Annotated in this window: 55 protein-coding genes (2 of these 55 running past the window's edge); 30 read left to right on the plus strand and 25 right to left on the minus strand. The window is 59.7% G+C overall.

All coding sequences use genetic code 11. From position 1 onward, the window contains the following. Positions 1 to 352, minus strand: partial view of a choline ABC transporter substrate-binding protein gene (gene choX, locus EC919_RS11760; protein WP_133774058.1) — the 5' end (the start) only. The gene continues 575 nt to the left of window position 1, outside the view; the window shows 352 of its 927 coding nt (coding positions 1–352); the start codon lies at positions 350 to 352; its stop codon lies beyond the left edge, outside the window. A gap of 39 nt (positions 353 to 391) precedes the next feature. Next, positions 392 to 1,897, minus strand: a complete 1,506-nt coding sequence (betC, locus tag EC919_RS11765; RefSeq protein WP_133774059.1) for a choline-sulfatase — start codon at positions 1,895 to 1,897, stop codon at positions 392 to 394. Positions 1,898 to 2,011: 114 nt separating this feature from the next. On the opposite strand from betC, the gene EC919_RS11770 reads away from it, so the two are divergent. Together EC919_RS11770 and EC919_RS11775 are read left to right on the plus strand one after the other, a co-directional pair. Then, positions 2,012 to 2,962, plus strand: a complete 951-nt coding sequence (locus tag EC919_RS11770) for a choline sulfate utilization transcriptional regulator (protein WP_133774061.1) — start codon at positions 2,012 to 2,014, stop codon at positions 2,960 to 2,962. A 443-nt stretch (positions 2,963 to 3,405) separates the two neighbouring features. Beyond that, positions 3,406 to 4,329, plus strand: coding sequence for a hypothetical protein (locus EC919_RS11775; RefSeq protein ID WP_133774063.1), 924 nt, complete (start codon positions 3,406 to 3,408; stop codon positions 4,327 to 4,329). Between the two features lie 157 nt (positions 4,330 to 4,486). Here EC919_RS11775 and EC919_RS11780 read toward each other — a convergent pair whose 3' ends face one another. The 3 genes from EC919_RS11780 to trpB all read right to left on the minus strand — a co-directional run bounded on the left by EC919_RS11780 (position 4,487) and on the right by trpB (position 7,183). Then, the gene (locus EC919_RS11780; RefSeq protein ID WP_133774065.1) at positions 4,487 to 5,014 is read right to left on the minus strand and encodes an anti-virulence regulator CigR family protein; all 528 of its coding nucleotides are present in this window, start codon (positions 5,012 to 5,014) and stop codon (positions 4,487 to 4,489) included. Between the two features lie 76 nt (positions 5,015 to 5,090). Continuing rightward, positions 5,091 to 5,951: a tryptophan synthase subunit alpha gene (gene trpA / locus EC919_RS11785; RefSeq protein WP_133774067.1), complete on the minus strand. Its 861-nt coding sequence runs from the start codon at positions 5,949 to 5,951 to the stop codon at positions 5,091 to 5,093. Continuing rightward, positions 5,951 to 7,183: a tryptophan synthase subunit beta gene (gene trpB / locus EC919_RS11790; protein WP_133774069.1), complete on the minus strand. Its 1,233-nt coding sequence runs from the start codon at positions 7,181 to 7,183 to the stop codon at positions 5,951 to 5,953. Before trpB ends, trpA begins: the two co-directional genes overlap by 1 nt. Before the next feature lie 120 nt (positions 7,184 to 7,303). Here trpB and EC919_RS11795 point away from each other — a divergent pair, with 120 nt between their 5' ends. Beyond that, positions 7,304 to 8,203, plus strand: a complete 900-nt coding sequence (locus EC919_RS11795) for a LysR family transcriptional regulator (RefSeq protein WP_133774071.1) — start codon at positions 7,304 to 7,306, stop codon at positions 8,201 to 8,203. Here the strand turns inward: EC919_RS11795 and EC919_RS11800 are convergent, their stop codons facing one another. Continuing rightward, positions 8,204 to 8,527: a DUF883 family protein gene (locus EC919_RS11800; RefSeq protein WP_037017008.1), complete on the minus strand. Its 324-nt coding sequence runs from the start codon at positions 8,525 to 8,527 to the stop codon at positions 8,204 to 8,206. It abuts the gene before it with no gap. A gap of 182 nt (positions 8,528 to 8,709) precedes the next feature. Here EC919_RS11800 and EC919_RS11805 point away from each other — a divergent pair, with 182 nt between their 5' ends. Further along, the gene (locus EC919_RS11805; RefSeq protein WP_074886200.1) at positions 8,710 to 8,925 is read left to right on the plus strand and encodes a dodecin; all 216 of its coding nucleotides are present in this window, start codon (positions 8,710 to 8,712) and stop codon (positions 8,923 to 8,925) included. Positions 8,926 to 9,086: 161 nt separating this feature from the next. Next, positions 9,087 to 9,311 (plus strand): DUF1161 domain-containing protein, encoded by a 225-nt coding sequence (locus EC919_RS11810; protein ID WP_133774073.1) that lies wholly within the window; start codon positions 9,087 to 9,089, stop codon positions 9,309 to 9,311. Positions 9,312 to 9,397: 86 nt separating this feature from the next. On the opposite strand, the gene EC919_RS11815 is transcribed toward EC919_RS11810, so the two are convergent. Then, the gene (locus EC919_RS11815) at positions 9,398 to 10,399 is read right to left on the minus strand and encodes an LLM class flavin-dependent oxidoreductase (RefSeq protein ID WP_133774075.1); all 1,002 of its coding nucleotides are present in this window, start codon (positions 10,397 to 10,399) and stop codon (positions 9,398 to 9,400) included. Positions 10,400 to 10,684: 285 nt separating this feature from the next. On the opposite strand from EC919_RS11815, the gene EC919_RS11820 reads away from it, so the two are divergent. Together EC919_RS11820 and EC919_RS11825 are read left to right on the plus strand one after the other, a co-directional pair. Next, positions 10,685 to 11,116, plus strand: coding sequence for an OsmC family protein (locus tag EC919_RS11820; RefSeq protein ID WP_037017022.1), 432 nt, complete (start codon positions 10,685 to 10,687; stop codon positions 11,114 to 11,116). A 131-nt stretch (positions 11,117 to 11,247) separates the two neighbouring features. After that, entirely contained in the window at positions 11,248 to 11,481 is a 234-nt protein-coding gene (locus EC919_RS11825; protein ID WP_133774077.1) for a DUF1161 domain-containing protein, read from the plus strand. A 75-nt stretch (positions 11,482 to 11,556) separates the two neighbouring features. Here EC919_RS11825 and EC919_RS11830 read toward each other — a convergent pair whose 3' ends face one another. Next, positions 11,557 to 11,973, minus strand: a complete 417-nt coding sequence (locus EC919_RS11830) for a hypothetical protein (RefSeq protein WP_133774078.1) — start codon at positions 11,971 to 11,973, stop codon at positions 11,557 to 11,559. A 107-nt stretch (positions 11,974 to 12,080) separates the two neighbouring features. Here EC919_RS11830 and EC919_RS11835 point away from each other — a divergent pair, with 107 nt between their 5' ends. Beyond that, the gene (locus EC919_RS11835) at positions 12,081 to 13,148 is read left to right on the plus strand and encodes an aminopeptidase (RefSeq protein WP_133774080.1); all 1,068 of its coding nucleotides are present in this window, start codon (positions 12,081 to 12,083) and stop codon (positions 13,146 to 13,148) included. Positions 13,149 to 13,258: 110 nt separating this feature from the next. Here the strand turns inward: EC919_RS11835 and EC919_RS11840 are convergent, their stop codons facing one another. Beyond that, positions 13,259 to 13,909: an HAD family hydrolase gene (locus EC919_RS11840; RefSeq protein WP_133774082.1), complete on the minus strand. Its 651-nt coding sequence runs from the start codon at positions 13,907 to 13,909 to the stop codon at positions 13,259 to 13,261. An 8-nt stretch (positions 13,910 to 13,917) separates the two neighbouring features. Next, positions 13,918 to 14,466: a gamma carbonic anhydrase family protein gene (locus EC919_RS11845; RefSeq protein ID WP_133774084.1), complete on the minus strand. Its 549-nt coding sequence runs from the start codon at positions 14,464 to 14,466 to the stop codon at positions 13,918 to 13,920. Between the two features lie 90 nt (positions 14,467 to 14,556). Here EC919_RS11845 and prlC point away from each other — a divergent pair, with 90 nt between their 5' ends. Continuing rightward, entirely contained in the window at positions 14,557 to 16,608 is a 2,052-nt protein-coding gene (gene prlC / locus EC919_RS11850) for an oligopeptidase A (RefSeq protein WP_133774086.1), read from the plus strand. Beyond that, entirely contained in the window at positions 16,605 to 16,892 is a 288-nt protein-coding gene (locus tag EC919_RS11855) for a YheV family putative zinc ribbon protein (RefSeq protein ID WP_133774088.1), read from the plus strand. Before prlC ends, EC919_RS11855 begins: the two co-directional genes overlap by 4 nt. Positions 16,893 to 16,956: 64 nt before the next feature. On the opposite strand, the gene EC919_RS11860 is transcribed toward EC919_RS11855, so the two are convergent. Both EC919_RS11860 and EC919_RS11865 read right to left on the minus strand, forming a co-directional pair. Next, a complete protein-coding gene (locus EC919_RS11860; protein ID WP_133774090.1) occupies positions 16,957 to 18,597 on the minus strand; it encodes a hypothetical protein in 1,641 nt (546 codons plus the stop codon). Positions 18,598 to 18,791: 194 nt separating this feature from the next. Then, entirely contained in the window at positions 18,792 to 19,445 is a 654-nt protein-coding gene (locus tag EC919_RS11865) for a dual specificity protein phosphatase family protein (protein WP_133774092.1), read from the minus strand. Positions 19,446 to 19,638: 193 nt separating this feature from the next. Here EC919_RS11865 and EC919_RS11870 point away from each other — a divergent pair, with 193 nt between their 5' ends. The 3 genes from EC919_RS11870 (at position 19,639) to EC919_RS11880 (ending at position 23,450) form a co-directional block, all read left to right on the plus strand. Next, positions 19,639 to 20,697, plus strand: a complete 1,059-nt coding sequence (locus tag EC919_RS11870) for a PA0069 family radical SAM protein (RefSeq protein ID WP_133774094.1) — start codon at positions 19,639 to 19,641, stop codon at positions 20,695 to 20,697. A gap of 426 nt (positions 20,698 to 21,123) precedes the next feature. Next, positions 21,124 to 21,789 (plus strand): carbonic anhydrase, encoded by a 666-nt coding sequence (locus tag EC919_RS11875; RefSeq protein ID WP_416148409.1) that lies wholly within the window; start codon positions 21,124 to 21,126, stop codon positions 21,787 to 21,789. Between the two features lie 131 nt (positions 21,790 to 21,920). Further along, the gene (locus tag EC919_RS11880) at positions 21,921 to 23,450 is read left to right on the plus strand and encodes a SulP family inorganic anion transporter (protein WP_133774099.1); all 1,530 of its coding nucleotides are present in this window, start codon (positions 21,921 to 21,923) and stop codon (positions 23,448 to 23,450) included. 25 nt (positions 23,451 to 23,475) lie between these two features. On the opposite strand, the gene EC919_RS11885 is transcribed toward EC919_RS11880, so the two are convergent. Next, positions 23,476 to 24,126: a hypothetical protein gene (locus tag EC919_RS11885; RefSeq protein WP_133774101.1), complete on the minus strand. Its 651-nt coding sequence runs from the start codon at positions 24,124 to 24,126 to the stop codon at positions 23,476 to 23,478. Positions 24,127 to 24,276: 150 nt separating this feature from the next. Here EC919_RS11885 and EC919_RS11890 point away from each other — a divergent pair, with 150 nt between their 5' ends. Beyond that, complete coding sequence (locus EC919_RS11890; RefSeq protein ID WP_133774103.1) at positions 24,277 to 24,909, plus strand: SCO family protein; 633 nt, start codon at positions 24,277 to 24,279, stop codon at positions 24,907 to 24,909. Between the two features lie 312 nt (positions 24,910 to 25,221). Here the strand turns inward: EC919_RS11890 and EC919_RS11895 are convergent, their stop codons facing one another. From EC919_RS11895 to EC919_RS11905, 3 genes are all read right to left on the minus strand, one after another. Continuing rightward, positions 25,222 to 25,995 (minus strand): MetQ/NlpA family ABC transporter substrate-binding protein, encoded by a 774-nt coding sequence (locus tag EC919_RS11895; protein WP_133774105.1) that lies wholly within the window; start codon positions 25,993 to 25,995, stop codon positions 25,222 to 25,224. 65 nt (positions 25,996 to 26,060) lie between these two features. Beyond that, positions 26,061 to 26,735 carry a methionine ABC transporter permease gene (locus tag EC919_RS11900; RefSeq protein ID WP_133774107.1) on the minus strand — a complete coding sequence of 225 codons (675 nt, stop codon included), beginning with the start codon at positions 26,733 to 26,735 and terminating at the stop codon, positions 26,061 to 26,063. After that, positions 26,735 to 27,742 (minus strand): methionine ABC transporter ATP-binding protein, encoded by a 1,008-nt coding sequence (locus tag EC919_RS11905; protein ID WP_133774109.1) that lies wholly within the window; start codon positions 27,740 to 27,742, stop codon positions 26,735 to 26,737. Before EC919_RS11905 ends, EC919_RS11900 begins: the two co-directional genes overlap by 1 nt. A gap of 382 nt (positions 27,743 to 28,124) precedes the next feature. Between EC919_RS11905 and katE the strand changes: the two genes are divergently transcribed. Further along, complete coding sequence (katE, locus tag EC919_RS11910; protein ID WP_133774111.1) at positions 28,125 to 30,284, plus strand: catalase HPII; 2,160 nt, start codon at positions 28,125 to 28,127, stop codon at positions 30,282 to 30,284. A gap of 72 nt (positions 30,285 to 30,356) precedes the next feature. Here the strand turns inward: katE and EC919_RS11915 are convergent, their stop codons facing one another. The 4 genes from EC919_RS11915 to EC919_RS11930 form a co-directional block, all read right to left on the minus strand. Beyond that, a complete protein-coding gene (locus EC919_RS11915) occupies positions 30,357 to 31,070 on the minus strand; it encodes a PA5502 family lipoprotein (RefSeq protein ID WP_133774113.1) in 714 nt (237 codons plus the stop codon). Positions 31,071 to 31,227: 157 nt separating this feature from the next. Continuing rightward, positions 31,228 to 32,010 (minus strand): zinc ABC transporter permease subunit ZnuB, encoded by a 783-nt coding sequence (znuB, locus tag EC919_RS11920; protein WP_133774115.1) that lies wholly within the window; start codon positions 32,008 to 32,010, stop codon positions 31,228 to 31,230. Then, on the minus strand, positions 32,003 to 32,809 hold the full coding sequence (gene znuC / locus EC919_RS11925) for a zinc ABC transporter ATP-binding protein ZnuC (RefSeq protein ID WP_133774117.1): 807 nt from the start codon (positions 32,807 to 32,809) through the stop codon (positions 32,003 to 32,005). The genes znuB and znuC overlap by 8 nt, the downstream gene beginning before the upstream one ends. Beyond that, the gene (locus EC919_RS11930) at positions 32,809 to 33,291 is read right to left on the minus strand and encodes a Fur family transcriptional regulator (RefSeq protein WP_133774119.1); all 483 of its coding nucleotides are present in this window, start codon (positions 33,289 to 33,291) and stop codon (positions 32,809 to 32,811) included. The genes znuC and EC919_RS11930 overlap by 1 nt, the downstream gene beginning before the upstream one ends. Before the next feature lie 57 nt (positions 33,292 to 33,348). Here EC919_RS11930 and znuA point away from each other — a divergent pair, with 57 nt between their 5' ends. Both znuA and EC919_RS27155 read left to right on the plus strand, forming a co-directional pair. Next, positions 33,349 to 34,278 carry a zinc ABC transporter substrate-binding protein ZnuA gene (gene znuA / locus EC919_RS11935; RefSeq protein ID WP_133774121.1) on the plus strand — a complete coding sequence of 310 codons (930 nt, stop codon included), beginning with the start codon at positions 33,349 to 33,351 and terminating at the stop codon, positions 34,276 to 34,278. 29 nt (positions 34,279 to 34,307) lie between these two features. Next, the gene (locus tag EC919_RS27155) at positions 34,308 to 34,448 is read left to right on the plus strand and encodes a hypothetical protein (protein WP_166650531.1); all 141 of its coding nucleotides are present in this window, start codon (positions 34,308 to 34,310) and stop codon (positions 34,446 to 34,448) included. Here EC919_RS27155 and EC919_RS11940 read toward each other — a convergent pair whose 3' ends face one another. Together EC919_RS11940 and EC919_RS11945 are read right to left on the minus strand one after the other, a co-directional pair. After that, positions 34,449 to 35,399, minus strand: a complete 951-nt coding sequence (locus EC919_RS11940) for a homoserine kinase (protein WP_133774123.1) — start codon at positions 35,397 to 35,399, stop codon at positions 34,449 to 34,451. It lies immediately after the preceding gene. Between the two features lie 34 nt (positions 35,400 to 35,433). Continuing rightward, positions 35,434 to 35,724 (minus strand): DUF2782 domain-containing protein, encoded by a 291-nt coding sequence (locus tag EC919_RS11945; protein ID WP_133774125.1) that lies wholly within the window; start codon positions 35,722 to 35,724, stop codon positions 35,434 to 35,436. A gap of 74 nt (positions 35,725 to 35,798) precedes the next feature. Between EC919_RS11945 and polA the strand changes: the two genes are divergently transcribed. Beyond that, entirely contained in the window at positions 35,799 to 38,564 is a 2,766-nt protein-coding gene (polA, locus tag EC919_RS11950; protein WP_133774127.1) for a DNA polymerase I, read from the plus strand. 239 nt (positions 38,565 to 38,803) lie between these two features. Here the strand turns inward: polA and yihA are convergent, their stop codons facing one another. Beyond that, positions 38,804 to 39,439 (minus strand): ribosome biogenesis GTP-binding protein YihA/YsxC, encoded by a 636-nt coding sequence (yihA, locus tag EC919_RS11955; protein ID WP_065987940.1) that lies wholly within the window; start codon positions 39,437 to 39,439, stop codon positions 38,804 to 38,806. A gap of 234 nt (positions 39,440 to 39,673) precedes the next feature. Between yihA and EC919_RS11960 the strand changes: the two genes are divergently transcribed. The 6 genes from EC919_RS11960 (at position 39,674) to EC919_RS11985 (ending at position 46,688) form a co-directional block, all read left to right on the plus strand. Then, positions 39,674 to 40,291 (plus strand): c-type cytochrome, encoded by a 618-nt coding sequence (locus EC919_RS11960; protein WP_133774129.1) that lies wholly within the window; start codon positions 39,674 to 39,676, stop codon positions 40,289 to 40,291. A 191-nt stretch (positions 40,292 to 40,482) separates the two neighbouring features. Next, positions 40,483 to 41,124 (plus strand): thiol:disulfide interchange protein DsbA/DsbL, encoded by a 642-nt coding sequence (locus tag EC919_RS11965; RefSeq protein WP_133774131.1) that lies wholly within the window; start codon positions 40,483 to 40,485, stop codon positions 41,122 to 41,124. Positions 41,125 to 41,133: 9 nt separating this feature from the next. After that, entirely contained in the window at positions 41,134 to 42,015 is an 882-nt protein-coding gene (locus EC919_RS11970; protein ID WP_065987938.1) for an endonuclease/exonuclease/phosphatase family protein, read from the plus strand. After that, positions 42,012 to 44,102, plus strand: coding sequence for a GGDEF domain-containing protein (locus EC919_RS11975; RefSeq protein ID WP_133774133.1), 2,091 nt, complete (start codon positions 42,012 to 42,014; stop codon positions 44,100 to 44,102). Before EC919_RS11970 ends, EC919_RS11975 begins: the two co-directional genes overlap by 4 nt. 98 nt (positions 44,103 to 44,200) lie before the next feature. Further along, positions 44,201 to 44,977, plus strand: coding sequence for an N-acetylmuramoyl-L-alanine amidase (locus EC919_RS11980; RefSeq protein ID WP_133774135.1), 777 nt, complete (start codon positions 44,201 to 44,203; stop codon positions 44,975 to 44,977). Positions 44,978 to 45,068: 91 nt separating this feature from the next. After that, a complete protein-coding gene (locus EC919_RS11985) occupies positions 45,069 to 46,688 on the plus strand; it encodes an EAL domain-containing protein (RefSeq protein ID WP_133774138.1) in 1,620 nt (539 codons plus the stop codon). Positions 46,689 to 46,703: 15 nt separating this feature from the next. On the opposite strand, the gene EC919_RS11990 is transcribed toward EC919_RS11985, so the two are convergent. Next, positions 46,704 to 48,491, minus strand: coding sequence for a KinB sensor domain-containing domain (locus tag EC919_RS11990; RefSeq protein ID WP_133774140.1), 1,788 nt, complete (start codon positions 48,489 to 48,491; stop codon positions 46,704 to 46,706). 10 nt (positions 48,492 to 48,501) lie between these two features. After that, positions 48,502 to 49,848, minus strand: a complete 1,347-nt coding sequence (gene algB / locus EC919_RS11995) for a sigma-54-dependent response regulator transcription factor AlgB (protein WP_133774142.1) — start codon at positions 49,846 to 49,848, stop codon at positions 48,502 to 48,504. 257 nt (positions 49,849 to 50,105) lie between these two features. Here algB and EC919_RS12000 point away from each other — a divergent pair, with 257 nt between their 5' ends. From EC919_RS12000 to EC919_RS12025, 6 genes are all read left to right on the plus strand, one after another. Beyond that, complete coding sequence (locus EC919_RS12000) at positions 50,106 to 50,960, plus strand: BON domain-containing protein (protein ID WP_133774144.1); 855 nt, start codon at positions 50,106 to 50,108, stop codon at positions 50,958 to 50,960. A gap of 272 nt (positions 50,961 to 51,232) precedes the next feature. Then, positions 51,233 to 51,517, plus strand: coding sequence for a hypothetical protein (locus tag EC919_RS12005; RefSeq protein ID WP_133774146.1), 285 nt, complete (start codon positions 51,233 to 51,235; stop codon positions 51,515 to 51,517). An 87-nt stretch (positions 51,518 to 51,604) separates the two neighbouring features. Then, positions 51,605 to 51,769 (plus strand): DUF1328 domain-containing protein, encoded by a 165-nt coding sequence (locus tag EC919_RS12010; protein ID WP_002555679.1) that lies wholly within the window; start codon positions 51,605 to 51,607, stop codon positions 51,767 to 51,769. A gap of 2 nt (positions 51,770 to 51,771) precedes the next feature. Continuing rightward, the gene (locus EC919_RS12015; protein ID WP_133774148.1) at positions 51,772 to 52,239 is read left to right on the plus strand and encodes an inhibitor of vertebrate lysozyme family protein; all 468 of its coding nucleotides are present in this window, start codon (positions 51,772 to 51,774) and stop codon (positions 52,237 to 52,239) included. Positions 52,240 to 52,938: 699 nt separating this feature from the next. Continuing rightward, on the plus strand, positions 52,939 to 54,270 hold the full coding sequence (gltP, locus tag EC919_RS12020; RefSeq protein ID WP_133774150.1) for a glutamate/aspartate:proton symporter GltP: 1,332 nt from the start codon (positions 52,939 to 52,941) through the stop codon (positions 54,268 to 54,270). A gap of 97 nt (positions 54,271 to 54,367) precedes the next feature. Then, positions 54,368 to 55,578 carry the 5' portion of a nucleoside recognition domain-containing protein gene (locus EC919_RS12025; RefSeq protein ID WP_133774152.1) on the plus strand. It continues 28 nt past the right edge of the window, so only the first 1,211 of its 1,239 coding nucleotides appear in the window; it begins with the start codon at positions 54,368 to 54,370; its stop codon lies beyond the right edge, outside the window.

Consider the following 55,578-nt stretch of genomic DNA (forward strand, 5'->3'; position numbering starts at 1 on the left):
GAACCGCGAGGGTGAACTCGGTGCCTTCCAGGTTCTTCGCGTATTGCGTCACGTCACCCGTGGCGATGAACTTGTCGTAGAAGCCCTGCTGGGCCGGCATCCAGTTACCGAGAAAGACGTCCAGTTGCCCGTCCTTCAGACCGCCGTAGGCGATCGGCACCGCCAGGGTGTCGATCTTGGCTTTGTAGCCCATACCGTCGAGCAAAAAGCCTGCGGTGGCGTTGGTCGCAGCGATATCGCTCCAGCCTGGATCGGCCATCCGTACGGTGCTGCAGCTAGCGTCAGCGGCATAGGCCACGACGCTGCTCAAGCTCAAGACCCCAACCGCCAGCGTGGTGAACAGCTTATTCATGGTGTGCCCCTTTTTTGGTTTTCTAAGTGTTGGCAGGGTTCAAGGTTGCGGATAACGGGCCTTGCGCTCCAGATCGTCCAGATCAATGTGGTTGCGCATGTACTGCTGACTGGCGTCGACCAGCGGCTGGTGATCCCAACTCTTCAGCTTGCCGATGGCCAGCGACTCGGCGACGAACCGCCGGCGTCGCTGACTGGCGAGCACCTGGTGGTGTATCGCCGGAATGTCCCACTTGGCCTTTGCTTCGGCCAGGAACGCAGCGAACAGGTCGCGATGAGCCTCGGATCGACTCAACTCTTCCTGCTCCTTCGGATCGTTGTGCACGTCATACAGCAGACATGGGTCCCGTTCCGAATAAATGAATTTGTACGCGCCGCGACGAATCATCATCAGCGGACTGTTGGTGCCCTCGGCCATGTACTCGCCAAACACCTCGTCGTGGCCGCCCTCGCCTTGCAGGTGCGGCAATAGTGAGCGGCCATCGAGCGGTAAGCCGGCGTCCAGTTGACCGTCAGCCAGCGCCACAAAGGTCGGCAACAAGTCAGCGGTCGACACTGCGGCCTGCACACGACCGGCCTTGAACTGTCCCGGAGCGTACACCAGCAATGGCACCCGCGCCGACATCTCGAACCAGTGCATTTTGTACCAGAGCCCGCGCTCACCCAGCATGTCGCCATGGTCGCCGGAAAACACAATGATCGTGTCGTCAGCCAGTCCGGTTTCTTCAAGGGTCTTCAGCAGTTTGCCGACGTTGTCATCAATGTAGCTGCAGGCGCCGAAATAGGCGCGGCGTGCATCGCGAATCTTTTGCTCGGGCAGCGGCTTGTCCCACAGGTCATAGACCTTCAGCAGGCGCTGGGAATGCGGATCCTGTTCGGACTGGGCCAACGGCGCGTGGGGCATCGGGATTTCTTCGTCGCTGTACAAATTCCAGTAAGACTTGGGAATGGTGTATGGATCGTGGGGATGGGTCATCGACACCGTCAGGCAAAACGGCTGATCGCCGTCTTCGCGTACATGATCGAACAGATACTGCTGAGCCTTGAACACCACTTCTTCGTCGAAATCGAGCTGATTGGTGCGCACGCAAGGTCCGGCTTGTAAGACCGATGACATGTTGTGGTACCAGGTCGGGCGCACGTCCGGTTCGTCCCAGTTCACCGCCCAACCATAGTCGGCCGGATAGATGTCGCTGGTCAGGCGCTCTTCGTAGCCGTGCAACTGATCAGGACCACAGAAGTGCATCTTGCCGGACAGTGCTGTGCGATAGCCGAGACGACGCAGGTAGTGGGCGTAGGTCGGCACATCAGCCGGGAAGTCGGCGGCGTTGTCGTAGGCGCCGATCTTGCTCGGCAACTGCCCGCTCACCAGCGTGAAACGCGACGGTGCGCACAGCGGACTGTTGCAGTAGGCGGCGTCGAACACCACACCTTCAGCAGCGAGGCGACTCAAGTGGGGCATTTTGATCGGAGAAGTGGCGTACATCGGCAACATGGGCGCGGCCATCTGATCGGCCATGATGAAAAGAATGTTCTTGCGCTTCATGTATTCGCGGCATCCCATAGTCATTATTTATGCGAAAGTGCTCCGACCGAGGATGGTGCCCATGCCGTCTGCGGTAAAGCCCATGAGAGGCAATGCCTAGGATAAGTGCAGTTTATGTTTGAAGCCCTTGGTGCCATGTCGCTGGATTTGCTTCGCGGCTTTGAGGCCGCCGCACGGTTGCGCAGTTTTACCGCTGCGGCCATCGAGCTCGGCACCACTCAACCGGCCATCAGCCAGCAAATCAAGCGACTGGAGGAGCAACTGGCGATGCGGCTGTTTGATCGCATCTATCGCGGTATCGAGCTGACGGACGCCGGGCTGATCTTGTTCAATCACGTACAGACCGGGCTCCAGTCGATGGACACCGGGCTCACCGCAATCACCGAGCAGCATCAGCACGAGGTGCTGCAAGTGGCGACGGACTTCGCCTTCGCTGCCTATTGGCTGATGCCGCGCCTGCACCGTTTCCACAAGGACAACCCCGACGTCGACGTCAGCCTGGTTACCAGCGAGCGCAGTCACAGCATGCTGCGTGCAGATATCGACGTGGCCGTGTTGTTTGGCGACGGCCGTTTCAAGCAGGGAGAAAGCCACTGGTTGTTCAGCGAGGAAGTATTCCCGGTCTGCAGTCCACAGTTGCTGAAGGGGCGCGACCTGCCCTTGCCCACCGATGCGCTGAAAGACTTCGCGCTCCTGCACCTTCGTGGCGAAGGGGGCAACAACTGGTTTGACTGGGGTGGCGTGTTCCGCGCCCTGAATATCCCTCAGGCACCCGCTCCGGGGCAGCTGCGATTCGATAATTACACGCTGATGATTCAGGCGGCGATCGGCGGCCAGGGCGTGGCCATCGGCTGGCGACATCTGGTAGATGATTTGCTGGAGCAGGGGTTGCTATGCCGCCCTATCGAAGCCAGCGCCGTCTCCGGATATGGCTATTACATCGTTTTGCCGCAACGCAAACGGCGCGTGCAGATCGTGCAGAGGTTCGTAGATTGGTTACGAAGTGAGCAGGCGTTGAGCGGGGATTTGTTGAAGGGCAAGGCGCTGCCGTCGATTGCGGTTTAAAGGCGTTAACAGAAACATACCGACACCGCTCTGGTCGCGGATCATTGCGGCGCCGTTCGCCTCCCAACATTAATTTTTATTCCAGAAGATTCCTACAGACTTGTCGGACTCGGTGAGGTTTACAACTGCAGTCACTTAAGATTATTTCCTACATGCAACTGGGGTATGGCAATCGGGATCACTGCATCCACTTTTGTCAAAGCTAATTGTCATGTAGGAATTCACCATGCGAATCCGGCTTACGAAGATGCTGTTAAATGCAAGGGTGAACTTGATAGCGACTTGGCGATGGTTTGGCGAGCGTTTGAACAGAAGGCTTATTATTTTCTGTCTTAACGCATGCAGGGCAGTTTTGATTGCTTATCTCCTGCTTTTCTTTTTCAGATACTACAGCTTTGGCTGGTTAATATGACTGTCACACATTCAAAGGGTTGGACTTAATAATGCCTGCGCAACTAAATAAAAATGATATTGATATGCTGAATATATTGCTTAAACACGAATCCCCTGAACTTATGTATGAGGCACTTCAATCCTATGGCTATAAATATGCAGCACTTGCTGGAGGTATTATTGACCCCCATTCGCCATCGGGCTCGGCGGCGGTTAACTTTCTACGGCTAACTGCGCAGCGCGACGGCGCCCGATTTACGGAAAATTCGATTCGCTTTGTCTATGACAGAATGGCTCAAGCTTACTTGGATGTGCTCAACGCACAGTACAAAAGTCAAGGCGTGGTCAATAGAGATATAAATCATCGGGAGGCATGGGAGATCCACAACAAGGTTTTAGCATATCTCGGCTATTCCGCCGACGCTTGGACGCTGAATTCAGTTTTCAACGTCATGGCAAATGATGAGATAAGGGAGCGGTATTGGATGGAAACTTTGGAATCCGCAGGTGATCCGGTCGCAGAAGCTCTGATTATCATGAGGACAGAGACTTTTATGGCAACTGTTTCAACCATTGGCAACGCGGATATGAAAGCTGTTGCTGATAACTGGCGCTCGCGAGTTGATACCCCATCAACAATCGCGGCTGTTGCGAGAGGGACCACTGGTATGATCGCCGATCGAATTGGTGATCTTTTCAAGGATATTACCAACGCCGTTTTAGGACCCGTGCCAGCGGGTACGATTATACCGACATGGACACCCGCACCCGCAGCAACTCCACTACCCGTGCCAAATGCCGCTACTACGCCACCGCCCCCAATACCTGCGCCTCCGCGAGTACCAGTCCAACCGGTACGTAAGCCTCGCAGGCGGCCACGCCTTCCCCCGCCGACGACCCATAGGGGCCATCCCGGGAGTGGATATGAACAAACCGGTGGAGGGGGGCGTGGGCCAGTTTTCTGGCTAGAGTGATATGACTAACTACTGATCCTTATTTGAGCGCGCTTGATCACGAAAGGCGGTGAGTCATCGCGATTTGCACTGCTGACACAACGCATTCGCGGGCAAGCGCGCTCCTACAGATTTGCGTCCATCTCACGTGCATGGACGGACGCGATTCAGAGGGGCCTTAATTCAGCACGCCATCCAGGATTTCATAGACGATCCCGCTGCCGATTGCGATCAGCACGACGTCCGGGCCCAGGCGGCGCCATTCGTAGCCATCGTATTGAGGCAGGTATTGCAGCGAGCGTTGGTCCAGTCGACGCCCATAACCGCGTGGCAGCGGGTGGCCTTTGATGATGTGGACGCCAGGGGGCAGCGGCTGACCGCGACCGATGATTTCCCGGTGTTCGCTGATGGTCCGGCGCACGTCGCCGAAGTCGGCAGGAGGACGCCCGCCACGTTGATTATTGCCACGGTTATCGGCACGCGGTTCGTTGCGATGGTCGTTGCCGTTGCCGTTGCCGTTGCCGTTGCTATTGCCGTTGCCATTGCCGCGATCGCCCTGCGGACCGCCTGGCTGGCCGTGGTCCTGATGTTGGCCCGGGCCGTTGTCATCGCCGCCGCGTTGATCGGGTGGGGCAGCCTGAACCAGCGCGCTGGCGCTGAGCATCAACACGCCCAACCCGGCGATCAAACGATTCGAGACTTTCATGTAGCGCGCTCCTGAGCAAAATACGGGCAGCAAAAAGGGGTTCAGGACGTGGTCCTGAACCCCTTCGCTGTACGGCTTAGTGTGCTGCCAGAGACCGAGATTCCTCTGTATCAGAAACTTTACCTTCGGCGACGCGGGCCTTACGCACGCCTTCCGACAACTGCGCACACAACCCCAGCACGCCGCTGACCGCTTGCTCAGGCGAAGACGCGCTTGCGATCTGGTCAATCAATGCCGAGCCGACGACGACACCATCGGCCACGCGCGCAATGGCTGCCGCTTGTTCAGCTGTACGAATCCCGAAGCCGACACTGATCGGCAGATTGGTATGGCGGCGCAGGCGTTGCACGGCATCTTTGACGTGATCAATCGTTGCGGAGCCGGCACCCGTCACGCCTGCTACCGACACGTAGTAAACGAAACCGGAACTGCCATTGAGCACCGTAGGCAAGCGAACGTCGTCGGTGGTCGGGGTCGTCAGACGGATGAAGTCCAGACCGGCGTCCTGAGCAGGGTCGCACAGTTCGGCGTTGTGCTCTGGCGGCAGGTCCACCACGATCAGGCCGTCCACACCCGATGAATGCGCTTCGGAGATGAAGCGCTCGATGCCGTAATTGTGGATCGGGTTGTAATAACCCATCAGCACCAGCGGTGTAGTGCTGTCTCCTTCACGGAATTCGCGAACCATCTGCAGGGTTTTTGCCAGGTTTTGCTTGGCATTAAGAGCGCGAATGTTGGCCAGCTGAATCGCCGGGCCGTCGGCCATCGGGTCAGTGAACGGCATACCCAGTTCGATGACATCGGCACCTGCCTCAGGCAGTCCCTTGAGGATCGCCAGCGAAGTGTCGTAGCCCGGATCGCCTGCCGTGATGAAGGTCACCAGGGCCGCGCGATTGTGTTCTTTCAGTTCGGCAAAACGCGTTTGCAGGCGGCTCATCAGTGTTTCTCCTGCTGGGACATATCCAGGTGGTGCATCACGGTTTGCATGTCCTTGTCGCCACGACCGGACAGGTTGACCACCATCAGGTGATCCTTCGGCAGGTTTGGCGCACGTTTGAACACTTCAGCCAGAGCGTGAGCGGTTTCCAGCGCCGGGATGATGCCTTCGAGACGGCAGCAGCGGTGGAATGCAGCCAGCGCCTCATCATCGGTGACGGACGTATATTCGACGCGCCCAACGTCGTGCAACCAAGCGTGCTCAGGACCAATGCCTGGATAATCGAGGCCGGCTGAAATCGAGTGGGCGTCGGTGATCTGGCCATCGTCGTCCTGCAGCAGGAAGGTACGGTTACCATGCAGCACGCCCGGAACACCGCCGTTCAGGCTGGCGGCATGTTTGCCGGTTTCGATGCCGTGACCCGCAGCTTCCACCCCGATGATGCGCACACTCGTATCGTCGAGGAACGGGTAAAACAGGCCCATGGCATTGGAGCCACCGCCGATGCACGCCACCAGGCTGTCCGGCAGACGACCTTCGTGCTCCTGCATCTGCACACGGGTTTCCTTGCCGATGACGGCCTGGAAATCGCGGACCATCGCCGGGTAAGGATGCGGGCCGGCGACGGTGCCGATCAGATAGAAGGTGCTGTCGACATTGGTGACCCAGTCACGCAGCGCCTCATTCATGGCATCTTTCAGCGTGCCGGTACCGGAGACCACGGGAATGATCGTGGCGCCCAGCAGCTTCATGCGAAACACGTTGGCTTGCTGACGTTCGATGTCAGTGGTGCCCATGTAGATGACGCATTCCAGGCCAAAGCGTGCCGCCACGGTGGCGGTGGCAACGCCGTGCATGCCGGCACCGGTCTCGGCGATGATGCGTTTTTTGCCCATACGCCGCGCCAGCAGAATCTGGCCGATGCAGTTGTTGATCTTGTGCGCGCCGGTGTGGTTGAGCTCTTCGCGCTTCAGGTAAATCTTCGCGCCGCCACAGTATTCGGTCAGGCGCTCGGCAAAATAAAGCGGGTTTGGGCGGCCCACGTAATCGCGTTGGAAGTAGGCGATATCGTTCAGGAAGGATGGATCTGTCTTCGCGATCTCGTACTCGCGGTTCAGATCAAGAATCAGCGGCATCAGCGTTTCAGCGACATAACGGCCGCCGAACCCGCCGAACATGCCGCGGTCGTCCGGGCCGGTGCTGTAGGCATTCTGCGTCTGAGTCTGGGTCATGTGGACCTCCGGGGATGCGAATAAGATGAGCCGTCAGGCAGTGATCACACTCTAACCAGCGCCAGCGACGATGAAAACCGATAAGATAGGCGCAACCTGTCAGGAAAACTCACCTATCCCATGAGCCGAGACCTTCCCCCTCTCAACGCATTGCGTGCCTTCGAAGCCACAGCCCGGCTAAACAGTGTCAGTCAGGCCGCTGAGCAATTGCACGTAACCCATGGTGCCGTGAGTCGTCAATTGAAAGTGCTGGAAGAGCACTTGGGTGTTGGCCTGTTCATCAAGGACGGACGTGGCCTGAAACTCACAGATGCAGGGATTCGGTTGCGCGATGCAAGTGGCGAAGCGTTTGATCGTCTACGCAGCGTCTGTGCCGAGCTAAGCAAGGGCAGTGCCGATGCGCCGTTCGTGCTGGGTTGTTCCGGAAGCTTGCTGGCACGCTGGTTCATCCCGCGGCTGGGGCGGTTGAACGCGGACCTTCCCGACCTGCGGCTTCACTTATCTGCGGGAGAAGGCGACCTTGATCCGCGACGGCCCGGGCTGGACGCGCTGCTGATATTCGCCGAGCCGCCGTGGCCGGCAGACATGCAGGTGTTCGAGCTCGCCAGCGAGCGTATCGGCCCTGTGTTGAGTCCGCGATTCGCGAGGTTTCAAGAGCTGCGGCACGCACCTGCACAGGCTCTTGTGGGCGAGCCGTTGCTGCAGACCACATCGCGCCTGCAAGCCTGGCCGGCCTGGGCGATGCAAAACGGCATCGAGCCCGACGCACTGAGCTACGGACAGGGTTTCGAGCATTTGTATTATTTACTGGAAGCGGCCGTTGCGGGACTTGGAGTGGCGATCGCACCGGAGCCGTTGGTGGCTGACGACCTGAAAGCCGGGCGCCTGGCTGCGCCATGGGGCTTCAGTGAAACCCCGGCGCAGCTGGCGTTGTGGGTACCAAAACGCGCCGCAGATGGACGCGCTCAGCACCTGGCTCGATGGCTCAAGCAGGAACTCGAGCGATCGGGGCGGGCTTGATCAGCCGCGCTTGCACAGCAGGTAAGCGGCCAGCAGGCCGATTGCGCCAACAGCGACGCCTGCTGTGGTCCAAGGATGCTCTTGGGCGTAATCACGGGTCGCAACGCTGGTTTCGCGTGTTTTGACTTTGACGTCTTCATAGACATCGCTCAACAGGCTGCGCGAATGGCTCAGTGCGCTTTCAGCGTTGGCTTTCAAGTTTTTCAGGGTCTTGCGCGACTCGTCGGAAGCGTCGGACTTCAAGCCTTCCAGCGACTTGAGCAGACTCTCGATCTCGGCTTCCATGCTTTGCAACGACGCTTTACGGGATGACGTGAATGCCATGATTTGACTCTCCTGCTGTGATGAGTGGCGTGTGTTGTTTCCGACTACAGGGTTTCGAGAAAGTGCAGTGCGTGATGCGAAGTACCGTTTCTTCTGAACTTTTAGGCCGCATTTCGGCACAGAGATAGTGAACACAATCATTGCGGCGCTGCCACCGCGCACCACCTTTCAGGAGAACTGCCATGTCTGATCATCACACCTACAAAATGCTGGAGCTGGTCGGGTCATCGACCGTGGGCACCGACGACGCGATCCAGAACGCTATTGCACAGGCTGCCAAGTCCGTGAAACTGATGGAATGGTTCGAAGTGCTGGAAACCCGCGGCCACATCGAAGACGGCAAAGTCGGCCACTTCCAGGTGACCATCAAGGTCGGTTTCCGTATCGACAACAGCTGAGTCGCTGAACTTTTGAAGTGGCCGAGTGCCACAACCTTCGCTATACATACCGCGCAGTCGTGACTCCCACCAAGGTTCATGACGCAGGTTCATGTAGTCAGGCCGCCCGATTGGAGCGGCCTTGTTGATCCTAAAATTGCGCCTGACGAGGGGATGTACCGATGAAAAAAGTTCTGTTGGCCATAGGCTTGTTGAGCATTGCGGGCACTACGATGGCTGCTGGCAAATCGTGCGATGACGTCAAAGCCGATATCGACGCGAAGATCAAAGCCAAAGGCGTTTCTTCCTACACGCTGGAAGCTGTTGAAAAAGGCAGCTCGGCAGACGGTAAAGTCGTCGGCACCTGCGAAGGCGGCAGCAAGGAAATTGTTTACAAGCGCGGCTGATACTGGCGCGCAGATACAAAAAAACCGACGCATCTGGCGTCGGTTTTTTTGTTTATGGCGGACCGGATTCAGCGCGCGGCCCTGAATCAGCCCCTGGCTGCCTGTGCCAGGATCTCGTAGGAGCGCAGGCGGTCAGCGTGTTCGTACATGTCGCAGGTGAAGATCAGCTCGTCTGCGTCGGTTTGTTCAAGCAGTACGTCCAGCTTCGCGCGAATCTTCTCCGGACCGCCGACGACTGCCAGCCCCAGGAAATCCATCACCGCATCACGTTCATGGGGCAGCCACAATCCATTCATACTCTCGACGGGCGGCTTCTGCATCAGACTCTGCCCACGCATCAGACTCAGGATGCGTTGGTACACCGATGTCACAAGGTACTCGGCTTGTTCGTCGGTCTCTGCGGCGGCCAGAGGTACGCCGAGCATCACGTAGGGCTTGTCGAGCACTTCAGAAGGCCTGAAATGACTGCGGTAGACGCGAATGGCTTCGTGCATGAAACGTGGGGCGAAGTGCGACGCGAATGCATACGGCAGGCCTCGCTCACCGGCCAGTTGCGCACTGAACAGGCTCGAACCCAGCAGCCAGATCGGCACATTGGTGTTGGCGCCCGGCACGGCGATGACCCGCTGATGAGGCTGACGCGGGCCGAGGTAATTGACCAGTTCAGTCACGTCATCGGGGAAATCGTCGGCACTGCCGGAGCGCTCGCGACGCAGGGCACGAGCGGTCATCTGATCGGAACCCGGCGCGCGGCCGAGGCCCAGATCGATACGCCCCGGGAACAGGCTTTCCAGGGTGCCGAACTGCTCGGCGATCACCAACGGCGCGTGATTGGGCAGCATGATTCCGCCCGACCCGACCCGAATGGTCGATGTACCACCGGCCAGATAGGCCAACAGCACTGAAGTCGCCGAACTGGCGATGCCATCCATATTGTGGTGCTCGGCCACCCAGAAACGGTTGTAGCCCCATTTCTCGACGTGTTGCGCCAGATCCAGCGCATTACGCAGTGATTCCGCCGGGCCTTTGTCTTCGCGGACGGGCACCAGATCGAGCGTCGAAATCTTCACATCAGCTAATCGTTTCATAGGCCGTTGTTGATCCTCTTGGGCTTGGATCGGCACATCCGTCGGGGGACATCACGCGAGCAAACCGGCATTAAGACTAAATATTTGCGTTAAGCCATAGGATAAGGGCGGATTTCAGAGTTGCAATGGGTAAGGTGAAATTTCCTACTAATTTGGTCGGATTTAACGTTGCGGCTACTCGTAAAAAAGCACAGGCGACATAAGCGTTGAACTAAGTCCGGCCTACACTCCTCAGAACTTTGGTCCGCGTGCGAGCCAAATCGCACTTTTTCATGAGGAGACACCATGAGCATCGTCAAGAAAGCATCCGCCCACTGGGAAGGTGACCTGAAGTCGGGTATCGGCAGCATCTCTACTGAAACCGGCGTCCTGCGTGAAGCGCCGTACGGCTTCAAGGCCCGTTTCGAAGGCGGCAAGGGGACTAACCCGGAAGAACTGATCGGCGCAGCCCACGCTGGCTGCTTCTCGATGGCACTGTCGATGATCCTCGGCAATGCAAACCTGAAAGCCGACAGCATCGACACCACCGCTGACGTCACCCTGGATCAAGTCGATGGCGGTTTCGCGATCACTGCAGTGCACCTGACACTGAAAGCCAAGATCCCTGGCGCAACCCAGGAACAGTTCGAGAAGCTGACGAACGATGCGAAGGAAGGCTGCCCGGTTTCGAAAGTGCTGAACGCCAAGATCACGCTCGATGCCACTCTCGTGAGCTGATTCACGTTACTGTTGCACTCGATGGCCCGCAATTGCGGGCCATCTTCGTTATGGACGCGCCAGAACCGGCGTGCGCCCCCACGGTCACATGCAAGGCCGATGCGTATCGCACGGTGTCGAAGGAGTCGAACATGAAACGTATCGCCGCAATCCTGATTCTCGGAGCACTGAGCACCAGCGCTTTCGCTGCACCCAAGCCATGTGAAGAGCTTAAAGCCGAAATCGAAACGAAGATTCAGTCTCAGAGCGTCAGCTCATATACGTTGGAGATCGTGGCCAATAAAGATGTCACCGACCAGACTATGGTCGTCGGTACCTGCGAAAACGACACGAAAAAAATCATCTACCAGAATAACGGTCGCTAGTCCGGGCGTGAGCTGAAGTATCTCGTGGGCCTTGCCTAAGCCATCTCTTGTGCGCGCTGAAGCAGAGATCACGCGTCACGGAATGCAGAAGATGTTCCCCTCCTCCGCGAGCACGTTGCGTTGCTCGTCCCGCAACTGCGCGTCGATGCTGTTGGTAATATTGCGCACATCCAGCCGATAGCGGTGGCCGGCCTCGAAGCGGTCGTAGTTGATCGTCACGTAGCAGGTTCGCTCGTTGTAGATGTCCATCGACAGGCCCATCGCGCCGGGCGCGTAGTCGTAGTCATACCGCACTTCGAGCGTGTGCTTGCCGGGCGTGACCTGAAAGAAGCGACCGTCGTCGGTGCGCACGCCATCCAGCTTGTCGGCCATCAGGGTTTTACCGGTGAACGTATGCAGGTCGACCCATGCCTGCTGGGAATCAACCGCAGGCAACGGCCCCGCGCATCCGGCCAGAAGACTCAGGGCAACGATGGACACAGGCAAGCGCATGACAAACTCCGCAGTAGGCAAATGGTTATGATGGTTGCGTCAGAGGCGAGCTGTCCGGCATAACGCTGATGTTTGCACTTCATGAATATCGACGTTAAGGCTGCTGCATGATTCGATCGAAAAAGGCCTGGCTGCAACGTGGCCTGCCGGTGCTGGCGACTTTACTCCTCGGCGGCTGTTCCAGTCTTTCCTATTACTCGCAACTGGCCAGGGGCCAAATGGCCCTGTTGCGGGCGCGGGAGCCGGTTACCGACGTCATCGCAGACCCGAATCGCGACCCCAAGCTGCGCGATCATCTGCGCAAATCACAGCAGGCGCGTACGTTTGCGACCGAGCATCTGCATCTACCCGACAACCGCAGCTACCGCCTTTACGCTGACATCCATCGCCCGTTTGTCGTCTGGAATGTCTTTGCGACGGGCGAATTCTCCCTTGATCCTGTCACCCACTGTTTCCCGATCGCCGGGTGCGTGGCCTATCGCGGTTATTACGCCCAGGGCGCGGCGCGCGGGGATGCGGCGGTGCAGAAGCTTGAGGGCAAGGACGTGTATGTGAGCGGCGTGGAGGCGTACTCGACGCTCGGCTGGTTCGATGACCCGATCATCAGCTCGATGATGAACTGGGGCGATGAGCGACTGGCCACGCTGATCTTCCATGAGCTGGCGCACCAGCGGTTTTACGTGAAGGACGACAGCGAGTTCAACGAGTCCTACGCCAGCTTCGTGGAGCAGGAAGGCACACGTCAGTGGCGCGCGGCGCGCGGTCTGCCTGCGCAAGGTGGGTCTTCGGAGGCGCGTCGACGCGATCAGCTCACCCAACTGGCCCTCGACACCCGGGATCGGCTGAAAGCGCTGTACGCGGAGCCGCTGAGTCCGCAGGTGATGCGCGAACGTAAGGCGGCCGAGTTCGACCGTCTGCGCAGCGAGTATCGGCAGCTGCGTGACAGCCAATGGGGCGGCGACAAGCGTTTCGACGGCTGGGTGTATGCACCGATGAACAACGCACGCCTGCTGCCCATTGGTCTGTACGATCAGTGGGTGCCAGCGTTTGAAGCGTTGTTCAGGCAGGTCAACGGCGATTGGCCTGCGTTCTATTCGGCGGTGGAAAAGCTGGGCGGATTGCCCAAAGATGAACGCAAGGCGGCGTTGGAGCGGCTTGCTAAGCTATCTGCATGACGTCGGACGTGTGGGAGCGCGCTTGCCCGCAAAAACGGAGTGTCAGTCGATTAATTCTTAGCTGACCCGGTGCTTTCGCGGGCAAGCGCGCTCCTACAGATTGAATGCCCTTAGCTTTTGAGAAATGCCCGGTGCAGCGCGCTCACCGAATCAAAAAGATACGTCGGCGCCTCGGCTTCCAGCTCCTCGCGACTGCCAAACCCATACCCCACCGCCGCGACGTCCAACCCGTTGCGCTTGCCGCCAATCAGATCGTGTTTACGGTCGCCGATCATCAGCGTCTGTTTCGGGTCGAGCTGCTCCTCCTCCAGCAAGTGGCGGATCAGCTCGACCTTGTCAGTGCGGGTGCCGTCCAGCTCGCTGCCGTAGATCACCTTGAAATGGCGCGCGAAGTCGAAATGTCGGGCGATTTCATGGGCGAACACCCAAGGCTTGGATGTCGCGATGAACAGCGTCCGACCCTGATCCGACAGCATGTCCAGCAGTTCGAAAATGCCGTCGAACACCAGATTCTCGTAAAGGCCCGTGACCTTGAAACGCTCGCGGTAAAAGCCCACAGCGTCCCAGGCCTTCGCTTCGTCGAAGTCGTAGGCACGCATGAATTGCTGCAACAGCGGCGGGCCGATGAAGTGCTCAAGCTGAGTGATGTCGGGTTCATCGATGCCCAGCTTGCTCAAGGCAAACTGGATGGAACGGGTGATGCCTTCGCGCGGATCGGTCAGGGTGCCGTCCAGGTCGAACAGAATATTCTGATAATGCATGTGTGCTCTCAGCAGGGTTTGTCGAAGCCTTCAGCCAGGTGCTGGTCCTTCAGCTTCACGTAATTGGTCGCGCTGTAGGGGAAGAAGGCGATCTCTTTCTCGGTCAGCGGGCGCATCTGCTTCACCGGACGTCCGACGTAGAGAAACCCGCTCTCGAGGCGTTTGCCGGGCGGCACCAGACTCCCCGCGCCGATGATCACCTCGTCCTCCACCACCGCACCGTCCATGATCGTAGTACCCATGCCGATCAGAATGCGATTGCCGACGGCGCAGCCGTGCAGCATGACCTTGTGGCCGATGGTCACTTCATCGCCGATCAGCAGCGGAAAACCGTCCGGGTTGAACGGCCCGGCGTGGGTGATGTGCAGCACGCTGCCGTCCTGCACGCTGGTGCGCGCGCCGATGCGGATGCGGTGCATATCGCCACGGATCACGCTCAGCGGCCAGACCGAACTGTCTGCGCCGATTTCGACATCGCCGATCACAACCGCCGAATGATCGACAAACGCCCGCTCGCCAAGGGTCGGGGTGTGGTTCTGGAACGTGCGAATGGCCACGATAGGCTCCTTCTCTGGCGCCGATAGCTGCGGTCGGCGCCGATTGTAATTAAGATGCGTGGGTGTTTCTTTTAGCCAAGGTGCCAAACCGTGAGCGCGAACAACCCTCTGTTGCAATCCTACGACCTGCCACCTTTCTCGGCGATTCGCGCCGAGCATGTAAAACCTGCCATCGAACAGATTCTCGCCGACAACCGCGCCGCGATTGCCGACATCCTCGCCAAGCAAGGTTCGCAGCCTACATGGGCGGGCCTGGTGCTGGCGATGGACGAACTCAATGCTCGCCTGGGCGCCGCCTGGAGCCCGGTCAGCCATTTGAACGCCGTATGCAACAGTCCGGAACTGCGCGAGGCCTATGAGTCTTGCCTGCCGGCGCTGAGCGCGTATTCGACAGAAATGGGTCAGAACCGCGAGCTGTTCCAGGCCTTCGAAGCCCTGGCCAATAGCCCGGAAGCAGCGAATTTCGACGTCGCACAGAAGACCATTCTTGAGCAATCACTGCGCGACTTCCGTCTGTCGGGCATTGATCTGCCGCCGGAACAACAAAAGCGCTACGCCGAAGTGCAGAGCAAGCTGTCCGAGCTGGGCAGCCAGTTCTCTAACCAGTTGCTCGATGCGACCCAGGCCTGGAGCAAGCACGTCACTGACGAAGCGGCCCTCGCCGGCCTGACCGATTCGGCCAAGGCGCAAATGGCCGCCGCTGCCCAGGCGAAAGACCTGGAAGGCTACCTGATCACGCTCGAGTTCCCGAGCTACTACGCCGTCATGACCTACGCTGAAGACCGCGCGCTGCGTGAGGAAGTCTACGCGGCGTATTGCACCCGCGCGTCTGACCAGGGCCCGAATGCAGGCAAGAACGACAATGGCCCGATCATGGAGCAGATTCTCGATCTGCGTCAGGAACTGGCCAAGCTGCTGGGTTTTGCCAGCTTCTCCGAGCTGAGCCTGGCCACCAAGATGGCCGAGTCCAGCGATCACGTTCTCAGCTTCCTGCGTGATTTGGCCAAGCGCAGCAAGCCGTTTGCCGTTCAGGACTTGCAGCAGTTGAAAGCCTATGCCGCCGAGCAAGGCTGCCCGGACCTGCAAAGCTGGGACAGCGGTTTCTATGGCGAGAAGCTGCGCGAGCAGCGCTACAGCGTTTCCCAGGAAGCCCTGCGCGCCTATTTCCCGGTCGACAAAGTGCTGACCGGTCTGTTCGCGATCGTACAAAAACTGTACGGCATCGAAATCGCCGAGCAGAAAGGCTTCGATACCTGGCACCCGGACGTTCGCCTGTTTGAAATCAAGGAAAACGGCCAGCACGTCGGCCGCTTCTTCTTTGATCTCTACGCCCGCGCCAACAAGCGTGGCGGTGCGTGGATGGACGGCGCCCGCGATCGTCGTCGCACCGCGGAAGGCACGCTGCAAAGCCCGGTGGCCAATCTGGTCTGTAACTTTACCCCGGCGGTCAGCGGCAAGCCTGCGCTGCTCACCCACGACGAAGTCACCACCCTGTTCCATGAATTCGGCCACGGCCTGCACCACCTGCTGACCCGCGTCGAACACGCGGGCGCGTCCGGCATCAATGGCGTGGCGTGGGATGCGGTCGAGCTGCCGAGCCAGTTCATGGAAAACTGGTGCTGGGAGCCGGAAGGCCTCGCGCTGATCTCCGGCCATTACGAAACCGGCGAGCCGCTGCCCCAGGACCTGCTGGAGAAAATGCTGGCCGCAAAGAATTTCCAGTCCGGGCTGATGATGGTCCGTCAGCTGGAGTTCTCGCTGTTCGACTTCGAGCTGCACGCCACACACGGCGACGGCCGCACCACGCTGCAAGTGCTCGAGGGCGTGCGTGACGAGGTGTCGGTGATGCGCCCGCCTGCCTACAACCGCTTCCCGAACAGCTTCGCGCACATCTTTGCCGGCGGTTATGCAGCGGGCTATTACAGCTACAAATGGGCCGAAGTGCTCTCTGCCGATGCGTTCTCGAAGTTTGAGGAAGAAGGCGTGTTTAACGAGCAGACTGGCCGTGCGTTCCGTGAGGCCATTCTGGCGCGCGGCGGGTCCCAGGCGCCGATGGTGCTGTTCGTCGACTTCCGCGGACGCGAGCCGTCGATTGACGCACTCTTGCGCCATTCGGGCTTGAGTGAGGAAGCGGCAGCATGACCGAGTCACCGCGGGTGATTACCAAGAAGCGCTTCATCGCCGGGGCGGTCTGCCCGGCGTGCAGCGAGCCTGACAAGTTGATGATGTGGAACGAAGACGACGTGCCGCACCGCGAATGCGTGCACTGCGGTTATTCCGACACCCTCAATGCGCAGGGGCAATCGATCCCGACAGAACTGGGCACACGGGTGAACAAGCCTGTGGTGAAGCCGGCCGATCCGAAGGTGCAGGGCGTGCAGTTCTTCCCGAATCCGAAGCTGAAGAAGCCGGTTGATCCGAGCTGACGTGATCCCGGATAAAAAAAAGGGATGCCCGCCGTGGGTATCCCTTTTTTGTAGCGTTTGTGGATTACCGTGTGCCGTTGATATAGGCGAAAGAGATTTTGCCACCGATGGCCCTGGTGTAGTTCGTCACCTTAACGTCGCTGTTTGAATAGCTGCTGTTGAAGCTCGGGATGACGACGGGAAGGGTAATGTCGCGCAGAACCTCCACAGTCGTCCGCCCCTCGCTGAAATTACCTTGGGGATGGCCCGTGAGCGTTAAAGACGTGCCCGCTTTGGCCTTGAGGATTCTGGCAGACTGGATTTCGTCATTGGAGCAGCCAAAGCTATTGCTCTTCATCTTCATGTTGTAACTGGAGCTGAAAGGAATCACGCAATCCAGGTTCTGACTGGCATGGGTGCCCTCGTAGAACGCCACCGATGCATCGGAAAAATCGGTGGGTGTCCGGCTGATGACAATGCGCGACGTCTTGCCATCAAGCCCGTTGTTGCGGTTATAAACGGCTTGGTAATCGCTGTTGCTCGCGTCGGACTCGAAACTCGGAATGACTACACGCTCGCCAATGCCAATGTTGCGCTTCACGTCGATAGTAATGTGGTCGTCCTGGGTATTGCCACTGCCACTGTCGAACAACTGAATGCGGGTTCCACTGGCAACACCCGACAAGGACATCGACCTCGCCTCATCGTTTTCACAACCGTTGGCCTTGCGATTGACCACCCCGGTACTGACAGGTATCACGCAGACAATGTCTTGTGACCGGCTTGCATTTCGACCTTCATGCAGAAAGATGCCGCCGTTGTTGAGCGCAGCGGTATAACGCTCCGCCTCACCGCTTTTGTAATTGTTGATACCAACGTAGTTGGGGACAACACCACAGTTGTCCTGGCGGCGCTTGAGGTAAGTCAGGTTGTTGTCGTAGCTGGCCGAGTCGAAGACGGTAGATGTGCCCGGGTGAAACTGATTCATGAGGAACAACCGTTTCCACTGCTTATCCGTCGAGGCGGCTACCTTTTCAGCGTTGAGCGGCAACCCACCCCAGCGCGTGGGGCAAGACCAGTCGTGAGTACTTTCAATGCTGCTGGCAACGTTCCCCAGGGTGTCCCACTTGTTCTGCACAATCCAATCCTGATCAAACATAACCGTGATCTTTTTGCCCTGGACCCAGTAGTCGCCTGCGACCTCACGTTTGTCCGCCAACAGGATAAGACGGTTATTACGTGCCGCCATTTGGTTGAGCGTTGGCCACCGATCCGCAGCGAAGTTTGCCGGGTCGAATGAAACGCTCGCGAGTTCCGGCAGAGTATTGAATACCTCCTGCAGGTGTTCCCGGTTGACGTAGGTTTCGAGGAACAGCGTGACGACCTCACTTGGATTCCGTTGCAGGAAAGGCAGAAATTCTGTTTTCAAGTGATTGGATAACGGCCCGTAGCAGGCCATTTGCTTATGGCACACTTTGATGCGTTCTTCGGGGCGAGGATTTGTGTTTTCTACATAAAGATCAAGCATGAAACCCCTGACGCCATCGTTGAGTTGGCTCGGCATCTCCTTCAGGTTTTGATTGATCTTTTCATAGGAATTGTGGGTGGTGACCCAACTGTATTCATTGAATGGGTTATTCCGAGAGTCGAGCGTAGTCGCGTGTGCCTTGAGTGTGGCTATGCCAAAAAGTGCCGCCAGGGCAATCCGTGTGTAATTGAACGTCATTGTCGAAATCCTTTTCGATAGGGTGTTTCCGGTAGGCTTTAAATGCATCCATGCCAATATCGGCATGTGCTTAGTAGTAGTTGTATTTTGTGTCAGCGCCACCCTACCGCCAGAAGGCTATGTTGCAAAATGCGAGGGATTTTTCGAGCAAGGGGACTGGATCGATTGGCAAGACAACGATGACACCGATCCCCTTAATTGATCATGCCTACTTTGTGCGACCAGCCTTTGATCGCACAAAGGGCAAACACGCTGGTGCTGCACGCACCGCTGTCCATCGCCGACTTCAGCGCCGCCACATCGACATTATTGATGTAGGCAATCCCGCGCTTGAGACTGTCTTCGTCGCCATAACCGCCGTGCTCCATCTCATCCAGCGCTGCCTGTTTGCTCCAGCCCTGGGCGACGATTCGGTACATCGCTGCCACCAGACCGGTCCGGTCCAGGCCGTGTTTGCAATGAATCAGCACCGGCCCGTTTTGCTGCGCGGTTTGGATGGCACGGAGGCTTTCGATCACATCGGCGTCGTCGATGTGCACCACCTGCAGCGGAATCTGTACCTGCTGCACGGAGGCGTCGGACAGCCATTTGCTGTCACTTTCTTTTAGGAAGTTGATCACTGTGCGCACGCCGAGCTGCTGCAAAAGCGGCTGAGCAGCAGCGTCAGGCTGGCGACTGCGGTAAAGCGTCGGCGTGATCTGGTAAAGGTTGTAGTGCGGGTCGACGAGCTGCGCCCATTGCGCCGGGCGTGACGATTGTGCCGGCGACACATCCTCGGCGTGAGCGAGAGGAGCAGATGACACGGCCAGCAGCAGGATGAGTTGAGCAGCGAGCGGGCGAAAGCGCATGGAAGACGTACCGTGAAAATCAGCCATTTATCGTGGGGCAAGTTTTCGCTGCCCAGGGTCAAGGCGCTGTGAGGCGCGTGTCAAAAGTTGGTGAAAGCCATTGATCGGTGCCTGGGTGTTTTTCCGGATCTGCGCGTGAAGGGCATGTGCGTTTCGCGATACTGTATGCATAACCAGTTACCGAGGAGCCGTCATGTCCATTCAGTTGCCCCCGCGTGGGCGCGGTACCGCGACCAATCCGCATAACCGCTTTGCGCCCAACCGATCCGTGGCCGAGGACGACGGCTGGTATCAGGAAGTGCCGCTGACCCAAGGCACTACCGTTACGTTGGAAACGGCCAAGAGCATCATCGCGCGCAACTCATCGCCCGACATTCCTTTCGACCGCTCGATCAATCCTTACCGGGGATGCGAGCACGGTTGTATTTATTGCTACGCCAGACCGAGCCACGCCTATTGGGACATGTCGCCCGGGCTGGACTTCGAGACCAAACTCATTGCTAAAACCAACGCCGCAGCTCTTCTGGAGCAGCAGCTGTCCAAACCAGGCTACAGCGTTGCGCCGATCACCCTCGGCGCGAACACTGATCCGTATCAACCCATCGAGCGCGAATACACATTGAGCCGGGCGACGCTGGAAGTGCTGCTGCGCTATCGCCATCCGGTGACGATCATCACCAAAGGCTCACTGATTCTTCGGGATCTGGATTTGCTGGCCGAGCTGGCGAAGTTGCGGCTGGTGTCGGTGTTCATCAGCCTCACGACGCTGGACGACGAGCTCAAGCGCATCCTTGAACCCCGGGCTGCCGCGCCCAAGGCCAGGCTGCGGGCCATACGGGTGTTGCGCGATGCCGGCGTGCCGGTGGGCGTTTTGCTGGCGCCGATGATTCCGATGATCAATGACATGGAGTTGGAGAAGCTGATGGCCGAGGCCAAGGCCGCCGGGGCGTTGAGCGCGAGCTATGTGATGCTGCGCCTGCCGCTGGAGGTTGCCCCGTTGTTCGAAGAGTGGCTCCAGGCGCATTATCCGCAAAGGGCCGAGCATGTGATGAGCCTGGTACGACAGAGCCGCGGCGGCGAGGTGTACGACAGCCGCTTTGGCTCGCGAATGCGTGGTGAGGGAGTCTTTGCCGAACTGCTGGCCCAGCGTTACAGCCTCGCCATCAAGAAGCACGGCTTGAACCGGCGGGAAAGTTTCCAGCTGGACTGCAGCGCGTTTTGCCCGCCCGGGGGGCAGATGTCGCTGTTGTGACTCGGGCGGCGTCTTACAGCGCGAGATTGCTGATCTTGCCGCGTAAGACGCGTTGTCATTGTAGGAGCGCGCTTGCCCGCGATTGCGGTCTTTCAGTATAAAAAATGGCGACCGACAGCAAGCGTTCGAGGGCAAGTGTGCTCCTACAGCGTTCGGCGCCAGCTTGCGATTTAGATTTTCTAACGCAAGACCCGCGATCTAGAGCCACGCATTCAGTTTCAATTAAGTTTGCGCCGTTAAGGTGAGTCGGAAGTGGCCGATTGGTCTTGTAGGAAGAGTCGCACGAAGACCAAAAAAAGTGGGTCATCCACGGGATTCGCCGGAAAATTCACTTAAATCCGTCAGAGAGGATGAAACATGAGTGACCAGGATAAGCAGCCTCAGGCTGCAACCATAGGCGTAACGCCTCAGGTGGAAACCGCCGAAATGGCGCTGAAGCAGATCGTTGATGGCTTCAAGCAATTCCGCCATGACGTCTTCCCTCAGCAGGAAGAACTGTTCAAGAAACTCGCCACCGCCCAACATCCCCGGGCCATGTTCATTACCTGCGCCGACTCGCGCATCGTCCCGGAACTCATCACCCAAAGCTCACCAGGCGACCTGTTCGTTACCCGTAACGTGGGCAACGTCGTTCCGCCTTATGGCCCTATGAATGGCGGCGTTTCTACCGCGATTGAATACGCCGTTCTGGCCTTGGGCGTGCAGCACATCATCGTGTGTGGCCACTCGGATTGCGGGGCCATGCGCGCCGTGCTCAACCCCGACACCCTCGAAAAAATGCCGACGGTCAAAGCCTGGCTGCGTCACGCCGAGGTCGCCAAGACCGTTGTGCAGGACAACTGCAGCTGCAGCAGTGAGCACGAAACCATGCACGTGCTCACCGAAGAAAACGTTATCGCGCAGCTGCAACACCTGCGTACGCACCCTTCCGTGGCGTCCAAGCTGGCCAGTGGTCAGTTGTTCATCCACGGCTGGGTTTACGACATCGAAACCAGCGAAATCCGCGCCTACGATGCCGAGCAGGACTGCTTCCTGCCTCTGGATGGCGACCATCCGGTCCCCATGGCGTCGATTCCCCGCGGGCGATATTGATCGCCGGCTGACCCGCTGCGCCTGAGCGCAGCGGCGTCGGCCCTGACGCTTCCACCCTCATACAAGCTCGTAGCGGCCGCGTTCAGCGCGCGCCGCCGGGCGTTGTCACGTCTGAATTCCGGAGAGTCGTCATGGCTACTACTGATCTGAAAGCGTTGTTACCACGGGAGCTGCTGGCTTCCGTGGTGGTTTTTCTGGTGGCCCTGCCGCTGTGCATGGGGATCGCCATCGCTTCCGGCATGCCGCCCTCCAAAGGTCTGATCACCGGCATCATCGGCGGTCTGGTGGTGGGCTGGCTGGCCGGTTCGCCGCTGCAGGTCAGCGGCCCGGCGGCAGGTCTGGCGGTGCTGGTGTTCGAGCTGGTCCGTGAACATGGCATGGCGATGCTCGGGCCGATTTTGCTGCTTGCCGGCGCATTGCAGCTGTTGGCTGGACGATTGAAGCTCGGCTGCTGGTTTCGCGTGACAGCGCCGGCGGTGGTGTACGGCATGCTGGCGGGCATCGGCGTGCTGATCGTGCTTTCGCAAGTCCATGTGATGTTCGACAGCGGGCCCAAGCCTTCCGGGCTGGACAATCTGGTGGCATTCCCGCAGACCGTTATGGGTGCGATGGGGATGGGCAGTGCCATGCAGGCTGGTCTCCTCGGGCTAGGCACCATCGCAGTGATGTGGCTGTGGGAAAAGCGTCGTCCCCATGCGCTGCGATTCGTGCCGGGCGCGTTGCTCGGCGTCGGTATCGCCACGGTGGTGAGTCTGGTGATGAGCTTGCAGGTCAAGCGCGTGGAAGTCCCGGCCAATCTGGCTGAGGCCATTGACTGGCTGCGCCCCGCAGACCTGCTGAATCTGGCGGATCCTGCCATCCTGATCGCGGCGATTGCCGTGGCCTTCATTGCCAGTGCCGAAACGTTGCTGTCGGCGGCGGCGGTGGACCGGATGCATGACGGACAGCGTTCGGATTTCGACAAAGAGCTCAGCGCTCAAGGCGTGGGTAACATGCTGTGCGGTCTGGTCGGCGCTCTGCCGATGACCGGCGTGATCGTGCGCAGCTCGGCCAACGTGCAGGCGGGTGCGAAGACGCGGCTGTCGGCGATGTTCCACGGTCTGTGGCTGCTGGCGTTCGTGCTGCTGCTGTCCAGTGTGCTGCAGAGCATTCCTGTGGCGAGCCTGGCCGGCGTACTGGTCTATACCGGCGTGAAGCTGGTGAATGTTCAGGCGCTCAAAGGGCTGGGACGTTATGGCCGCATGCCGATGTTCATCTACGGCGCGACGGCCAGCGCGATTGTCCTGACCGATCTGCTGACGGGCGTGTTGATCGGCTTTGGCCTGACTCTGGTGAAGCTGGCGCTGAATGCATCGCGCTTGAAGATCAATCTGGTCGACCTGCCTGCCGAAGGCGAAATGGAGCTGCGCCTCAACGGTTCGGCCACTTTCCTCAAGGTGCCGGCCCTGACGCAGACGCTGGAAAGCGTGCCGCCTGGCACCACGCTGCATGTGCCGTTGGGCAACCTGACCTACATCGACCATTCCTGCCTTGAGCTGCTGGAAGAATGGGGTCGGGCCAATGCAGCGCAGGGCTCGCGTTTGCTGTTGGAGCAGCGGCTGCTCAAGCGTCGCGTGGAGGGACGTATGCGTACGTCGATCGGAGGGACGGCGCTGCATTGAAGCCAGTGTCAGGGGACGTGCGGGATCAGTCTTTCCCGCACTCCAGCTCCAGCCCCACGCCCAACTGGCGTGACAGGCTGGGCCAGCGCTTCCACGCCGCGTCGGTGTCCGGGCTGGCGAGGCGCTCGCGATACGCCTCCACCGACTCCAGCGAGAAGCTCTCGTCGTCCAGCATTTCATCAATAGCGTGATGCACCACTTCGTCGAGCTGATTGGCGAACGATTCGCCGATCAGCTGGTGGGCGATGACGCTGGCCACGGTGGTGTTCATCGGTATCAGCGGCTGGCCGAAATGCTTGATGTACAGATCATTCACTTCTTCCACCAGCCGGTGAGCGAGATAAGCCTCATCCAGCAACCCGTCCAGCCCTTCGTGGCCTGCCATGATGGCGGGCGGCGCGGTGAAGAATTGCTCGGCGATTTTCAGGACCGGCCTGATCTGGCTTTCAATGCCCGCCTGCAACGCGACGTCATGGGCGGCGTCCAGCAAGTCCGGGACCTGACCGATGTAGGCAATGACGAAACGCGTCAGTACGCCTCGCGCGTCTACGTCAGGCAAGTGAATGGAGGGGTGCAGATGAGGAAGTTGCGACTCCAACTGGCGCGATAGCTGGCCGGATTGGTTCTCATGTTCCTGAGCTCGGGTGATCTGCTCGCGCAATGCGGCGGTGTTCATGGATGCTCCATAGGCAGTGAAACCAGGCGGTCATTATAGGGAAGTCCATACCTTAGCTTGCCCACAAATGCCGCTAAGACGTAATTGTCATAACAGCTTCATGCTTATGTGCATAATCGCGCGCTCGTTGACCACTTATGGGCTGAACTCATGACCCGAACCCAGAAAACCGTTTTCATCCTTGCGGCCATCGTGGCGCTGGTCCTTGGCCTGACCGTCTACCGTGTGCTGTCAGGCCCGGATCAGGGCGACCAGACAGCGCTTATCGACGCAGGGATTATCCTTCTCCCGCAGAGCCGCAACGTGCCGGATCTCTCGCTCACCGATCAGGACGGCCAATCCGTGTCATTGAGCCAATTGAAGGGCAAATGGACGATGCTGTTCTTCGGCTACACCTTTTGCCCGGACATCTGCCCGACCACCCTCGCCCAGCTGCGCCAGATCAAAAGCGAGCTGCCCAGTGAGGCCGTCGGCAAACTGCGCATCGTGCTGGTCAGCGTTGATCCCGATCGCGACACCCCGGAACAGCTCAAGCAATACCTGGGTTACTTCGACAAGCAGTTCCTCGGCTTGAGGGCGCCGGTCGATACGCTGCAGAAGCTGGCGAATGCCGTGAGCATCCCGTACATCCCGGCGGACACCCGCAAGCCGGGCTATACGGTCGACCACAGCGGCAACCTCGCCCTCCTCGGCCCCGACGGCACCCAGCGCGGTTTCATCCGCGCGCCGCTCAACGGCCAGAAGCTGGTGGCGCAGTTGCCGGGGCTGGTTGAAAGGAAGTAAGCACTGATAATGCCGGCCTTGCGCCGAGATCATTGCAGGAGCGCTTGATGCCTAACGGCGGCCTTTGTAGGAGCGCGCTTGCCCGCGATGGCTGAGGCACGGACGCTAGAGATATATCGGGTGTACTGACCATTTCGCGGGCAAGCGCGCTCCTACACGGGGTCGTGGTGGATGATCAATCTGAGCTTGTGCACTATCTGTAGGAGCCGGCTTGCTGGCGAACGCGGTTTGCCAGCTGCAATTTCCATCTCTGAAAAACCGCATTCGCCAGCAAGCCGACGTCCCACGACGTCGCCCGCGTAACCGGCTTGATCAGAACGCCGGGACCACAGCGCCTTTGTACTTCTCAACGATGAATGCCTTGGTTTCCGGGCTGTGCAGCGCGGCGACCAGTTTCTGGATGGCCGGGGCATCCTTGTTGTCTTCGCGGGTCACGAGGATGTTCGCGTAAGGCGACTCTGCCCCTTCAATGATCAGCGCATCCTTGGTCGGATCAAGCTTGGCAGTCAGCGCGTAGTTGGTATTGATCAGCGCCAGGTCCACCTGCGTCAGAACCCGTGGCAGGGTCGCCGCTTCCAGCTCGCGGAATTTCAGGTTTTTCGGGTTTTGCTGCACGTCGCTTGGCTTGGCGGTGATGCTGGCCGGATCCTTCAGAGTAATCAGGCCGGCCTTGACCAGCAGCAACAGGGCACGGCCCTCGTTGGTGGCGTCATTCGGGATGGCAACGTTGGCGCCATCCGGCAACTCGGCCAGACTCTTGAGCTTGTCCGAATAGGCGCCAAACGGCTCGATGTGAACCTTGGCCACACTAACCAGATTCGTGCCCTTGCCCTTGTTGAACTCATCGAGATACGGCTGGTGCTGGAAGAAGTTGGCGTCCATGCGCTTCTGGTCGACCTGCACGTTGGGCTGAATGTAATCGTTGAACACCTTCACGTTCAGGGTCACGCCTTCCTTTGCCAGCATCGGCTTCACGAACTCGAGAATCTCGGCGTGTGGCACGGCAGAAGCCGCAACGGTCAAGCTTTCATCAGCATGGGCAGACAGCGCCGCCACGGCAGCGAATACAGCCAACAACTTCTTCATGTCTACTACTCCTGAAATGCGCGCGCAGTGGCGTGCATCTGCCGGTCAGTGACCGGCGAATTCGGTTAACGGTGTGAAAAGTGCGCGACCAGTCTGTCGCCGACGGTTTGCAGGATCTGCACCAGCACCAGCAGCAATACGACCGTTACAAACATCACATCGTTCTGGAAGCGTTGGTAACCGTAGCGAATCGCCAGGTCGCCCAAGCCACCGGCGCCGACTGCACCGGCCATGGCCGTGAACGACACCAGCGCAATCGCGGTCACGGTGATCGCCGCGAGGATGCCAGGACGCGCTTCAGGCAACAGCGCCTTGAGCACGATCTGCCGGGTCGTGGCCCCCATCGCTTGAGTGGCCTCGATGATCCCGCGATCCACTTCCCGCATCGCGGTTTCCACCAGGCGCGCGAAGAACGGCGTGGCGCCGGCGATCAGCGGCGGCAGCGTGCCAAGGATGCCCAGCGAGGTACCGGTGATGATTTCCGTCAGCGGCATCATCACGATCAGCAGGATGATGAACGGCAGCGCCCGCAGCATGTTCACGATCAAGCCCACGGTGGTGTAAACCGGCTTGTTCTCAAGCAACTGACGCGGCGAGGTGAGGAACATCAGCACGCCAAGCGGCAAGCCCAGCAGGACGGTGAAGGCAAGCGACACGCCGAGCATGATCAGGGTGTCGCCAGTCGCCAGCCAGATTTCGTACCAGTCGACGTTGGAAAACAGGTTGAGAAAAGTGTCCATCAGCGCAGGACCTCCATGTGAACGTCGGCTGCGGTGAAGCGGGCAAACGCGGCGTCCATGTCACCACCGGTGATGGCCAGCGTCAGTTGGCCGTAAGGCGTGTCTTTGATGCGGTCGATACGGCCGGCCAGAATGCTGTAGTCCACACCGGTTTCCCGCGCGACCGTGCCCAGCAATGGCGCGTAGGTCGCTTCGCCCTGAAACGTCAGGCGTACGATGCGGCCTTGAACATGGGCGAAATCGCGGTTCAGCTGGTTTTCGTCGACCTCTTCGTCTTCCTGCACAAAGCGGCGAGTCGTTGGGTGTTTAGGGTGGAGAAACACATCCGCCACAGCGCCCTGCTCGACGATCACGCCCGCATCCATGACCGCCACTTGATCGCAGACGCGACGGATCACGTCCATCTCGTGGGTGATCAGCACGATGGTCAGCTTCAGTTCGCGATTGATCTCGGCCAGCAGCTGCAACACCGATGCCGTGGTTTGCGGGTCAAGGGCGCTGGTGGCTTCGTCGCACAGCAGAATCTTCGGCTTGGTCGCCAGCGCCCGGGCGATGCCGACGCGTTGCTTCTGGCCGCCGGACAATTGCGCCGGGTACTTTTTGGCGTGATCGGAGAGACCCACGCGGGCGAGCAGCTCGGCCACACGCTGATCGATCTGTGCGCGAGACATGTCCCCGGCGAGCGTCAGCGGCATGGCGACGTTGTCGGCCACGGTCTTGGACGAGAGCAGATTGAAGTGCTGGAAAATCATTCCGACCTGACGGCGGAAGCCGCGCAGACCATCGGCGTCCAGCGCGGTGACATCGACGTCATCGACCAGAATCTTGCCGCCGCTCGGCGCTTCAAGACGGTTGATCAGGCGCAGCATGGTGCTCTTGCCGGCGCCGGAGTGGCCGATCAGACCAAACACCTGGCCGTTTTCGATGCGCAGGCTGGTGGGGTGCAGCGCGGGAATTTCCCGATCGGCAACCCGATAGGTTTTGTGGACGTTTTGGAACTCGATCACGGAGCGAACCTTGTGGGGCGCGTTGAAAAATCAGCGTGGAGACTCATGCCTTCATCACGCTGCTGAGCGATGCCATTTCGGCTTCGGCTGGGTAAACCGGGCGCGCATTTTAGCCTGTCGAATCCAGGTTGGGCCCAGCCTTCTTAGCATTTATTTCACACTGGACCTGCCGAACGGTCATATGGATGGCCGACTGTCAGTCCGGCGATGGAAATCGAAGAATCGGAAAAACAAACGGAACGGCTGTTTTCATCGTCAGTCATTTACTTAGCGCCTGAATATTGCCTGGCTTCATGTCAGGCATTTCCGCCTACGAGCTCCTGCTGCCTCCACACCATGGAACGCCGAACAAGGAGCCGTCTGAACCGAGGAGTTTTGCCTGATGAGTAAGAACACAAACCCGCCTGTGAGCGCCAACGCCAAGAGCGAACTGGCGGGCACCGACACGCTGGACCGTGGCAACACAAACGCCAAGGTCGAAAGCCTTGAAACGTTCCGCTCCGACGCCACCGGTGAGGCCTTGCGCACCAATCAGGGCGTAAAGATCTCCGACAACCAGAACACGCTGAAAGTCGGCTCGCGCGGCCCATCGCTGCTCGAAGACTTCATCATGCGCGAGAAGATTACCCACTTTGACCATGAACGCATTCCGGAGCGCATCGTCCATGCGCGCGGTACCGCCGCTCATGGTTACTTCCAGACCTACGAGAACCATTCGGCGCTGTCAAAAGCCGAATTCCTGCGCGACCCGGGCAAGAAAACCCCGGTCTTCACACGCTTTTCCACGGTCCAGGGCCCACGTGGCTCCGGCGATACCGTCCGTGACGTACGCGGTTTCGCGGTCAAGTTCTACACCGACGAAGGCAACTACGACCTGGTCGGCAACAACATGCCTGTATTCTTCATCCAGGACGCCATCAAGTTTCCCGATTTCGTACACGCGGTGAAGCCAGAGCCTCACAACGAAATCCCTACGGGCGGCTCTGCTCACGACACGTTCTGGGACTTCGTTTCCCTGGTGCCGGAATCCGCTCACATGGTGCTGTGGACCATGTCCGACCGTGCAATCCCGAAAAGCCTGCGCTCCATGCAAGGCTTCGGCATTCACACGTTCCGCATGATCAACACCGAGGGCAAATCCTCGTTCGTCAAATTCCACTGGAAGCCCAAGTACGGTACTTGCTCTCTGGTGTGGGACGAAGCGCAGAAGCTTGCGGGCAAGGACACCGACTTCCATCGCCGCGACCTGTGGGAATCCATCGAGATGGGCGACTACCCGGAATGGGAACTGGGCGTTCAGATTGTTGCCGAGGAAGATGAGGACAAGTTCGACTTCGACCTGCTCGACCCGACCAAAATCATCCCGGAAGAGTTGGTGCCGGTAACGCCGCTGGGCAAGATGGTGCTGAACCGTAACCCGGACAACTACTTCGCCGAGACCGAGCAGGTTGCGTTCTGCCCAGGCCACGTCGTGCCGGGTATCGACTTCTCCAATGATCCGCTGCTGCAGGGCCGCCTGTTTTCGTATACCGATACGCAGATCAGCCGACTGGGTGGGCCGAACTTCCACGAGATCCCGATCAACCGTCCGGTCTCGCCGAACCACAACAACCAGCGTGATGCTCAGCATCGCACCACTATCGACAAGGGTCGCGCTTCTTATGAGCCGAACTCCATCGACGGCGGCTGGCCGAAAGAGACCCCTGCTGGTCCGCAGGATGGTGGCTTCGAGACGTACCATGAGCGCGTCTCAGCAGAAAAGGTGCGTGAACGCAGCCCTTCGTTCGGCGACCACTTCTCCCAGGCCACGCTGTTCTTCAACAGCATGAGCGAGCACGAGAAAGAGCACATCATCGCGGCATACAGCTTCGAGCTGGGCAAAGTGGAGCGTGAGCACATTCGCGCCCGTCAGGTGAACGAGATTCTCGCGAATATCGACCTCACACTGGCGCAACGTGTGGCTGAAAACCTTGGCTTGCCGGCCCCGAAAGCAGCGACCGTCAAAGCGCAAAGCAATGGCAAATTGAGCGTCGACAAGTCGCCACTGCTGAGCCAGGCGAACCTGCTGCCTGCTGACATTGCTTCGCGCAAAGTCGCTATCCTGGTTGCAAACGGTGTTGACGACAAAGCTGTAGCCGCGATGAAAGCAGCGTTGGAAGCCGAAGGCGCACACGCCAAGGTGCTGGGTCCTACCTCCGCCCCGGTTAAAACCGCAAGTGGTGCATCCCTGCCAGTGGATGCTTCCATGGAAGGTTTGCCATCGGTCGCGTTCGACGCTGTGTTCATCCCGGGCGGCGACGCTTCGATCAAGGCCCTGAGCGGCGATGGCGTGGCACTGCACTATGTGCTTGAGGCTTACAAGCACCTCAAAGCCATCGCCTACGCGGGTGACGCACAGAAACTGATCGACCTGCTGCGTCTGGAAGCCGATGCCGGTTTGCTGGCCGTTTCGGACAGCGCTTCCTTCAAGGCGTTCTTCGATGCGATTCAGCAGCATCGCGTCTGGGCTCGTGAGCCTAAAGCGAAGGCGATTCCTGCGTAATTTGCAGGACTAGCCGTCACAAAAAAGGCGTTGCCCGCGAGGGCAACGCCTTTTCTTTTGATCAAAAATCGATCAGGACTGCGCGGGTTTCAACACAATCTTCGCAGGCTCAGTGCGCTCGATTTCACGCTGCATCTGCAACTCGAAATCCGGATTGATCCTCGTGACGCGCTTGGTCAGCAAGGTCGCCAGCCAAGGGTAGTCGTCCGTGCGCGGTACCTGCACAGTGACGTCGCAGTTGAAGGCTGTGACGTCTTCAGCGATGTCACTCAACTGACGGCGCAACTGCTTCATGTCCCCTAGCTTCAGCTCGATGGTCGTGCTCTCGGCGCTCGGGTCGATCACCTTCGCCTTGCGCTTGGCTTCGGCAGCACGAAGTTCGGCTTCGGCCTTTTCCAGCTCGGCTTTACGGGCGTGGGCGATGGCACCGTTGACACCACTGGTCAGCGCCGGGGCCTTTGGCATCAAAGCGCGAGCGCGGCTGAGCGCGGTGGCGGCGGCATTCATGTCGCCTTTCTGCAGCACGATCTGGCTGCGGCTCAGGTACGCCTCGGCCAGTTGACGCTGGTATTGCTCAAGTCGGGGATCGTCCGGGGATTTGCTTTGCAGCGCGGCCAATTGATCCTCGGCGGTGGCCAACTCGCTGCTGGCGATGTTCTGTTCCAGCTGCTGATACGCATCGGGCGGCGCAACAGCCGCGGGTTGCTCGATGGGCTTGCTCTGGCAAGCGCTCAACAGCACGGAAAATGCAGCAAGCAGCAGATAACGGGATGCGAACGGCTTCATTCCTGCGATTCTCTATTTGCGCAAAAAACGAGCAAGTCTACACACAACTGACTTGCACCGAAAATAACTGATCACTATCGGTGGGCGCGCAAGGAGTCATTGCACATTGCCGCCATTGGATTATTGCGGAGTATGACTCAACCCGCCAGCCAAGGTTCTACCGCTTGGGCAAAAGGAAGCTGAGCAGAAACAGCGCCGCCGCCGAGACCACGATAGACGGGCCTGCCGGGGTGTCCTTGAACCAGGACAGCGCCAGACCCGCGCACACTGCAATGACGCCAATGATGCTCGCACCCAGAGCCATTTGCTCTGGCGAACGGGCGTGACGCTGTGCCGCAGCGGCGGGAATGATCAGCAGCGAGGTAATCAACAACACGCCAACGATCTTCATGGCCACCGCGATGACCACGGCGATCAGCAGCATCAACGTCATGCGCAGGGTCGCCACCGGCAGGCCTTCAACGGTCGCCAGCTCTTCATGCACCGTGATGGCCAGCAGCGGCCGCCACAGCGCACAGATCAGCACCAGCACCAACGCGCTGCCCGCGAGAATCCACGCCAGGTCGTTCGGGCTGATGGCCAGCAGGTCCCCGAAAAGATAGCCCATCAGATCAATGCGCACGTCACGCATGAAGCTCAACACCACCAGCCCGAGGGACAAGGTGCTTGGCGCCAGAATGCCCAGCAACGTGTCGGAGGCTAGCGGTTGGCGCTGCTGCAGGGTCACCAGCAAGACCGCCAGCAGGAGGCAGCCCACGGTCACGGCGATCGCCGGGCTGATGTCCAGCAGAAAGCCCAGGGCCACGCCGAGCAACGCGGCATGGGACAGCGTGTCGCCAAAATAAGCCATGCGCCGCCAGACCACGAAGGACCCCAGAGGGCCTGCCACTACCGCTAACGCGAGGCCTGCGAGCAAGGCGTAAAGAAGAAAATCAGCCATGCTTGCAGCTGTCCCCGTGGTCGTGAGTGTGGGTGTCGGTATGGACGTGGTCTTGAGCCGGCGCGGGTTGGCAGACTGCGCCATGCAAATCGTGGGCATGATCGTGATGGTGGTGATAGATCGCCAGGCTCGGCGCGTTCAGGCCGAACAGCTCTACAAAGGCGGGATCGTTACTGACCTGCTCGGGGTGCCCGGAACAGCACACGTGACGATTGAGGCAGACCACCTGATCGGTGGTGCTCATGACCAGATGCAGGTCATGGGACACCATCAGCACACCACATTGATGGCGGTTACGCAGCTGAGTGATCAGCGCGTACAGCTCGGCCTGCCCGGCCACGTCAACGCCCTGTACCGGCTCGTCGAGCACCAGCAACTCCGGCTTGCGCAACAGCGCGCGCGCCAGCAGCACGCGCTGCATCTCACCACCGGAAATCCCTTGCAGCGGACTGTCGATGACCTTCTCGGCGCCGACCTCGATCAGCGCCGCCCTCACGGTCTCCCGATCAACCCCAGGGACCAGACGCAGGAAACGCAGGACCGACAGCGGCAGCGTGGCATCGATGTGCAGTTTTTGCGGCATGTAGCCGACGCGCAGTTTCGGCTTGCGCCAGATTTCGCCCGAGTCAGCCTTGAGCAGCCCGAGAACGGCGCGCACCAGGGTGGTCTTGCCCGCGCCGTTGGGGCCGATCAGGGTGACGATTTCGCCCGAGCTGACGCTCAGCTGGATATGTTCCAGCACGCTCTGGCCGGCGCGGGTCACGCTGACGTCCTTCAGGCGGATCAGTGCATCGCTCATCAGGCGGCCTTGCACCCGGAACACACGCCGACGACTTCGACGGTTTGGGCTTCGACGTCAAAGCCGACCTCATTGGCCGCGTCGACGATGGCCGAGCTGATGCTGCCGTGCTGCAGCTCGATGGCGGCGTGGCACTCGCGGCAGATGAGAAATTGACCCTGATGCGCGTGGGTCGGGTGGTTGCAGCCGGCGAAGGCGTTCAACGACGCGATGCGGTGCACCAGGCCGTTTTCCAGCAGGAAGTCCAGCGCGCGGTACACCGTAGGTGGTGCGGCGCGGCGGCCATCTTCTTCGCTGAGCACGGCGAGGATGTCATAGGCGCCCAGCGGCTTGTGGCTCTGCCAGACCAGTTCCAGCACGCGACGACGCAAGGCCGTCAGCCGCAGGCCTTTGCCCGCGCACAGCGTGTCGGCTTCAGCGAGCGCACTGTGTACGCAGTGGGAGTGGTCGTGGGGGCGACTGGCCAGGGGTGTTTTAGACATGAGCGGCGACGGCCTTTGAGAGAGACGTTATTATGTTACCTGTTCCTGCCCCCATGAGTGGTTATCGTGTCCCGAATTTTTTTACTTTTTGTCGTATTTATTACCGGTTTCTCAACCATTACCGCTGCTGAAGCCAACGTCCGTGTTCTGACCAGCATCAAGCCGCTCCAGTTGATCGCCGCCGCTGTGCAGGACGGAATCGCGGTGCCGGAAGTCCTGCTTCCGCCGGGCGCATCCCCTCATAACTATGCGCTGCGGCCGTCCGACGTACGGCGCGTGCAGGAAGCCGATCTGCTCTACTGGATCGGCCCCGACATGGAGACCTTCCTGCCTCGCGTGCTGTCCGGGCGCAGCAAGGCGTCGGTCCCGGTCGAGTCGTTGCCGGGCATGCACCTGCGCCATTTCACCGCCAGCAGCGAGCACCACGATGATGACGAAGACGAGCATGACCACGATCACCGGCCGGGCAGCGTCGATGCACATTTGTGGCTGTCTTCGGTCAACGCGCGGGTGATTGCGGCGAAGATGGCCGCTGACTTGAGCCAGGCCGATCCCGCCAATGCGGCGCGTTATGAGAGCAACGTGAAGGCCTTCGACGCACGCCTTGACGCGCTGGACGTCAAAATCAAACAGCGTGTCGCCGACATTTCAGGCAAGCAGTATTTCGTGTTCCACGAGGCGTTTGATTATTTCGAAGAAGCGTACGGGCTGAAGCATGCCGGCGTCTTTGCCGTCAGCAGCGAGGTTCAGCCGGGTGCTCAGCACGTCGCCGCGATGCGCGCGCGGTTGACGGAATTCGGCAAGACCTGCGTGTTCAGCGAGCCGCCCCTTCGCCCGCGTCTGGCCGACACGCTCAGTGCGGGTTTGCCGGTCAAGCTGGCCGAACTGGACGGATTGGGCGGCTACACACCCGCCACCGCCCAGGGTTACGAGCAATTGCTGAGCAAGCTGGCGGATGATCTGGCGGGGTGCCTGGAGGGCTTGTGAGGCAGTCGTAACACCTGTAGGAGCGTGGCTTGTCCCGCGATCTGCCGCGCAGCGGCAGCAAATCAGACAACACGGTTGTACTGACCGTCCGCATTACCGGTTCACGGCTGCTACGCAACCGATCGCGGGACAAGCCACGCTCCTACAGCGGATATCCGCTGGCTGAATGACTACAACGCAAACGGCAACGGGATATGCGTTTCCTGGCGCTGTTCCAGGCGCTTACGGAATTCGTCTGGATCATGGATCAACACGTCCTGCCCAGCGAAGGTTTCAGCGGCGATCAGGCGTGACAGCCAGAAGCGCACGCAACCCACACGCAGCATCGTCGACCACAGCTCGGCTTCGGCGGCGGTAAACGGCCTCAGCGCAGCGTAGGCACCCAGAAACGCCCGGGCGCGTGGGGCATCGATGGTGCCGTTCTCAAACGAGCACCAGTCATTCACGGCAATCGCCACGTCGTACAGCATCGGCCCGGAACAGGCGTTGTAAAAATCGATCACGCCCGTTAGATGGGTGCCTTCGAACAGCGTGTTGTCGCGGAACAGGTCGGCGTGCAGATTGGCCCGCGGCAGCGCCATGATTTTTGCCTTGCGAAGCCGGATTTCCTCGACAGCCTTGGTCAGCAGCGCGCCCTGCGCCTCGTCCAGGTGAGAGATGAAATTACCGCCCTCCTCCAGCATCCAGTCCAGACCACGATCCGTTTTGCGTTCGATGGTCTGGCTGCGCGTGGCCATGTGCATGTGCGCCATGAACTCGCCAATCTGCACACAGTGCTGGGTGTTAGGCTGGGCCGGGTGCTTGCCGGACAGGCGCGGTTGCAGCAGGGCCGGTTTGCCTTTCAGCTCGCGCAGGGCCTGGCCGTCGGTGGTGCGCAACGCGTAGGGCACAGGCAGGTTGGCGTCGTGAAGAACATCCAGCAGCTCGATGAAGAACGGCATTTCCTGGACCGGACCGCGCTCGACCAGGGTCAGCACGAATTCGCCCTGCTCCAGGCTGATAAAGAAATTGGTGTTTTCACTTCCAGCGGCGATGCCCTGAAAATCACGCAGGGCGCCAAGCCCGTACGGGGCGAGAAAAGCTTCCAGCTCGGGCCGAGCCAGGGGAGTAAAAACGGACATAGAAGACTGCCAGCAAAAGAGTGAATGTAGGGCGTTACCAGCTGAATAGTACCCATTGGGGTATCAGCATGTCCGGTTGATCCGAACGGATGAATTGACCACTTGTACCGTCGGCGCGCACCAGATAATAAGGTTTGCCGTGTTTGGGCGTGATCTTCACGGCGTACACGAATCCGTTCGCACGATACTCCTTGATGAAGCCATCACTGTCCTGACGAATCGTCACATCAGGCTCTGCCGACGGTGCTTCATCGTCCGCCGCGACCGCCAGCCACGGACAGGCAAGCAACCCGCCGAGCAGTAACAGGCGATTCAGCGCGCGCATGATAACCTTATGCCTTTGTCGTCAACGGTCCGCGCATTCTAGCGCCGACCCCGCCGAAAAGGTTGATCTTGCACATGAGTCTTGCGCCCCTCGTCCTGGTGGACGGTTCTTCTTATCTTTACCGCGCGTTCCATGCGCTGCCGCCGCTCATGACCTCCAAAGGCCTGCCCACCGGTGCGGTCAAGGGCGTGCTCAACATGCTCAAAAGCCTGCGCAGGCAATATCCCGAAAGCCCGTTTGCCGTGGTTTTCGATGCCAAGGGCGGAACGTTCCGCGACGCGCTGTACGGCGAATACAAGGCCAACCGCCCCAGCATGCCGGACGACATGCGCGTGCAGATCGATTTCCTGCACAACTGCGTGAGAGGCCTCGGCTACCCGCTGTTGTGCGTCGAAGGCGTGGAGGCCGATGACGTGATCGGCACGCTGGCCCGCAGCAGCGCCGCCGCCGATCGTCCGGTGGTCATCTCCACCGGCGACAAGGACATGGCGCAGCTGGTCGACGGCCACATTACGCTGGTCAACACCATGACCGGCAGCGTGCTGGACGTCGCTGGCGTGAAAGAGAAGTTTGGCGTCGGCCCGGAACACATCATTGATTACCTGGCGCTGATGGGCGACAAGGTCGACAACATCCCCGGCGTACCCGGTGTCGGTGAGAAAACCGCGGCAGGCCTGCTGGTGGGCATCAACGGTGGCCTGAAAGAGCTTTATGCGAACCTCGACAAAGTGGCAGCGCTGCCGCTTCGGGGCGCTAAATCCCTGCCGGCCAAGCTCGAAGAACACAAGGAAATGGCCTTTCTGTCCTACGAGCTGGCGACCATCAAGATCGACGTGCCGCTGGATATCGAGCTCGATGCCCTGCACTGCGGCGAGCCCGATCGTGAGGCGCTGATGGCGCTGTACACCGAGCTGGAATTCAAGAGCTGGATCACCGATCTGCAGCGTGATGCCCGCCAGGAAGGCGCGGAAGTTGTTCCTGCTGCCGAGCCGGCGCCGATCATCGAGGCCACGTACGAACTCATTCTTGAGCAGACCCAATTCGATGATTGGTTGAAGAAGCTGAAAGACGCCCGGTTGTTCGCCTTTGTGGTGCAGAGCAACGGCACCGACGCCCAGCGCGCGCAGATCGTCGGCCTGTCGTTCGCGATCAAGACCCACGAAGCCTGTTACATCCCGCTGACCCATTCCTATATGGGCGTGCAGCAGCAACTGGATCGCGACGCGGTATTGAAAGCGCTCAAGCCCATGCTGGAGGACGCGAGCAAAATCAAGGTCGGCCAGCACGCCAAGTTTGCAATCAACTTGCTGGCCAACTGCGCCATCGATGGCGACCAGAGTCAGGGCATCAACGTGCAGGGCGTCAAGTTCGACACAATGCTCGAATCCTATGTGCTCGACTCCACCGCGACGCGTCACGACCGTGACAGCCTGGTCGCCAAATACCTGGATCACACGCCAGTGAATTTCCAGGACATCGCGGGCAAGGGCGCCAAACAGCTGAGTTTCGACCAGATCGCACTGGAGCAGGCGGGTACCTATGCGGCCGAAGAGGCCGACCTGACGCTGCGACTGCACGAAGTCCTGCAGGACAGGCTGGCGAAAACGCCAAGTCTAGCCCCAGTGCTGAACGACATCGAGATGCCGCTCATGCCTGTACTGGCCCGCATTGAGCGTCAAGGCGCGCTGGTCGATGCCAACCTGCTGGGCAATCAGAGTGTTGAGCTGGGCAATAAAATGACCGAGCTTGAGCGCGAAGCGTTTGCCATCGCCGGTGAAGAATTCAATCTCGGCTCGCCCAAGCAGCTCGGGGTAATTCTCTACGAAAAGCTCGGCATGCCGATCATCAGCAAGACCGCCACCGGGCAGCCTTCTACGGCTGAAGCGGTGCTCGCGGAGCTGGCGGAGCAGGAATATCCGCTGCCGAAGGTGCTGATGCAGTACCGCTCGATGAGCAAGCTGAAAAGTACGTACACCGATCGCTTGCCGGAGCAGATCAACCCGCGCACCGGGCGGATTCACACCTCCTATCATCAGGCGGTGGCGGTGACCGGGCGTCTGTCCTCCAGCGACCCGAACCTGCAGAACATCCCCATCCGGACCGCCGAGGGTCGTCGCATTCGTCAGGCGTTTGTCGCGCCCCAGGGCTACAAGCTGCTGGCGGCGGACTACTCGCAGATCGAACTGCGGATCATGGCGCATCTGGCGAAGGACGAAGGTTTGCTGCACGCCTTCCGCAATGACCTGGACGTGCACAGGGCGACGGCGGGCGAGGTGTTTGGTGTCGAACTGCCGGACGTGACCAACGACATGCGTCGCAGCGCCAAGGCGATCAACTTCGGTCTGATCTACGGCATGAGCGCGTTCGGGCTGGCCAAGCAGATCGGTGTCGATCGCAAGCAGTCCCAGGCCTATGTGGATCGCTATTTCGCGCGCTATCCCGGCGTGCTGGATTACATGGAGCGCACCCGTGCTCAAGCGGCGGAACAAGGGTACGTCGAGACCATCTTCGGCCGTCGCCTGTACCTGCCGGACATCAACGCGAAGAATCAGGCGCTACGCAAGGGCGCCGAGCGCATGGCGATCAACGCACCGATGCAAGGCACGGCGGCTGACATCATCAAGCGGGCCATGGTGGCGGTGAACGGCTGGCTGGAAGCGTCAGGTCTGGATGCTCGCGTCATCCTGCAGGTTCACGATGAACTGGTGCTGGAAGTGCGCGAAGATCTGGTCGAGCAGATCAGCAAGGACATTCGCGTGCACATGAGCGGCGCGGCCGAGCTGGATGTTCCGCTGCTGGTTGAAGTGGGTGTGGGGAACAACTGGGACGAGGCACATTAATACGGCCTTGTGGCTCCGCTTCTGCGCGGCATCGGAGCCGCGCTATCCATTAAATTTCCGCCGGTTTTGAACTTCGGCGGACAAACTCCGGTCTGAGTTTGCGAATGGCTGACGTAGCTATTCATGCTCCTATGTTGTGTTAAGTGTTGGCAGATATCCGGACCCCTCCCGAGAGGTCTGGACTTGGACCCCGAACTTCCCCTCCCCACATGAAGTCCGGGGTTTTTTTTGCCTGCGATTCAGGCCGCCGGTGCCTTGTCTTCCAGTTCCATCCAGTCGGCCAACACGGTGTAAGCCTCTTCCAGGCCCATGCGCTTGGGCGCTGAGAACAGCTGGATGGTGATCGCGTCACCCCAGCCGCGATGTATCTCCGACTGGACCTTGAGCAGCGTGTTTTTTGCCGCGCCGAAAGTCAGCTTGTCGGCTTTGGTCAGCAGAATGTGCATCGGCATGCCGCTGGCGATGGCCCAGTCGAGCATCAGCAGATCGAAGTCAGTCATCGGGTGGCGGATGTCCATCATCAGGATCAATCCCTTCAGACTTTCACGACCGCCCAGATAGGCTTCGAGGTGGCGCTGCCAGTGCAGCTTCAGTGGAATCGGCACCTTTGCATAACCGTAGCCAGGCAAGTCGACCAGACGACGGTCGTCGTCCAGGCTGAAGAAGTTCAGCAGCTGAGTACGGCCAGGGGTTTTCGACGTGCGCGCCAGACTGGCGTGAGTCAAGGTGTTCAGCGCGCTGGATTTACCGGCGTTGGAGCGGCCGGCAAATGCGACTTCAAAGCCTTCGTCGTCCGGGCATTGGTCGACTTTGGCAGCGCTGAGCATGAACTTGGCTTGTTGGCACAGGCCGAGAATTGGGTTCTTGAGTTGCATGGGATATCCGGTGAGGGCGTTGCGGCGTGCGCGGCAACGGGGTGTCTTTTTCCGTTCAATGGGCGCGAGTATATAATGCCGCAGATTTTCATGTGTGCCTTGTCCTGCCCCTGCAACGGTGTTGCCGACGCGAGAACCCGCCTGGCAGGTGCACCGAAACGTCCAGAGCCAGGCCGCCTCCTCTCAAGACAGTCCATCATGAAGGCCGCACTTTCAGCCGCATCGGATCAACCCATGAACGCATTTCTGTCGAGCCTGCTGTTGACCTTGAGCCTGAATGGCTTCGTGCAGGCCGCTGACTCGCCTGTGGGCGACCCCGTCGCCGGACAAGCAAAAACGGCTGTCTGCGGCGCCTGTCATGGACCCGACGGCAACAGCCTGGTGCCCATATTCCCGAAGCTCGCCGGCCAGGGTGAGCGCTATCTGCTCAAGCAACTGCACGACATCAAAGACGGCAAGCGTGTCGTACTGGAAATGACTGGCCAGCTCAACCCGCTCACCGATCAGGACCTGGCCGACATCGCCGCTTACTACGCCGGCCAGAAAGGCAGTGTTGGCGCTGCTGATCCCAATCTGGTCGCCGGTGGCGAAGTATTGTTTCGCGGCGGCAAGCCCGATCAGGGCATGCCGGCCTGCATTGGCTGCCACTCACCAAACGGCGCAGGCATTGCAACGGCAGGCTTCCCGTACCTGAGCGGGCAGCACGCCGATTACATCAAGAAACAGCTCACCGCGTTCCGCGAAGGTGAGCGCACCAACGACGGGGACACGCTGATCATGCGCACCATCGCCGCGAAGCTAAGCGACAAGGATATCGACGCGCTGGCGGCGTACATTCAAGGACTGCATTGAGCGTCTGGCGCGCGATCCTGACAGACATGGTTGGTAAAACAAAATGCCGACAGACCTGCCCGGACGGGCCAAAAAGGGTAGCGAACGGCTGCCCTTTTTTGTGGCCGCAGGCGTTACACTTGCGAACTCGTATCACCTCGGCCGGTCGAACCGCGGCCACCGAAGTGACCTTCCATGCCCAGGAGTTAAGCATGCGTAATCTGATTCTCAGCGCCGCTCTGATTTTCACCAGCCTGTTCGGTCTGACCGCTCAAGCAGCAGAGCCCATCGAAGCCGGCAAGCAATACGTCGAGCTGAAAAGCGCTGTTCCTGTTTCCGAGCCGGGCAAGATCGAAGTCGTCGAAATGTTCTGGTACGGCTGCCCGCACTGCTACGCCTTCGAGCCGGTCATCAATCCATGGGTCGAAAAACTTCCCGCTGACGTCCACTTCATCCGCGTTCCTGCCATGTTCGGCGGCCCTTGGGACGCTCACGGCCAGCTATTCATTACTCTCGACACAATGGGTGTGGAGAAGAAAGTCCACGCTGCCGTGTTCGAGGCCATCCAGAAAGGCGGCAAGCGTCTGACCGATCCGAACGACATGGCCGACTTCGTCGCCACCCAGGGCGTCGACAAGACCAAATTCCTCGAAACCTTCAATTCGTTCGCTGTGAAGGGCAAGATTGCCCAATACAAAGAACTGGCCAAGAAGTACGAGATCACGGGCGTTCCGACCATGATCGTCAACGGCAAGTACCGCTTTGATCTCGGCACTGCCGGCGGTCCCGAGCAAGCGCTGCAAGTGGCCGATCAGCTGATCGCCAAAGAACGTGCGACGCTGACCGCCAAGTAAGGGCTGACCATGGCGCGCTGGGGAACTACTGAACGGGTCGTTGCCCGGCACACGCCGAAGGTCAACGAGCATCATCTTCACGAGACAGGCCTGCCGGCCGACGGTCGGCTTCGCCTGCTCAGCTTCAACATCCAGGTGGGCAACAGCACCGAACGCTACCGGCACTACCTGACCCGGGGCTGGCAGCATCTGCTGCCGCACAACGGTCGAGCCGGGAACCTGCAGAAGATCGGCGATCTGCTGCGTGACTATGATCTGGTTGCGTTGCAGGAAGCCGATGGCGGCAGTCTGCGTTCGGGCTACATCAATCAGGTTGAACACCTCGCCCAGCTTGGTTCGTTTCCGTACTGGCACCAGCAACTCAATCGAAACCTCGGACGCCTCGCCCAGCACAGCAATGGCGTGCTCAGCCGTTTGCGTCCGTGGGACATCGAAGACCATCCGCTGCCAGGCCCTGCCGGGCGTGGCGCCATCCTCGTTCGTTTCGGCGAAGGTCCGGATGCGCTGGTCGTTGTGGTCATGCACCTGGCACTGGGCGCGCGGACCCGCACACGCCAGCTCGCGTACATTCGCGAACTGATTGGCGGCTATCGCCATCAGGTGCTGATGGGCGACATGAACACCCACGCCAATGACCTGCTGCAAACGTCGCCATTGCGCGATCTTGGCTTGCTTGCACCGCAGGTCGAGGCGACTTTCCCCAGTTGGCGTCCGCAGCGATGCCTGGACCACATTCTCCTGAGCCCGACCCTGACCCTTGAAAAAGTGCAGGTGCTGGCGCAGCCCATTTCCGATCATCTGCCCGTCGCGGTGGAGATTCGCTTGCCGGCCTCATTAATCGGTGACTCGCTGCCGATAACAAGCACATCTCCTCGCGGACCTGTGGAATGACCGACGAAGCGCAGCGCTGGAAAGAGAAGTACCTCAAGAGCATCGAGCAGCAAGACAAACTGGAGCGGCGCTGGAACGCACGGCTCGACTTGCTGCGTCGAGGCCTCGTGCGCAGCAGCCTGGCGGCGGAAGGTGCCGACAAGGCGGTTGATGCCTGCATGAAGGAAATGCGCGAGATCGTTCGCAAGGACGATATGGACGCAGGCCTGGCCGCCTTGATCCCGCGCCTGGAAAAAGCGGTGCTGGACTCCGAACAGCGTCGCGAGCAGCGCGTCGAGCAAATGGGTACGGCGCTGACGTCGTTGGTGGCGCAGTTGCAGGCGCTGCCGTTGCCGAAGGACGTCAGTAAGCCGCTCAAGCGATTCGCCAAGAGCCTGGAAGATCGCATCACACAGGCCCGTGAGCTGCCGCTGATATTAAGTGAGTTGAGCGGACTTCAAGGGCAGGCGCTGTCTCAGATCGAACACCCGGATGAAGCGTCCCGTCCAGGTTTTCTGCAGCGATTGTTCGGCGGTCACCGTGAGGCTGGCGGCGAGAGTGATGAGTCGGCCCCATTGCCCCATTCAGCTACCGAGCCGGTCGGGCTGACGCTGCGGGCTTCCGACGATGCGCCTCAGCATTCAGCCATCATGCCGGAGGCTGCGCCAGAGAACACTGAGCTGGAGGCTGAACTTCGCAGCGCTGTCCTGTCGGCTCCTCAGCCGGTCGCCGAAGAGCCGGAGCGTTTCATTCCGAAGCCTCACCCGGAAGTTGTTGTCGAGCCGGTCACCTCCGAGCCCGAGCCCGATCCGGCTGACCAGGCAGCCGCAGAGCCTGAAGCATCGCCCCACGCCGCTGACGCCCTGCAGCCCTCCGCCGCTGATGCACCAAGCGATGAAACAGCCGAGCCGGTACCTGAAGAGTCCTCCCCGGAGCCTCAGGAGACTGCTGAAGCCGGCGTTATTGCCGACGAGACCGAAATCGTCGGTGAAGACGAAGAGCCTGACGAGATCGTCGCCGAAGAAGACGGTCCCTACGCGCTGCCCTCCTCGCCCGAGCCCAGTTACAGCTCAGTCGCCGCCCATATAGAAGAGACGCTGCTGGGGCTGCTCGATGAACTGACGCTGCCCGAATACCATCGCCCGCAGGCCGAAGCCATGCGCGCACGGTTGGAACATGGGCTGAACTGGTACGAATTGCTGCCGATTCTCGACGATCTCGCCGTGCTGATGCTTGCGATCACCGACAGCGGCCAGCACGAATTCGAGGCTTACCTCAAGCAGCTCAACGAGCGACTTGAATCGTTTCAGAGCGGCTTGCTGGCTGCCAGCGAAGACCATGCCGATCAGCATTCGGCGTCGCGTCAACTGGACCATCAATTGCGCGAGCACGTCGATGACCTGCAAACCAGCGTGCAGCAGGCGGCCGATCTGGACAGCTTGAAACACGTGCTGGAGAGCCGGCTCGAAGGACTGATTGGCACTATGGATCATCATCAGCAGCAACGTGATCAGCGTGAGCAGGAAGTCGCCACCCGCCTGCAAGCCCTCTCCAGTCGCGTGGCCACGATGGAGCAGGAAGCACTGGGCTTTCGGGCTCACCTGGAAGAACAACGGCAGAAGGCGCTGATCGACACGCTGACAGGCTTGCCAAACCGCGCGGCGTGGAACGAACGGCTGGAGCATGAGATCGACCAGTTACAGAGGAAGCGTTCAAGCCTGCTGCTCGGCATTCTCGACCTGGATCACTTTAAGCGCATCAACGACGGTTACGGCCATCTGGCAGGCGACAAGGTCTTGAAGATCATCGCCGGTCAGTTGAGAAAGCGATTGCGGGCCTCTGACTTCATTGCGCGTTTTGGCGGGGAAGAGTTCGTGATCCTGCTGCCAGCCACGCCGATGGATGAAGGGCTGGCGCTGTTGGAGCGTCTGCGCGAAGGCATCGAACAGTGCCCGTTTCACTTCAAGGGCGAGCGGGTGACGGTCACGGTGTCGATGGGCTTTACCCTGTTTGCTCCCGGTGAGCGCAGCGATGGTGTGCTCAAGCGTGCGGATCAGGCGCTGTACCGCGCCAAGCATGAGGGGCGAAACCGGATCGAGCAGGGCTGAAGGGTTCGTCTGGTTGGCTGCGCGGGCACAATGCATTTTGAATGCGCCGCCGACGTTACGTTACACTGTTGCATTATTTGCCTACACGTCGTGCCGCCATGAAGTCTATTTCCGCTCTGTTTCTGTTGTTGCTGCTGACCGCTTGCAGCAGCGGCCCGAAGATCGACACCAGCCACCCTTCCGTCAATTTCGACAGCCGCGTGCAGTTCGTGGTGGTTCATTACACGTCTGCTTCCCTGGAGCGGTCATTGGCATTGCTCACCCACGGTGAGGTCAGCGCGCATTACCTGATCGGCGACGGGCCAGCCACTACCTACAAGTTGGTCGACGAATCCCAGCGCGCCTGGCACGCCGGTGAAAGCGAATGGGACGGGCGCACCTGGCTCAACTCAAGCAGTATCGGCATCGAGATCGTCAATCCGGGCTATCGCGACACGCCTACGGGTCGGCTCTGGTATCCCTACAGCGAGGCGCAGATTCAAGTGCTGATCGTGCTGCTCAAAGACATCGTCAAACGCAATCACATTGAACCGCGCCACGTCATTGGCCACAGTGACATTGCCCCCTTGCGCAAGCTTGATCCGGGGCCGTTGTTCCCATGGAAGCGGCTGGCCCAGGAAGGCCTGGGCATCTGGCCGGATGAACAGCAGGTCGCACAGCGTCAAACCCAGTTAATGGGCATCGTGCCGAATATCGTCTGGTTCCAGCAGCAATTGGCGCTGCTGGGTTACCCAACCCCGCAGACCGGAGAGCTGGACATCGCAACCCGTCACACCCTGGCTGCGTTCCAGATGCATTACCGACCACAAAAATTTGACGGTGAGCCGGATCTGCAAAGTGCAGCTATGCTGCAAGTGCTTAACTTCAGGCACTAAATTCCGCTGGTTGTCTTTTTTTTCGGACTATTTCTGCGCTTGTTGCTATACCTCAGTGGTTATGGAAATCCCACCCTCTGGATGACTGTCGATGCTCACGGCGACGCCGCGACTGCGCTCTTTTCTTTACCGTCCCTGGCTTCTGGCATTGTTGGCCGCGCTGTTAAGCGCGGCCGTCTTGCTGGCGGGCAGCTTTGGGCTGGCGATGCATCAGGCACGGCAGGACGAACGTGCGCAGATGAATGCACAGGGCGAGCGCTTTCTGGTGCGGCTGGAGCAATTGTTCGGCCAGTTGAGAGCCGGGCTCGATCAGCTTGAAGCCCAGCCGTTGCGCGGTTGCAGCCCCGAGATGATCGAGCAGCTGCGTCAGGTGAACTCGCGCTACCGCTTTATCTACGAAGTGGCGTACGTCAGCGAAAGCCAGTTCTGTTCCAGCTGGACGCGCCAGAGCCTGATTGGCAAGCCCAGGCCGCCGGACATTCGCGGCCCCACCTACGATTACTGGCTCAACACCTCTACCCAGCCTGACGACAACCTGGCTTCCTTGATGCTTGGGCGCGGGGAGTTTCGTGTTTCCACCTCCCGCGGCCATTTGACTGACGTGGTTGACCTGCCGGCGGGCGGCAGTCTGGTGGTGGTGCTGGATCGCGGGTCCAAAGCAGTCCCGGTCCTGGGCCCGGCTCAGACGTGGCCGCCCACGCCGGACTGGTCGCCGACCTCCACCGAAACGCTGATGTCCACCCAGGACAAACTTGTCTACCGGATGCCGACCCAGAGCCCGGAATATCAACTGGTCCTCATTACGCCGCGCAGTGCCTTGCAACAGAAGATCACCGGTGCGTGGTGGCTGCTGGTACCGGCCAGCCTGTTGATTTCGTTGTTCATCGGCATTCTCGTCCTGCAACTGGTACGTCAGCGGCAGTCATTGGGCGGTGAGCTGCACGGGGCGCTGCGCCGTGGCGAGCTGAAGGTTTTGTATCAGCCCATTTTTGATCTCAACACGCGTCTGTGCGTGGGCGCTGAGGCCCTGGTGCGTTGGCGACGACCGGACGGCACGCTGACCAGCCCTGACCTCTTCATCCCGCTTGCGGAAAACACCGGGCAGATCCGCCAGATCACCGACTTCGTGCTTCAGCAGCTGCTTGAACAGCTGGGCCAGCTCTTACGCGCCAATCCGCACCTGTATGTTTCGGTCAATCTGGCGGCGTGCGACGTGATGGCCCCACGCATCGGTCGAGTGACGGCGAAGCTGCTGGCGTTGCACAGGGTGGCGCCTCGGCAGATTGCCTTTGAAGTCACTGAGCGCGGCCTTGTGGACGTAGTCGTCGCGCGCAACCACCTTCAGGCGCTGCGCGATCGCGGCCATCAGGTGCTGATCGACGATTTCGGCACCGGTTATTGCAGTCTGGCGTACCTGCAGACGCTGCCGGTGGACTGCCTGAAAATCGACAAAGCGTTTATCGACGCCCTCGGGCACGATGCCGCGAGCAGTGGTGTGGCGCCGCACATCATTCGCATGGCCCATGCGCTGCAATTGCGGGTGATTGCTGAAGGCATCGAGTTTGAATCGCAGGCAACGCTGCTGAAAAGCGAAGGGGTGATTTACGGCCAGGGCTGGCTCTTCGCCCGGCCCCTGAGCGCGACCAAGTTCAGTGAGCTGGTGACCGGCGGCAGACGCAGCGGCGGGCGGCGTGCGGATGATGTGGCGTAGGGCTGCGAGACCTTTCTACAGCGGCAGTGCCATATAAAACTGTGTGCCCTGCCCCGGTCGTGAATAGACGCCCATTCGTCCGCCGTGCAGCTGAACGATTTCCTTGCACAAAGCCAGCCCCAGGCCTGCGCCGCCTTTTTTGCGTCCCACTTGCACGAATGGCTCGAAGATTCGGGCCTGCTGGCCGTAGGCAATGCCTTCGCCATTGTCTTCCACGCTGATGATCAGGCGCTCGCCATGACGCCGCGCCTGCAAGCGGATCAGGCCCGATTTAGGGGTATGGCGCAGAGCGTTATCGAGCAGGTTGTCGAGCACTCGATCCAACTGCGCCTTGTCCGCCTGCACCCGTGGCAGCGGCTCCTGGGTTTCCAGCAGCACCATGACGTCCTGATCGTGGGCGGTATCGGCAAAGCGCTGACGCGCCGATTCGAGCAATTCGCTGATATCGCACGGTTCAAGCGTCAGCTTCTGCAGGCCGTTCTGATAGCGCGAGAAGTTGAGCAGGTCGTTGATCAACTGCATCAGGCGCTGCATTTCTTCGTTGACGGTGTCCAGCAGGTCCTTCTCGCGCGAGTCCGGCGGGAAATGCACGCGCTCCTGAAGCAGGCCGAAAGCCATGTGCATGCCGGTGACGGGGGTACGCAACTCGTGGGAAGCGCGCAGCACGAACTCGCTGCGCACGCGTTCGAACGCCCGCTGTTCGGTGACGTCGTGCAACACCATCACGGCGCCGACGATGTGGCCTTTGGTGTGGCTGACCGGCGTGAGGCTGTAGGTAAGCAGGCGGACTTCGCCGTCGATCTCGATGGACAGGTCATCGGGTGCCCGTTCCAGCGTGCCGCCGCGCAAAACCAGATACAGCTGCTCGTCCAATTCCGGGCGTTGCAACGCCTCGCCGAGACCCTGGCCCAGGCGACTTTCTTCCCAGCCCAACTGCCGTTGCGCGACCGGGTTCAAGTGTTCAAGCCGCCCCTGGCGATCAATCATCAACAAGCCGTCGTCGATACTGTCCAGCACCGCCTGCAAGCGCTGTTGCCCGGCGAGCAGCTCATCGACGTTGGTTTTCTGATGCTGGCGCAATGCGTCGGCCATCATGCCGAAGCGGTGGGTAAGCAGATTCATCTCGTCCGATGAGGACGTCGGCAGCGTGACGTCGAAATCCCCCTGGGCAATGCGGTCCGCCGCCTTGGCCAACTGCTCGATGGGGCCGCCGAAACGCCGGGCAATGCCGTGGGCGGTGACGAAGCCGATAACCAACACCGCCAGCCCAACCAGTCCAAGCAGCGCCGAAACCCACAGCGCTCGCGACCTTGAGGCGCTTTCTGCCTGGCTGATGTTCACCAGCGCCTGGCGGTGGGCGTCGAGCAGGCCATCGCGCAACGTGTTGAACGCCTCGGTCACGGCCTCATTGTCGCGGATCGCGTCACCACGCTCGCTGGATTGTTCGATGGTTTTGACGAAGCGGGCGTAGTTCACCCGGGCCGTTTCGAACCCGCTGGGAACGCCGGTTTGCTGATCATGTTCAATGCCCTGATCGAGCAGATTCTGGAACTGTTCCTGATTGCGCTTGATCGACGCCTGATCGGGGCTGTCCTTGAGCATCATGACCAATTGGTCGCCCAGGTTCTGTCGCAGCTTCAGGCCGATATCGAGGGTGATGAAGTTGTGCCGAATCGACGATTCCTGAGATTTGGCCATCTGCATGACGCTGACGAGCCCCAGCACCAACCCCAGAAGGGCAACGGTGATGAGGGCCGAAATACTCAGGAAGAGTCGGGTGCGCAACTTCATCGCAAACATCATCGGCGCCCTGTCACAGGTTGTACTGCTTGCGTTTTCGGTACAGCGTCGAGGCGTCGATGCCTAACGTGCGTGCGGCTTGATCCAGCGTATCGCTGGTGGCCAGCACCGCGCCGATGTGAGCTTTCTCCAGCTCATCCAGACTCAATGCTGCGCCAACCCGAGGGGCGTTGTTAGCCGGCTGTTCGGCCATGCCCAGGTGCGTGATTTCGACTTTTTCCTGCGGGCAGATAATGCTCGCCCGTTCGATCACATTTCGCAGCTCGCGAATGTTGCCGGGCCACCGGTAGTTGAGCAGCGCACTGCGCGCCTGTTCGCTGAAGCCACGCGCCGGGCGGCTGTATTCCTTGACGAAGCGTGCAAGGAAGCGGTCCGCCAGCGTCAGGATGTCTTCGCTTCGCTCGCGCAAGGGGGGCAGGTTCAGGGTGATCACGTTCAGGCGATACAGCAGGTCCTCGCGAAAACGGCCTTCGCGGACCATGTCCTCAAGGTTCAGATTGGTCGCCGCCAGGATGCGCACGTCGGCACGACGGGTGACCGGGTCACCGACGCGTTCGTATTCCTTGTCTTGAATGAAGCGCAGCAGTTTTGGCTGCAGCGTCAGCGGGAAGTCGCCGATTTCATCGAGGAACAATGTACCGCCGTCCGCCTGATTCACCCGGCCAAGTGTGCTTTCGCTGGCGCCGGTGAAGGCGCCACGGCTATGGCCGAACAGTTCGCTTTCCATCAACTCGGCCGTGAGCGATGGACAGTTGATGGTCACGCAGGCCTTCTTGGCGCGCTTGCTCCAGCCGTGAATCGCCCGCGCCAATTCACCTTTACCCGTACCGGATTCGCCGAGGATGAGGATGTTAGCGTCGGTGTTGGCGACCTGCCGGGCGGTTTCGAGGATCGCCATCATCGACGGGCTGTGGGAATCCAGACCGTCCTTTGGTTTGCGAACTTCGCCTTCAAGGGCTTCGAGTCGCGCCGACAACTGGCGGACTTCGAGCTGCTTGGCGGTGGCCAGGCGCAGCTGATCCGGGCTGCAGGGCTTGACCAGGTAATCGGCAGCGCCGGCCTGAATTGCGTCGACGGCGGTGTCGACGGCCGAGTGCGCAGTGACAATCACCACGCGCATCCACGGCGCCTGCACGCGCATTTGCGCCAGAACGTCCAGCCCGTTGTCCTCACCCAGTCTCAGGTCGAGGAAGCACACGTCGAATACCTGACGCTGCAGCAGCGCCTCTGCCTGCGCCGCGCTGTTGGCGGTGGCTACGCTGTAGCCCTCATCTTCCAGGCAATAGCGGAAGGTGCGAAGGATGGCGGATTCATCATCCACGAGCAGAATACGGCCCTGATTCTCAGCGGCTGCTTCCATTTTTCCTACGCTCCTCAATGAATAGTCTGTGTTAGTCCCGGAAACATCGGGCAAGTTGCATGGTTCATTCTGATTGATTCTTTACGCTGCATGGTAGTGATCTTCTGAAAATAGCCGTCATGCGCTGATCCATGGCAGGTCACGTCCAATCACCGTCGGCTCGAACTCGCATGCGGGCAAAATCAGGCCGCGCCGAACATCTGGGCGAAAGACCAGTCTGTCCAGAGGTACCTTTTTGCAATTGTCTGGAGATTCCCATGCCCACGTTGAAGAAGATCGCCTTGGCCATCACCACCGCCAGCCTCCTCGGACTGACGCCCGTCATGGCTCATGCCGCGGCCGCCGATCTGCAGACCCAACTGGCCGAGGCGCGCCAGGAGGGTTCGATATGGACCGCCTTCGCCCTGAACCGGCATTTGAGCCCCTTCAAGATCAGCGTGGACGTGGAGCAAGGCACTGCAATCCTCAAGGGCAAGGTCGAGAACCAGGTCGACAAGGATCTGGCGGCGCAGATCGCGGGCGATATTCAAGGGATCAACAAAGTTGATAACCAGCTGGAGATCGATCCGCAGGTCGCTGCCGATCCGGGCACCAAAGCGACCATGGCCCAGCGTTTCGATGACGCGACGCTCACAGCGACCATCAAATCCAAGTTGCTGTGGAACAGCGTGACCGAGGCGTTGAATATCGATGTCAGCGCCGCTCAGGGAGTCGTCACCCTCAAGGGCCAGGCGAAAGATGCGGATGCCAAGCTGCTGGCCGGCAGCCTGGCCACCAACACGGACGGCGTGACGGAGGTGAACAACCTCATCAGCGTCAGCGCCCGGGATACACAGGCGATCAAGGAGCAAAGTGAGCTGCAGGCCAACAGTGTTCGCGAAGAGTTCAGCGACGCATGGATCACCAGCAAGGTGAAATCCAGCCTTATATATAGCCGCACCCTTGACGGTTTGAACATCAAGGTCGAGACCAAAGACGGTGTAGTGACGCTGGACGGTGTGGTGGCTAATTACGCCGAGAAGGAATTGGCGGTCGACATTGCGCGAAACATTCGCGGGGTCAAAGGCGTCGATGCCGACACGTTGCGCGTTACCGCGCGCAGCGCGGGCTAGAGCATTACACGGCGGTCGTAAGACGGGTATCAGATCGGAATTACCACTCGGAATGAATTCGGCCGCCTACGTGGTGTCAGGCCATTCGTGCATTCCGCACGATGGCAAATGTTCAATCGTGCAGGTTGCGTGTACGACCCTTCCGAGTACATGCCATAACGTATTGATTTAAAAGGATTTATTGGTTGAAAAAAAGCTGGCACACCGCGTGCAATATCCTTGGTAACAAAGGCCCGAACAGACGGCCGACAAGATTGCCAGGAGTCAGCTGAATGAACGCTCAACATCTCGCCAACAAACTGCGTATCTCTCCTCTGCATTTGCAGCAGGTGTTGTTTGCCAGTCTGGCGTTGATGATTACGCTCATTGCGGTTCAGCAATTCAATCACTGGAATCAGAATCAGGAAGTGACTCAGGTTCACTATTCCCACGCCCACACCGCACCGTTTGCCAAGGCAAGTGCGCTGAAAGCCTCGGACGTTGCCTTGAGCATGCAAGTTGATGATGCGGCCGCTACTACTGATGAAGCGCCACGTCAGCAAAGCTGGGTTTTCTGATCCTCCGGGTCGAAGACGCGATCTACCCCGAGGGTCACTCCGACGCCTCGACGTAGCAAAAATCAATAAACAGTAAGGAGATTCACCATGTTGAGTTGGGCAATCACATTTCTGATCATCGCTATCGTTGCAGCCGTCCTTGGTTTTGGTGGCATCGCAGGTACTGCTACCGGCATCGCCAAGATCCTGTTCGTGGTCTTCCTGGTCATGTTCGTGGTGTCGTTCTTCTTTGGCCGTCGCGGCCGAGGCTGAACATGGGCTTCAAGCATTTCCATGCACTGACATTGGCGCTCCTTGGGGGCGCCAGCGTTACAGCTATGGCTGCCAACGACGGTCAGTCTCGGGCAAACGAGCTATTAAGCTCGAATCCCGAGTACCGCGAGACGTGGTCGAGCGTGGTGAAGAAGGAAGAGCGGTTGCCCGATTGGGTGATCAATCTCTCCGGCGCCGCCGAACAGATGAATGCCGTGACCGAAGACGGTGACAAGTATTTGGTAGGGCCGCTCTGCGAGACCCAGGACACTTGCCGCAATAAGCGCCTCATCGTGGCATTCAGCCTGGACAAGTCCCATGCGTACGCCATGTTGGTCGAAGTGCCGGCGGGACTGCCCGCGGACAAGTCGCCGACGCGCCATGCGGATTACCGGTTTTTGGGCAAACCGGATGAAGGCATGCAAGGCCTTCTGAAAGAGCAGCTCAAGAAAGATCCGAACTGGTACTGATTTGAATGATGGGAGACCTGTCCCTGACAGACCTTCCTGATAGACGCGCAGCCCGAAGACGGTGCGCGTATGACCAAGGGGCCGGGGCGTTTCGACCAAGGGAGTGATTGAAGCGTCCTAGGTGTACAAGGAGTACTCCCACACGTGGGCCGGGTCAGGCAAGTCGCAACGCAAGTCCATCGTCCGATACGGTTTTAGCCTTTATCCGGCAGTGGACTTGTGAGGCGCAAATATTCTCCACTTCCTACAAGGTCTCTGGTCCTCGAGAGTCCTACACAGCCCCTTCTACGTTTCCTACGACCGTATATCGCCGAAATCCCCCCCCTTTGAACGGTCAGCCAGCTATCCGTGGCCAGTCCGTCGTTTGGCTATAACGCCCTGCATGAATTCGCTACAGGCGACGTTTTAGCCACTTCTCAGCTTTCCCCGCCAGGCAAATCCGCCCTCTTTTGGCGCACTGCAACGTAAGTGATTGATTTTCATCATGCCGATTCGGCATAGGGTAGTCGTTTACGGCATTAGACGATGGCGGTCACCGTGGGAATAGTTGCGCCTTTTTCGCCTGCTCAGAGCTCGGATGCTCGCCTGCGGCCACTTACGAGACAGCCCTGACGGCGACCGCGGCGTCACGCTTGCTGGCAAGCGCAATGATGAACGTGTGGTTGGGGGATGTCCCGGCAATGACAACAAGGTAATGACATGAAGAAGGCAAAACTGAGCCTCGCCTGGCAGATCCTCATCGGCTTGGTCCTGGGTATCGCCATTGGCGCCGTCCTCAACCATTTCAGCACCGAGAAAGCCTGGTGGATCAGCAACATCCTGCAGCCAGCGGGCGATATCTTTATCCGTCTGATCAAAATGATCGTTATCCCGATTGTGATCTCCTCCCTGGTCGTTGGCATCGCCGGCGTTGGCGATGCCAAGAAGCTGGGCCGTATCGGTCTGAAGACCATCCTCTATTTTGAAATCGTCACCACAATTGCCATCGTTGTGGGGCTGCTACTGGCCAACGTCTTCCATCCCGGCACTGGCATCGACATGAGCACGCTGGGCACGGTGGACATCTCTCAGTATGAGAAGACCACCTCCGAAGTCCAGCATGACCATGCCTTTGTCGCGACGATCCTCAACCTCATTCCGTCTAACATCTTCGCGGCGGTTGCCCGTGGCGACATGCTGCCAATCATCTTCTTCTCGGTGTTCTTCGGGCTGGGCCTGTCGAGCCTGAATGCGGAAGTGCGTGATCCGCTGGTGAAGGTATTCCAGGGCGTGTCGGAGACCATGTTCAAGGTCACACACATGATCATGAACTACGCGCCAATTGGCGTGTTCGCACTGATCGCCGTGACCGTCGCCAACTTCGGCTTCGCCTCACTGCTGCCGTTGGCCAAGCTGGTGATCCTGGTGTACGTCGCCATCGCCTTCTTTGCCTTCGTAGTGCTTGGCCTGATTGCGCGCCTGTTTGGCTTCTCGGTACTCAAGCTGATGCGTATCTTCAAGGACGAACTGGTTCTCGCCTACTCCACCGCCAGTTCCGAAACCGTGCTGCCGCGCGTGATCGAGAAGATGGAAGCGTACGGGGCGCCGAAGGCCATCAGCAGCTTCGTGGTGCCGACCGGTTACTCGTTCAACCTCGACGGTTCGACGCTGTATCAAAGCATCGCGGCGCTGTTCATCGCGCAGCTTTATGGCATTGATCTGTCGATCGGCCAGCAGTTGATGCTCGTCCTCACTCTGATGGTGACGTCCAAAGGCATCGCCGGTGTACCGGGGGTGTCGTTTGTCGTGCTGCTGGCAACCCTGGGCAGCGTGGGCATCCCGCTGGAAGGCCTGGCGTTCATTGCCGGCGTCGACCGCATCATGGACATGGCGCGCACGGCGCTGAACGTGATCGGCAACGCGCTCGCGGTGTTGGTGATCTCGCGCTGGGAAGGCATGTACGACGATGCCAAAGGCGAGCGCTACTGGAACTCCCTGCCGCACTGGCGTGGCAAGGACCCTCTGCCGGCAGGTCAATCGACGGTCGAGTAACCACTGTCTGGCGTGAATCATCAAACCCTGGCCCCGGCCGGGGTTTGTTGTTTCTGCCCCCGCCGTTATCATCGCCGCATCTTGCGAGGGGATTTGTATGCTGAACGGCCTATGGCTTGGGTTTTTCGTGGTCGCGGCGATATCTGCGCTGGCGCAATGGCTGGTCGGGGGCAATGCCGGCGTTTTTGCCGCCATGGTCGAGAGCATCTTCGCCATGGCCAAGCTGTCGGTGGAAGTCATGGTGCTCCTGTTCGGCACTCTGACCCTGTGGTTGGGCTTTCTCAACATTGCCGAAAAGGCCGGCATCGTCGACTGGCTGGGTAAAGTCCTGGGGCCGCTGTTTCATCGTCTGATGCCCGAAGTGCCACGCGGCCACCCGGCGTTCGGCCTGATCACCCTTAACTTCGCTGCCAACGCGCTGGGTCTGGACAACGCCGCCACACCCATCGGCCTCAAGGCCATGCGCTCGCTGCAAGAGCTCAACCCCAGCCAGACCATCGCCAGCAACGCGCAGATCCTCTTTCTGGTGCTCAACGCTTCCTCGCTGACGCTGCTGCCGGTGACCATCTTCATGTACCGCGCCCAGCAAGGCGCGGCTGACCCCACCATGGTGTTCCTGCCAATCCTGCTCGCCACCAGCGCCTCGACGCTGGTTGGTCTGCTCTCAGTGGCGTTCATGCAGCGCCTCAAGTTGTGGGACCCGGTAGTGCTTGCTTACCTGATCCCCGGCGCGTTGCTGCTGGGCGGCTTCATGGCCGTACTGGCCGGGTTGTCTGCCGCTGCGCTGTCGAACCTGTCATCGGTGCTGGGCAACGTGACGCTGTTCGGCATCATCATGCTGTTCCTGGTGGTTGGCGCGCTGCGCAAGGTGAAGGTGTACGAAACCTTCGTTGAGGGCGCGAAGGAAGGCTTCGACGTCGCCAAGAACCTGCTGCCCTATCTGGTGGCGATGCTCTGCGCCGTCGGCGTGCTGCGCGCATCGGGCGCGCTGGATCTGATACTTGAGGGAATTCGTCACGTGATTCAGTGGGTCGGCCTGGACACCCGCTTCGTCGATGCGCTGCCGACTGCACTGGTCAAGCCGTTCTCCGGCAGCGCGGCACGGGCAATGCTGATCGAGACCATGAAAACCCAAGGCGTCGACAGCTTCCCGGCCCTCGTTGCGGCGACGATTCAAGGCAGTACCGAGACCACGTTCTATGTCCTGGCCGTGTATTTCGGCGCGGTAGGGATTCAGCGCGCGCGACACGCCGTGGGCTGCGCGCTGCTGGCGGAATTCGCCGGTGTCGTTGCCGCGATTGCCGTCTG

Source organism: Pseudomonas graminis (assembly GCF_004364335.1).
In the GTDB taxonomy this organism is placed as follows: Bacteria; Pseudomonadota; Gammaproteobacteria; order Pseudomonadales; family Pseudomonadaceae; genus Aquipseudomonas; species Aquipseudomonas graminis_D.

What these genes read in the sequence shown, in the direction of transcription:
- EC919_RS11875 (WP_416148409.1), top strand. Translation starts at nt 21,124, where the DNA reads ATGGCGCTGAAGCAGATCGTTGATGGCTTCAAGCAATTCCGCCATGAC.
- EC919_RS11880 (WP_133774099.1), top strand. Translation starts at nt 21,921, where the DNA reads ATGGCTACTACTGATCTGAAAGCGTTGTTACCACGGGAGCTGCTGGCT.
- EC919_RS11970 (WP_065987938.1), top strand. Translation starts at nt 41,134, where the DNA reads ATGGCGCGCTGGGGAACTACTGAACGGGTCGTTGCCCGGCACACGCCG.
- EC919_RS11930 (WP_133774119.1), bottom strand. Translation starts at nt 33,291, where the DNA reads ATGTCTAAAACACCCCTGGCCAGTCGCCCCCACGACCACTCCCACTGC.
- znuB (WP_133774115.1), bottom strand. Translation starts at nt 32,010, where the DNA reads ATGGCTGATTTTCTTCTTTACGCCTTGCTCGCAGGCCTCGCGTTAGCG.
- yihA (WP_065987940.1), bottom strand. Translation starts at nt 39,439, where the DNA reads ATGCAACTCAAGAACCCAATTCTCGGCCTGTGCCAACAAGCCAAGTTC.
- EC919_RS11830 (WP_133774078.1), bottom strand. Translation starts at nt 11,973, where the DNA reads ATGCGCTTGCCTGTGTCCATCGTTGCCCTGAGTCTTCTGGCCGGATGC.
- EC919_RS11990 (WP_133774140.1), bottom strand. Translation starts at nt 48,491, where the DNA reads ATGATGTTTGCGATGAAGTTGCGCACCCGACTCTTCCTGAGTATTTCG.
- EC919_RS12005 (WP_133774146.1), top strand. Translation starts at nt 51,233, where the DNA reads ATGAACGCTCAACATCTCGCCAACAAACTGCGTATCTCTCCTCTGCAT.
- EC919_RS11835 (WP_133774080.1), top strand. Translation starts at nt 12,081, where the DNA reads ATGATTCGATCGAAAAAGGCCTGGCTGCAACGTGGCCTGCCGGTGCTG.
- EC919_RS11820 (WP_037017022.1), top strand. Translation starts at nt 10,685, where the DNA reads ATGAGCATCGTCAAGAAAGCATCCGCCCACTGGGAAGGTGACCTGAAG.
- EC919_RS11975 (WP_133774133.1), top strand. Translation starts at nt 42,012, where the DNA reads ATGACCGACGAAGCGCAGCGCTGGAAAGAGAAGTACCTCAAGAGCATC.
- znuC (WP_133774117.1), bottom strand. Translation starts at nt 32,809, where the DNA reads ATGAGCGATGCACTGATCCGCCTGAAGGACGTCAGCGTGACCCGCGCC.
- EC919_RS11870 (WP_133774094.1), top strand. Translation starts at nt 19,639, where the DNA reads ATGTCCATTCAGTTGCCCCCGCGTGGGCGCGGTACCGCGACCAATCCG.
- EC919_RS11800 (WP_037017008.1), bottom strand. Translation starts at nt 8,527, where the DNA reads ATGGCATTCACGTCATCCCGTAAAGCGTCGTTGCAAAGCATGGAAGCC.
- EC919_RS11780 (WP_133774065.1), bottom strand. Translation starts at nt 5,014, where the DNA reads ATGAAAGTCTCGAATCGTTTGATCGCCGGGTTGGGCGTGTTGATGCTC.
- EC919_RS11840 (WP_133774082.1), bottom strand. Translation starts at nt 13,909, where the DNA reads ATGCATTATCAGAATATTCTGTTCGACCTGGACGGCACCCTGACCGAT.
- EC919_RS11940 (WP_133774123.1), bottom strand. Translation starts at nt 35,399, where the DNA reads ATGTCCGTTTTTACTCCCCTGGCTCGGCCCGAGCTGGAAGCTTTTCTC.
- EC919_RS11890 (WP_133774103.1), top strand. Translation starts at nt 24,277, where the DNA reads ATGACCCGAACCCAGAAAACCGTTTTCATCCTTGCGGCCATCGTGGCG.
- polA (WP_133774127.1), top strand. Translation starts at nt 35,799, where the DNA reads ATGAGTCTTGCGCCCCTCGTCCTGGTGGACGGTTCTTCTTATCTTTAC.
- EC919_RS11885 (WP_133774101.1), bottom strand. Translation starts at nt 24,126, where the DNA reads ATGAACACCGCCGCATTGCGCGAGCAGATCACCCGAGCTCAGGAACAT.
- trpB (WP_133774069.1), bottom strand. Translation starts at nt 7,183, where the DNA reads ATGACCCAGACTCAGACGCAGAATGCCTACAGCACCGGCCCGGACGAC.
- EC919_RS11775 (WP_133774063.1), top strand. Translation starts at nt 3,406, where the DNA reads ATGCCTGCGCAACTAAATAAAAATGATATTGATATGCTGAATATATTG.
- EC919_RS11985 (WP_133774138.1), top strand. Translation starts at nt 45,069, where the DNA reads ATGCTCACGGCGACGCCGCGACTGCGCTCTTTTCTTTACCGTCCCTGG.
- trpA (WP_133774067.1), bottom strand. Translation starts at nt 5,951, where the DNA reads ATGAGCCGCCTGCAAACGCGTTTTGCCGAACTGAAAGAACACAATCGC.
- EC919_RS11915 (WP_133774113.1), bottom strand. Translation starts at nt 31,070, where the DNA reads ATGAAGCCGTTCGCATCCCGTTATCTGCTGCTTGCTGCATTTTCCGTG.
- EC919_RS11815 (WP_133774075.1), bottom strand. Translation starts at nt 10,399, where the DNA reads ATGAAACGATTAGCTGATGTGAAGATTTCGACGCTCGATCTGGTGCCC.
- EC919_RS11860 (WP_133774090.1), bottom strand. Translation starts at nt 18,597, where the DNA reads ATGACGTTCAATTACACACGGATTGCCCTGGCGGCACTTTTTGGCATA.
- EC919_RS11825 (WP_133774077.1), top strand. Translation starts at nt 11,248, where the DNA reads ATGAAACGTATCGCCGCAATCCTGATTCTCGGAGCACTGAGCACCAGC.
- EC919_RS11895 (WP_133774105.1), bottom strand. Translation starts at nt 25,995, where the DNA reads ATGAAGAAGTTGTTGGCTGTATTCGCTGCCGTGGCGGCGCTGTCTGCC.
- katE (WP_133774111.1), top strand. Translation starts at nt 28,125, where the DNA reads ATGAGTAAGAACACAAACCCGCCTGTGAGCGCCAACGCCAAGAGCGAA.
- EC919_RS12015 (WP_133774148.1), top strand. Translation starts at nt 51,772, where the DNA reads ATGGGCTTCAAGCATTTCCATGCACTGACATTGGCGCTCCTTGGGGGC.
- EC919_RS11965 (WP_133774131.1), top strand. Translation starts at nt 40,483, where the DNA reads ATGCGTAATCTGATTCTCAGCGCCGCTCTGATTTTCACCAGCCTGTTC.
- EC919_RS11900 (WP_133774107.1), bottom strand. Translation starts at nt 26,735, where the DNA reads ATGGACACTTTTCTCAACCTGTTTTCCAACGTCGACTGGTACGAAATC.
- EC919_RS11770 (WP_133774061.1), top strand. Translation starts at nt 2,012, where the DNA reads ATGTTTGAAGCCCTTGGTGCCATGTCGCTGGATTTGCTTCGCGGCTTT.
- EC919_RS11960 (WP_133774129.1), top strand. Translation starts at nt 39,674, where the DNA reads ATGAACGCATTTCTGTCGAGCCTGCTGTTGACCTTGAGCCTGAATGGC.
- EC919_RS11865 (WP_133774092.1), bottom strand. Translation starts at nt 19,445, where the DNA reads ATGCGCTTTCGCCCGCTCGCTGCTCAACTCATCCTGCTGCTGGCCGTG.
- EC919_RS11855 (WP_133774088.1), top strand. Translation starts at nt 16,605, where the DNA reads ATGACCGAGTCACCGCGGGTGATTACCAAGAAGCGCTTCATCGCCGGG.
- algB (WP_133774142.1), bottom strand. Translation starts at nt 49,848, where the DNA reads ATGGAAGCAGCCGCTGAGAATCAGGGCCGTATTCTGCTCGTGGATGAT.
- EC919_RS11945 (WP_133774125.1), bottom strand. Translation starts at nt 35,724, where the DNA reads ATGCGCGCGCTGAATCGCCTGTTACTGCTCGGCGGGTTGCTTGCCTGT.
- betC (WP_133774059.1), bottom strand. Translation starts at nt 1,897, where the DNA reads ATGAAGCGCAAGAACATTCTTTTCATCATGGCCGATCAGATGGCCGCG.
- EC919_RS12010 (WP_002555679.1), top strand. Translation starts at nt 51,605, where the DNA reads ATGTTGAGTTGGGCAATCACATTTCTGATCATCGCTATCGTTGCAGCC.
- EC919_RS11810 (WP_133774073.1), top strand. Translation starts at nt 9,087, where the DNA reads ATGAAAAAAGTTCTGTTGGCCATAGGCTTGTTGAGCATTGCGGGCACT.
- EC919_RS11980 (WP_133774135.1), top strand. Translation starts at nt 44,201, where the DNA reads ATGAAGTCTATTTCCGCTCTGTTTCTGTTGTTGCTGCTGACCGCTTGC.
- EC919_RS11805 (WP_074886200.1), top strand. Translation starts at nt 8,710, where the DNA reads ATGTCTGATCATCACACCTACAAAATGCTGGAGCTGGTCGGGTCATCG.
- EC919_RS12000 (WP_133774144.1), top strand. Translation starts at nt 50,106, where the DNA reads ATGCCCACGTTGAAGAAGATCGCCTTGGCCATCACCACCGCCAGCCTC.
- gltP (WP_133774150.1), top strand. Translation starts at nt 52,939, where the DNA reads ATGAAGAAGGCAAAACTGAGCCTCGCCTGGCAGATCCTCATCGGCTTG.
- EC919_RS11795 (WP_133774071.1), top strand. Translation starts at nt 7,304, where the DNA reads ATGAGCCGAGACCTTCCCCCTCTCAACGCATTGCGTGCCTTCGAAGCC.